The 56,818-nt window shown below is 67.0% G+C and carries 52 protein-coding genes (2 of these 52 cut by a window edge); 24 read left to right on the plus strand and 28 right to left on the minus strand.

The window, feature by feature from the left end:
• Positions 1-179, minus strand: partial view of a xanthine dehydrogenase family protein subunit M gene (locus tag L8K25_RS16775; RefSeq protein ID WP_242140118.1) — the start only. Its footprint begins 772 nt before the window's first position; only the first 179 of its 951 coding nucleotides appear in the window; its start codon is at positions 177-179; its stop codon lies beyond the left edge, outside the window.
• Complete coding sequence (paoA, locus tag L8K25_RS16780; protein ID WP_242140119.1) at positions 176-817, minus strand: aldehyde dehydrogenase iron-sulfur subunit PaoA; 642 nt, start codon at positions 815-817, stop codon at positions 176-178. The genes L8K25_RS16775 and paoA overlap by 4 nt, the downstream gene beginning before the upstream one ends.
• Before the next feature lie 303 nt (positions 818-1,120).
• Here paoA and L8K25_RS16785 point away from each other — a divergent pair, with 303 nt between their 5' ends.
• From L8K25_RS16785 to L8K25_RS16805, 5 genes are all read left to right on the plus strand, one after another.
• A complete protein-coding gene (locus L8K25_RS16785; RefSeq protein WP_242140120.1) occupies positions 1,121-2,086 on the plus strand; it encodes an NADP-dependent oxidoreductase in 966 nt (321 codons plus the stop codon).
• Between the two features lie 47 nt (positions 2,087-2,133).
• Positions 2,134-2,505, plus strand: coding sequence for a DUF393 domain-containing protein (locus L8K25_RS16790; RefSeq protein ID WP_242140121.1), 372 nt, complete (start codon positions 2,134-2,136; stop codon positions 2,503-2,505).
• 31 nt (positions 2,506-2,536) lie between these two features.
• Entirely contained in the window at positions 2,537-3,859 is a 1,323-nt protein-coding gene (locus tag L8K25_RS16795; protein ID WP_242140122.1) for an AarF/ABC1/UbiB kinase family protein, read from the plus strand.
• Positions 3,860-3,931: 72 nt separating this feature from the next.
• Complete coding sequence (locus L8K25_RS16800) at positions 3,932-4,423, plus strand: nucleoside deaminase (RefSeq protein ID WP_242140123.1); 492 nt, start codon at positions 3,932-3,934, stop codon at positions 4,421-4,423.
• 80 nt (positions 4,424-4,503) lie between these two features.
• Positions 4,504-5,094 (plus strand): DUF4337 family protein, encoded by a 591-nt coding sequence (locus L8K25_RS16805; protein ID WP_242140124.1) that lies wholly within the window; start codon positions 4,504-4,506, stop codon positions 5,092-5,094.
• Between the two features lie 16 nt (positions 5,095-5,110).
• On the opposite strand, the gene L8K25_RS16810 is transcribed toward L8K25_RS16805, so the two are convergent.
• The 3 genes from L8K25_RS16810 to L8K25_RS16820 all read right to left on the minus strand — a co-directional run bounded on the left by L8K25_RS16810 (position 5,111) and on the right by L8K25_RS16820 (position 8,021).
• Positions 5,111-5,953 carry a type 1 glutamine amidotransferase gene (locus tag L8K25_RS16810; protein ID WP_242140125.1) on the minus strand — a complete coding sequence of 281 codons (843 nt, stop codon included), beginning with the start codon at positions 5,951-5,953 and terminating at the stop codon, positions 5,111-5,113.
• A 2-nt stretch (positions 5,954-5,955) separates the two neighbouring features.
• Entirely contained in the window at positions 5,956-6,981 is a 1,026-nt protein-coding gene (locus L8K25_RS16815) for an SDR family oxidoreductase (protein WP_242140126.1), read from the minus strand.
• A gap of 122 nt (positions 6,982-7,103) precedes the next feature.
• Positions 7,104-8,021 (minus strand): alpha/beta hydrolase, encoded by a 918-nt coding sequence (locus tag L8K25_RS16820; RefSeq protein WP_242140127.1) that lies wholly within the window; start codon positions 8,019-8,021, stop codon positions 7,104-7,106.
• Between the two features lie 186 nt (positions 8,022-8,207).
• Here L8K25_RS16820 and L8K25_RS16825 point away from each other — a divergent pair, with 186 nt between their 5' ends.
• Positions 8,208-9,731: a glycosyl hydrolase family 8 gene (locus tag L8K25_RS16825; protein ID WP_242140128.1), complete on the plus strand. Its 1,524-nt coding sequence runs from the start codon at positions 8,208-8,210 to the stop codon at positions 9,729-9,731.
• Between the two features lie 129 nt (positions 9,732-9,860).
• Here L8K25_RS16825 and L8K25_RS16830 read toward each other — a convergent pair whose 3' ends face one another.
• Entirely contained in the window at positions 9,861-11,798 is a 1,938-nt protein-coding gene (locus tag L8K25_RS16830; RefSeq protein ID WP_242140129.1) for a sialate O-acetylesterase, read from the minus strand.
• Positions 11,798-12,946, minus strand: coding sequence for an aldose epimerase family protein (locus L8K25_RS16835; protein WP_242140130.1), 1,149 nt, complete (start codon positions 12,944-12,946; stop codon positions 11,798-11,800). Before L8K25_RS16835 ends, L8K25_RS16830 begins: the two co-directional genes overlap by 1 nt.
• A gap of 197 nt (positions 12,947-13,143) precedes the next feature.
• Here L8K25_RS16835 and L8K25_RS16840 point away from each other — a divergent pair, with 197 nt between their 5' ends.
• Both L8K25_RS16840 and L8K25_RS16845 read left to right on the plus strand, forming a co-directional pair.
• Complete coding sequence (locus L8K25_RS16840) at positions 13,144-14,661, plus strand: alpha-L-arabinofuranosidase C-terminal domain-containing protein (protein ID WP_242140131.1); 1,518 nt, start codon at positions 13,144-13,146, stop codon at positions 14,659-14,661.
• A 30-nt stretch (positions 14,662-14,691) separates the two neighbouring features.
• Positions 14,692-16,614, plus strand: coding sequence for an NPCBM/NEW2 domain-containing protein (locus tag L8K25_RS16845; protein WP_242140132.1), 1,923 nt, complete (start codon positions 14,692-14,694; stop codon positions 16,612-16,614).
• 28 nt (positions 16,615-16,642) lie between these two features.
• On the opposite strand, the gene L8K25_RS16850 is transcribed toward L8K25_RS16845, so the two are convergent.
• The gene (locus tag L8K25_RS16850; protein WP_242140133.1) at positions 16,643-18,319 is read right to left on the minus strand and encodes an ATP-binding cassette domain-containing protein; all 1,677 of its coding nucleotides are present in this window, start codon (positions 18,317-18,319) and stop codon (positions 16,643-16,645) included.
• Positions 18,316-19,965: a thiol reductant ABC exporter subunit CydD gene (cydD, locus tag L8K25_RS16855; protein WP_242140134.1), complete on the minus strand. Its 1,650-nt coding sequence runs from the start codon at positions 19,963-19,965 to the stop codon at positions 18,316-18,318. Before cydD ends, L8K25_RS16850 begins: the two co-directional genes overlap by 4 nt.
• Before the next feature lie 128 nt (positions 19,966-20,093).
• On the opposite strand from cydD, the gene L8K25_RS16860 reads away from it, so the two are divergent.
• Genes L8K25_RS16860 through cydX form a run of 3 tightly spaced genes read left to right on the plus strand, consistent with a single transcriptional unit; the run spans position 20,094 to position 22,960 of the window.
• Positions 20,094-21,680, plus strand: coding sequence for a cytochrome ubiquinol oxidase subunit I (locus tag L8K25_RS16860; RefSeq protein ID WP_242140135.1), 1,587 nt, complete (start codon positions 20,094-20,096; stop codon positions 21,678-21,680).
• A 14-nt stretch (positions 21,681-21,694) separates the two neighbouring features.
• On the plus strand, positions 21,695-22,837 hold the full coding sequence (cydB, locus tag L8K25_RS16865) for a cytochrome d ubiquinol oxidase subunit II (protein ID WP_242140136.1): 1,143 nt from the start codon (positions 21,695-21,697) through the stop codon (positions 22,835-22,837).
• A gap of 24 nt (positions 22,838-22,861) precedes the next feature.
• Entirely contained in the window at positions 22,862-22,960 is a 99-nt protein-coding gene (gene cydX / locus L8K25_RS16870) for a cytochrome bd-I oxidase subunit CydX (protein WP_242140137.1), read from the plus strand.
• Between the two features lie 71 nt (positions 22,961-23,031).
• On the opposite strand, the gene L8K25_RS22735 is transcribed toward cydX, so the two are convergent.
• A complete protein-coding gene (locus tag L8K25_RS22735; RefSeq protein WP_277923682.1) occupies positions 23,032-23,163 on the minus strand; it encodes a hypothetical protein in 132 nt (43 codons plus the stop codon).
• A 101-nt stretch (positions 23,164-23,264) separates the two neighbouring features.
• Entirely contained in the window at positions 23,265-23,921 is a 657-nt protein-coding gene (locus tag L8K25_RS16875; protein ID WP_242140138.1) for an OmpW family outer membrane protein, read from the minus strand.
• A gap of 143 nt (positions 23,922-24,064) precedes the next feature.
• On the opposite strand from L8K25_RS16875, the gene L8K25_RS16880 reads away from it, so the two are divergent.
• The 5 genes from L8K25_RS16880 (at position 24,065) to L8K25_RS16900 (ending at position 28,625) form a co-directional block, all read left to right on the plus strand.
• Positions 24,065-24,793 carry a Crp/Fnr family transcriptional regulator gene (locus L8K25_RS16880; RefSeq protein WP_242140139.1) on the plus strand — a complete coding sequence of 243 codons (729 nt, stop codon included), beginning with the start codon at positions 24,065-24,067 and terminating at the stop codon, positions 24,791-24,793.
• A gap of 103 nt (positions 24,794-24,896) precedes the next feature.
• Positions 24,897-25,337: a BLUF domain-containing protein gene (locus L8K25_RS16885; RefSeq protein ID WP_242140140.1), complete on the plus strand. Its 441-nt coding sequence runs from the start codon at positions 24,897-24,899 to the stop codon at positions 25,335-25,337.
• A 62-nt stretch (positions 25,338-25,399) separates the two neighbouring features.
• Positions 25,400-26,935 (plus strand): PAS domain-containing sensor histidine kinase, encoded by a 1,536-nt coding sequence (locus L8K25_RS16890; RefSeq protein WP_242140141.1) that lies wholly within the window; start codon positions 25,400-25,402, stop codon positions 26,933-26,935.
• A complete protein-coding gene (locus L8K25_RS16895; RefSeq protein WP_242140142.1) occupies positions 26,928-27,557 on the plus strand; it encodes a response regulator in 630 nt (209 codons plus the stop codon). Before L8K25_RS16890 ends, L8K25_RS16895 begins: the two co-directional genes overlap by 8 nt.
• Positions 27,558-27,665: 108 nt before the next feature.
• Positions 27,666-28,625: a L,D-transpeptidase gene (locus tag L8K25_RS16900; RefSeq protein ID WP_242140143.1), complete on the plus strand. Its 960-nt coding sequence runs from the start codon at positions 27,666-27,668 to the stop codon at positions 28,623-28,625.
• Positions 28,626-28,689: 64 nt separating this feature from the next.
• Here the strand turns inward: L8K25_RS16900 and L8K25_RS16905 are convergent, their stop codons facing one another.
• The 6 genes from L8K25_RS16905 to L8K25_RS16930 all read right to left on the minus strand — a co-directional run bounded on the left by L8K25_RS16905 (position 28,690) and on the right by L8K25_RS16930 (position 40,739).
• The gene (locus L8K25_RS16905; protein ID WP_242140144.1) at positions 28,690-31,179 is read right to left on the minus strand and encodes a TIM-barrel domain-containing protein; all 2,490 of its coding nucleotides are present in this window, start codon (positions 31,177-31,179) and stop codon (positions 28,690-28,692) included.
• A gap of 18 nt (positions 31,180-31,197) precedes the next feature.
• Positions 31,198-32,706 carry a tryptophan halogenase family protein gene (locus L8K25_RS16910; RefSeq protein WP_242140145.1) on the minus strand — a complete coding sequence of 503 codons (1,509 nt, stop codon included), beginning with the start codon at positions 32,704-32,706 and terminating at the stop codon, positions 31,198-31,200.
• Entirely contained in the window at positions 32,703-34,322 is a 1,620-nt protein-coding gene (locus L8K25_RS16915) for an alpha-amylase family glycosyl hydrolase (RefSeq protein WP_242140146.1), read from the minus strand. The genes L8K25_RS16910 and L8K25_RS16915 overlap by 4 nt, the downstream gene beginning before the upstream one ends.
• Before the next feature lie 5 nt (positions 34,323-34,327).
• Positions 34,328-36,151 (minus strand): alpha-amylase family glycosyl hydrolase, encoded by a 1,824-nt coding sequence (locus L8K25_RS16920; RefSeq protein ID WP_242140147.1) that lies wholly within the window; start codon positions 36,149-36,151, stop codon positions 34,328-34,330.
• Positions 36,148-37,677: a tryptophan halogenase family protein gene (locus L8K25_RS16925; RefSeq protein WP_242140148.1), complete on the minus strand. Its 1,530-nt coding sequence runs from the start codon at positions 37,675-37,677 to the stop codon at positions 36,148-36,150. The genes L8K25_RS16920 and L8K25_RS16925 overlap by 4 nt, the downstream gene beginning before the upstream one ends.
• 80 nt (positions 37,678-37,757) lie before the next feature.
• A complete protein-coding gene (locus L8K25_RS16930) occupies positions 37,758-40,739 on the minus strand; it encodes a TonB-dependent receptor (protein ID WP_242140149.1) in 2,982 nt (993 codons plus the stop codon).
• A 209-nt stretch (positions 40,740-40,948) separates the two neighbouring features.
• Between L8K25_RS16930 and L8K25_RS16935 the strand changes: the two genes are divergently transcribed.
• Positions 40,949-41,971 carry a LacI family DNA-binding transcriptional regulator gene (locus L8K25_RS16935; RefSeq protein ID WP_242140150.1) on the plus strand — a complete coding sequence of 341 codons (1,023 nt, stop codon included), beginning with the start codon at positions 40,949-40,951 and terminating at the stop codon, positions 41,969-41,971.
• A gap of 13 nt (positions 41,972-41,984) precedes the next feature.
• Here the strand turns inward: L8K25_RS16935 and L8K25_RS16940 are convergent, their stop codons facing one another.
• Positions 41,985-42,656 carry a DUF6445 family protein gene (locus tag L8K25_RS16940; RefSeq protein ID WP_242140151.1) on the minus strand — a complete coding sequence of 224 codons (672 nt, stop codon included), beginning with the start codon at positions 42,654-42,656 and terminating at the stop codon, positions 41,985-41,987.
• 170 nt (positions 42,657-42,826) lie between these two features.
• Between L8K25_RS16940 and L8K25_RS16945 the strand changes: the two genes are divergently transcribed.
• The 6 genes from L8K25_RS16945 to mtnA all read left to right on the plus strand — a co-directional run bounded on the left by L8K25_RS16945 (position 42,827) and on the right by mtnA (position 48,535).
• Complete coding sequence (locus tag L8K25_RS16945; RefSeq protein ID WP_242140152.1) at positions 42,827-44,320, plus strand: MFS transporter; 1,494 nt, start codon at positions 42,827-42,829, stop codon at positions 44,318-44,320.
• Between the two features lie 145 nt (positions 44,321-44,465).
• The gene (locus L8K25_RS16950) at positions 44,466-45,614 is read left to right on the plus strand and encodes an aminotransferase (protein ID WP_242140153.1); all 1,149 of its coding nucleotides are present in this window, start codon (positions 44,466-44,468) and stop codon (positions 45,612-45,614) included.
• On the plus strand, positions 45,611-46,237 hold the full coding sequence (mtnB, locus tag L8K25_RS16955) for a methylthioribulose 1-phosphate dehydratase (protein WP_242140154.1): 627 nt from the start codon (positions 45,611-45,613) through the stop codon (positions 46,235-46,237). Before L8K25_RS16950 ends, mtnB begins: the two co-directional genes overlap by 4 nt.
• The gene (locus tag L8K25_RS16960) at positions 46,234-46,785 is read left to right on the plus strand and encodes a cupin (RefSeq protein ID WP_242140155.1); all 552 of its coding nucleotides are present in this window, start codon (positions 46,234-46,236) and stop codon (positions 46,783-46,785) included. The genes mtnB and L8K25_RS16960 overlap by 4 nt, the downstream gene beginning before the upstream one ends.
• Entirely contained in the window at positions 46,782-47,468 is a 687-nt protein-coding gene (gene mtnC, locus L8K25_RS16965) for an acireductone synthase (RefSeq protein WP_242140156.1), read from the plus strand. Before L8K25_RS16960 ends, mtnC begins: the two co-directional genes overlap by 4 nt.
• Positions 47,465-48,535 (plus strand): S-methyl-5-thioribose-1-phosphate isomerase, encoded by a 1,071-nt coding sequence (gene mtnA, locus L8K25_RS16970; protein WP_242140157.1) that lies wholly within the window; start codon positions 47,465-47,467, stop codon positions 48,533-48,535. Before mtnC ends, mtnA begins: the two co-directional genes overlap by 4 nt.
• Before the next feature lie 47 nt (positions 48,536-48,582).
• Here the strand turns inward: mtnA and L8K25_RS16975 are convergent, their stop codons facing one another.
• From L8K25_RS16975 to cbiE, 9 genes are read right to left on the minus strand one after another with little or no spacing between them, the layout of a single operon-like run.
• Positions 48,583-49,635 (minus strand): HoxN/HupN/NixA family nickel/cobalt transporter, encoded by a 1,053-nt coding sequence (locus L8K25_RS16975; RefSeq protein ID WP_242140158.1) that lies wholly within the window; start codon positions 49,633-49,635, stop codon positions 48,583-48,585.
• A 4-nt stretch (positions 49,636-49,639) separates the two neighbouring features.
• On the minus strand, positions 49,640-50,050 hold the full coding sequence (locus L8K25_RS16980) for a DUF1636 domain-containing protein (RefSeq protein WP_242140159.1): 411 nt from the start codon (positions 50,048-50,050) through the stop codon (positions 49,640-49,642).
• 34 nt (positions 50,051-50,084) lie between these two features.
• Positions 50,085-50,726, minus strand: coding sequence for a 5,6-dimethylbenzimidazole synthase (bluB, locus tag L8K25_RS16985; RefSeq protein WP_242140160.1), 642 nt, complete (start codon positions 50,724-50,726; stop codon positions 50,085-50,087).
• Positions 50,723-51,484 carry a precorrin-6A synthase (deacetylating) gene (gene cobF / locus L8K25_RS16990; RefSeq protein WP_242140161.1) on the minus strand — a complete coding sequence of 254 codons (762 nt, stop codon included), beginning with the start codon at positions 51,482-51,484 and terminating at the stop codon, positions 50,723-50,725. The genes bluB and cobF overlap by 4 nt, the downstream gene beginning before the upstream one ends.
• Complete coding sequence (gene cobA / locus L8K25_RS16995; RefSeq protein ID WP_242140162.1) at positions 51,481-52,197, minus strand: uroporphyrinogen-III C-methyltransferase; 717 nt, start codon at positions 52,195-52,197, stop codon at positions 51,481-51,483. Before cobA ends, cobF begins: the two co-directional genes overlap by 4 nt.
• Positions 52,194-53,501 (minus strand): cobyrinate a,c-diamide synthase, encoded by a 1,308-nt coding sequence (locus tag L8K25_RS17000; protein ID WP_242140163.1) that lies wholly within the window; start codon positions 53,499-53,501, stop codon positions 52,194-52,196. The genes cobA and L8K25_RS17000 overlap by 4 nt, the downstream gene beginning before the upstream one ends.
• Positions 53,498-54,283: a precorrin-4 C(11)-methyltransferase gene (gene cobM, locus L8K25_RS17005; protein ID WP_242140164.1), complete on the minus strand. Its 786-nt coding sequence runs from the start codon at positions 54,281-54,283 to the stop codon at positions 53,498-53,500. Before cobM ends, L8K25_RS17000 begins: the two co-directional genes overlap by 4 nt.
• Positions 54,280-54,645, minus strand: coding sequence for a cobalamin biosynthesis protein (locus L8K25_RS17010; RefSeq protein ID WP_242140165.1), 366 nt, complete (start codon positions 54,643-54,645; stop codon positions 54,280-54,282). Before L8K25_RS17010 ends, cobM begins: the two co-directional genes overlap by 4 nt.
• Entirely contained in the window at positions 54,642-55,850 is a 1,209-nt protein-coding gene (gene cbiE / locus L8K25_RS17015) for a precorrin-6y C5,15-methyltransferase (decarboxylating) subunit CbiE (RefSeq protein ID WP_242140166.1), read from the minus strand. Before cbiE ends, L8K25_RS17010 begins: the two co-directional genes overlap by 4 nt.
• On the opposite strand from cbiE, the gene L8K25_RS17020 reads away from it, so the two are divergent.
• Positions 55,849-56,598, plus strand: a complete 750-nt coding sequence (locus L8K25_RS17020) for a cobalt-precorrin-6A reductase (RefSeq protein ID WP_242140167.1) — start codon at positions 55,849-55,851, stop codon at positions 56,596-56,598. The two genes, cbiE and L8K25_RS17020, sit on opposite strands and share 2 nt — an antisense overlap.
• On the opposite strand, the gene cobJ is transcribed toward L8K25_RS17020, so the two are convergent.
• A protein-coding gene (gene cobJ / locus L8K25_RS17025; RefSeq protein ID WP_242140168.1) for a precorrin-3B C(17)-methyltransferase crosses the window boundary here: on the minus strand, positions 56,574-56,818 show its 3' portion. It continues 505 nt past the right edge of the window; the window shows 245 of its 750 coding nt (coding positions 506-750); the start codon falls outside the window, past its right edge — the gene reads right to left on this strand; its stop codon occupies positions 56,574-56,576. The genes L8K25_RS17020 and cobJ overlap by 25 nt on opposite strands.

Raw genomic sequence — 56,818 nt, forward strand, 5'->3', positions numbered from 1 at the left:
TCGATGCGGTCGAGCTTCAGGTCCTGAATGTCGATCAGATGCGATGGTGCCTCGATCTCGAGCTTCATTAGGTCGAGCAGGTTGGTACCGCCGGCAATGAACTTGGCGCCCGGCGTCCGCGCAACCGCAGCCGCCGCCGCAGCAGGGGAGGCGGCGCGCTCATAGGTAAAGGGCTTCATGCGCGCGTCTCCGCAACATCGGTCATGGCTTCGAGAATGTTCGAATAAGCACCGCAACGGCAGATGTTGCCGCTCATGCGTTCGCGCATTTCCGCGTTCGATATCGGTGCCTTGGTGGTGAGGTCGCCGGTCACGTGGCTGGGGACGCCCGCGCGGATCTCCTCCAGCACCGCTACTGCCGAACAGATCTGGCCAGGCGTGCAATAGCCGCACTGATAGCCGTCATGCTTGATGAAGGCTGCCTGCATCGGATGCAGCTTGTCCGGGGTGCCGAGACCCTCGATCGTGGTGACCTTGTCGCCCTGGTGCATGACCGCCAGGCTGAGGCAGGAATTGATCCGCTTGCCGTCGACCATGACCGTGCAGGCTCCGCACTGGCCGTGGTCGCAGCCCTTCTTGGTGCCGGTAAGGTGCAGATGCTCCCGCAGCGCGTCGAGCAGGGTCGTGCGCGTGTCGACATTTAGGTCACGGCGCTTGCCGTTCACCGTCATGGTGATCTTGGCCATCGCGGGGGCCTTGTCGCCGGGACGCAGTGAGGTCTGCGCCTCGACCGCCGGAACCCGGGTAACTGCCACGGCTGCCGCGCCGCCGGCAAGAATGCCCCGGCGCGAGATCTCTGGGGATCCGCTGTCCTTCATTGCTACGCTCCGTATGTGTGTCGGGGCATGAGGCCGACGTTGTTCTGGTAAACCGATCACCCACCCGCATCAGGCAGTGTGACGAACTGAAAATGTAGGTAGATTTGCTTAGACGCAGAGATACGCGCTTCAGAACGACGCAGGGCCGATCCGTGTTCCGACAACCATGACAAATACGCAATATCCGGGCAATCCGCCTTCTGGCCGACGGCAGGCGGACGTGCGCCGGGCCGGCAGGGTCTTCAGGAGAACCAATGGCCGGGTGGCTCGTTGACGCGCCGTAACCCCGCCAGGAGGCCCGCCATGTCCGACACCGACCAGACCGATCTCACCACCGCCCGTGCGGTCCGTATCGAGCACTTCGGCGGACCCGAGGTCATTGCAGTCGCGAACATCGCTGTTCCCGAGCTTGAGCCGGGCGAGGTACTCGTGCGCATGGCGGTGGCGAGCATCAATCCGGTCGACTGGAAGATTGCCGAGGGAAAATATCCGCCACTCGGTAAAGACAAGTTGCCGATCGTGCTAGGTCGCGATTTGTCGGGGACGGTGGTCGCCGTCGGCGCGAACGGGGGAGATGCCGCGGTCGGGGGTCGTGTCTGCGCGTTCATCGATACCGATCGGGGCGCGCAGAGTACGCTGGCGGTGCTCAAGCCAGGGGAAGCGGTCGCGGTGCCGCAAGCGGTCGGGCTGGACGTGGCCGGGGCAGTGCCGCTCGCGGCGATGACGGCGTGGCAGGGCATGTTCGATCACGGCGGGCTGGCAGCGGGTCAGTCGATCCTGATCCACGGTGCGGCCGGCGGAGTCGGCCATATCGCGGTGCAGCTCGCCAAGTGGAAGGGCGCACGCGTGGTCGCGACCGCGTCGGAAAAGGACCTCGATTTCGTCCGGAGCCTCGGGGCGGATGTCGTCGTCGATTACAAGAACGAGCGGTTCGAGGATGTGGCCAGCGACCTCGACATGGTGTTCGACACGCAAGGGGGCGAGACGCAGGATCGCTCCTTAGCGGTGCTGCGCAAGGGTGGCATTCTCGTCTCGACGCTCGATCCCGATGAGCGCAAGGCCGCCGAGCATGGCGTGCGAACGGTGCCGCGCTGGCATGCGCAGCCGGATGCAACGGCATTGGCGCAGGTCATCGCGCTGATCGCCGCGGGTTCGATCGTCGTGACGATCGCCAAGCGATTTCCCCTCGAAGCGGTCCGCGATGCACAAGCCTATGCGCAGAACGAGCATCCGCGCGGCAAAGTAATCCTGACCAATGGGCAGGCCTGATCGACCGCTCCCCTCGAACGGCATCCAACGATCCCCATATAGGGCGAATGGCGATGCTCACGGTCTGGTACGATGGAGGATGTCCGCTGTGTCGGCGCGAGATCGCGCTCATGCAGCGGCTGGACCGCAATCGCGCGATCCTCTTCGTCGACGTCGCGAATCCTGCCGGCGGCAGTTGCCCGATCGACCGGGCAGACCTGCTCGCGCGGTTCCATGCGCGCGAGAACGGGGTAATGGTGTCGGGGGCGGCGGCTTTCGCTGCGATGTGGCGCGTTATTCCACGGTTACGTCTGCTCGGGCTCGCGGCGCGCGTGCCCTGGGTCCTGGCAATGATGGAAGGCGCTTATGTGACCTTCCTGAAGATACGACCCCATCTGCAACGTGTCGCGCGGAGGCTCGAGCGCGAGCGGGTCGGGTGATGCCGCGGACCACGACAGCCAAGGAAACCCCGTGACCGACAATCGTAGCAAGGGCCGGTCCGTACCGAGCGGACGACTGGCGAGACTTGGCGTCTTCGGCCGGCTCGCAGGTGGCGTCGCCGGCGGTGTCGTGGCGGAAGGGGCGCGGCGGCTGGCAAGCGGAGAGGTTCCCCGCATGGGGGACCTGTTGCTGACCCCGGGCAACGCCGTTCGCGTGGCCGACCAGCTGTCGCACCTGCGTGGAGCGGCGATGAAGCTCGGGCAGATGATCTCGATGGATGCGGGCGACATGCTGCCCCCCGAACTCGCGACGATCCTGGGCCGTCTGCGCGACAGCGCGCACCACATGCCGCCGCAGCAGCTCGACATGGTGCTGACCCGGGAATGGGGAAAGGACTGGCGGCGGCGGTTCGCCCATTTCCAGGCGCATCCCATCGCCGCCGCGTCGATCGGCCAAGTCCACCGCGCGCGCCTGCCCGACGGCCGGGAGCTTGCGATCAAGGTGCAATATCCCGGCGTCAAGAGCAGCATCGATTCGGACGTGGACAACGTCGCGACGCTGCTGCGGGTGTCGGGGGTCCTGCCCAAGACCCTCGATGTTGCGCCGTTGCTGGGCGAGGCGAAACGGCAGTTGCACGAGGAAGCCGACTATCTGCGCGAAGGGGAGATGCTCGCGCGCTACGGTGCGCTGCTTGCCGATGCGCCGCAGTTTGTGGTGCCCGAATTGTTTCCTGAGCTGACCACGCCGCACGTGCTGGCGATGGATTTCGTCGGGGGCGTGCCGATCGAATCGCTCGAGACGTCGCCACAGCCGGTTCGCGACCGGGTGACGGGACATCTCATCGATCTGGTGCTGCGGGAACTGCTGGATTGGAGGCTGATGCAGACCGATCCCAATTTCGGCAATTACCGCTGGCAGCCGGAAACCGAGCGACTGATCCTGCTCGACTTCGGCGCGACGCGGGTGGTGCCCGCGGCGACCGCGCAGGGCTACCGCGCATTGTTGGTGGCGGGACTGGCGGGGGAGCGGGATGCGGTGCGCGAGGCGGCGGTTGCGGCGGGGTTCCTCGGCGCCGCTGCGGTGACGGCGCATCGCGCGCTGGTCGACCGGATGATCGATGTGATTCTGGGCGAACTCAACAAGCCGGGCGTGTTCGATTTCGGCGATCGCGCGTTTGTCGGCGTGCTGCGGGACCAGGGCATCGATATGGCACGGGATCGTGACACCTGGCACATTCCGCCGGTCGACACGCTGTTCGTCCAGCGCAAGATCAGCGGAACCGCATTGCTGGCGGCGCGGCTTAAGGCGCAGGTCGACGTGCGGCGTTTGGCCGGTGCGTACCTCACCGCGTGATCGGCGGGCGGCGGGAACGGATGGCGTCCTGATCCGCTTCAGCTGCATCCCCCGAAGCGGAAGAGGTATCTGATGACGCAGGATGACGAAAAGTGGATGCGCCGCGCAATCGAGATCGCGCGGTTGAAGGGTTCCGACCCGTCGACGTCTCCGTTGGGATCGGTGATCGTGCTGGACGGCAAGATGATCGCCGGGGAACGTAACCAGACGCATGAACTGCCCGATGCCACCGCGCACGCCGAGATGATGGCGATCCGGCGTGCCTGCGAGTCGACCGGGGAACTGGAGCTGCGGAACGCGACGCTCTACTCGACGCTGCAGCCGTGCGGCATGTGCACCATGGCGTCGATCTGGTCGAAGGTCGGGCGCGTCGTCTACGGTGCCGAAGCGGCCGATGTGCATCCGATGTATTTCGAGGCCCGGCATACCGATACGCTGGATTTCGTCCGCAACGCCTATCGGGACGATATCGTGTTCGAGGGCGGATGCCTGCGGGCGGAATGTGCCGAATTATACTACGGCCCCGACGACGAGCTCCCCAAGGAGGAACAGGCCAACCTGTGACCGGATCGGTGGTTGGTGATCGGTGGGCAAGGCGGTAGTACCGCGCCTGTTCGCGGCACTGTGCCGCCCGGTCTGGAGTGATGATGGAACCCGCCGACGCCAAGGATCTGATCGACGAAGCGATCGAACGCGCCGAGGAAAGCTCGAACGCGGCCGAGCGTGCGGAGCGCGAGCGGGAGCGGCGGTTTCGCGATCGTGTATCGCTGATGGTCGGCGGGTTCGCCGTCGCCCTTGCGATCGTCCATATGGGCGCGGCGGGTGCGCAGCGCGAAAGCCTGCTGCAGGGCATCGCTGCGTCCGACAGCTTTGCGTACATGCAGGCCAAGATCGTCCGGGAAACGGTGCTCAAAACCGCGGCCGCGCAGCCAGGCGCGATGCCGGCCGATCGTGCCAAGTGGCATCAGGAAGCGCTTCGGCTGCGCGCGCCCGATGCCGCCGGGCACGGGATCGGCCAGCTTCAAGACTCGGGGGCACGCCAGCGCGAAGCCGGCGAGACCGCCGCACGGCGCGGCGAAGGGTTCGAACTTGGCGAGACCGCGCTCCAGCTTGCCATCGTGCTGCTGTCCATCGCGATGGTGGCACGGTCCAAATGGATCGCGGGCGGGGCAAGCGTGGTCGCGGCGATCGGCATCGTTCTGGCGGCGGCTGCCAGCTTCGGCGTCTTGCTCTGATCAATGCCGTTGACCGCTACGGTCGCCCTTGGTCTACCTGCGCGATGAAGTTGGAGAGTTCGGTTCGGCGGCGTGCCTCGGCGGCAAATTCGCGGTCGATGCCGAGCGCCCAGTGTAGCGAGCGTCGGTCGGGGTCGTGCTGGAGCGCGTCAAGCAGATCGGCTCTGGTCGCGACGGCCGCTTCGTCCGCCGCCAGGCCGGCTTCGATCAACGCCCCCGCCTGACGCCGCAAGGCCGACGCGATCTCCCCCGGCGCGAGTTCCGGGTGATATTGCACGCCCCAGAAGACACCACCGTCGTGGCGGATTTCGGCCGCCTGCACGGCCGTAACCGCGTTGCTCGCCAGCAGCGTGGAATCCGCTGGGAGCCGTTCCACTTCATCGCCATGAATGGCCGGAGCATCCCAACTGGCCGCCCGGTCGGCAAGCAGCGGATGGCCGCGTCCGGCGTCCGTCGCGGTGATGCGGCGCGCAATGCCCGCTTCCATCCGCTCGGGCATCTTGCGCACGGTGCCGCCCGCTGCGGCGACCGCCAGCTGCAGTCCCGCGCACGATCCAAAAGCGCGCGTCGTCGATGCAAAGACGTTGCGCATGAATGCGATCTGGCGAGCAACCTCCGGGCTGTCCTCATAGACGTGCAACGGCGACCCGGTGATGAAGACCGCGTCGAAACGGCGGATCGCGTCCGGCGAGTAGACCACCGCATCCGCATCCGCAGGCGCGACGATCGTGATCGATGCATCCGGCCGAAGCTGCTGCAGCGTCGCGGCATAGCTTTCGCCAGCGCTCTTGCCGACATGTGCGCGACGTTCGGCGCGATCTTCTGCCGTTTCGCTTTCGGCGACGAGGAATTTGAGCAAGATCAGTCCTTGTCTAGTGCGGTGACCGATGCGCGGCGCCGTACCAGCAGAATGGCGGCCAACCCCGCGACGCCGGCAAGGGTCACCGCTCTGACCGTGCCGGGGTGGCGTTCGGCCGTGGTGTACAGGCTCGTCTGGCGACCCGCCTGGACCCCGGACCGTTCCTGTCCCCGCTGGGTCGGCTCGAAGAGCGTGGTCGATTCCGTCTTCGGACGCGTCGTGTCCGACAGCGTCGGCATCAGGAAACCCGACAGTCGATCGAGCGCGGCAGGAAAGTGCGTGCCGATCAACACCTGCAATCGTCCGGCCCCGCCAACGGTAATGTCGCGGCGGACGTGTTGCGCGGCGTCCAGAATGGCGTCGGCGACCAGGGCTGGATCATAGACGGGGGGCGGGATCAGCGCCTCGCCTTCGACGTGATTGGCGGCATGTTGCGCGATCGGCGTATCGATTCCCGATGGCTTGATCAGCGTAACCGCTATCGGCAGACCGTCGGCGATCAGCTCCATGCGAAGCGCATCGACGAACCCCTTCACCGCATGTTTCGACGCCGCATAGGCGCTCAGGATCGGGGAGGGGAGGTCCGAAGCGATCGATCCCACCGTGATGATTGCCCCTCCTCGATCGCGCAGGTGCGAGACAGCCGTGAGCGCGCCATGCACCGCGCCGAAATAGTTTGTCCGAAACAGCCGTTCGTGTTCGTCCAGCGGCGTGTCGATCAGTTTGCCGTAAATGGCGGTACCGGCATTGTTGACCCAGGTGTCGATCCGTCCGTAGCGCGTCCGGGCTGCGGCAGCCGCCGCGCGAACGGCCTTGATGTCGCCCACGTCGGCAACCGCGAAGATGGCATCGCCGCCCGCGGCCGTAATACCCTCGACCGCTTCGCGTAGCGATTCCGCGTTGCGTGCGACCAGCACCACCTTGGCGCCCTGCGCGGCGGCGCGTTTGGCCGTGACAAGCCCGATCCCGGAACTGGCTCCGGTAATGACGATGACTTGCTCGGCGATGGGCTTGAGCGCGATCTTCATGGCGAACGAATTGCTCCGGAAAGGCGACGATGCTGCCCAAACGGGCGACGTGTTCGTTCGCTCCCCCTTGCCGCAGAAACTTCGCCCCCTGGTCAGATACGGGACGGTCGTATCTCCTGTCGCTAGCGGTCGGTCCCTGGCACCGGGGCGGTGGACTTGGTGCGATGCGGCTCCAGCCATCCGCCATCCGCCAGCCAGTCGTTGAGCCGATCGGGCCAGTGGAGGATCGAGATCCGGTTGGATTCGTCCAGATTGAACGCGTGCCCGCTGTCTGCGAACATATGCAACTCGGCCGAAACGCCAGCGGCGCGCAGTTGTTCGTACAGTGCGACCGACGGTGTCGCGCAACAGGGATCGCGGCTTCCGGCCACGATGAAGGCCGGCGGGGCGTCGGCGACGGCCTTCGCAGGGATGCCGCGCGGCCCGGGAAACACGAGGATCTGGAAATCGGGACGCGCCGATTGCCGGTCGATCCGGTCGGTAACGGGTCGCCCGGCAGGCTCGGGATTGTCCGCGATGAGCGACACCAGTTCGCCCCCGGCCGAGAACCCCATGACCCCGATGCGGGCCGGGTCGATTCCATAATCGGCGGCGTGCGCGCGAACCCAGCGCACGGCCCGCCGGGCGTCATCGGCCGCGTCGCCTTCGACCGAATATGGCGCGCCGGGCTCGTTCGCGAGGCGGTATTTCAGGACGAACGCGGACACCCCCATCCGGTTCAGCGCGGTGGCCACCTTGGTGCCTTCGTTGGTCCAGACCAGCAGTTTGTGGCCGCCCCCCGGGAAGATCACGACGGCCGCGCCGGTGTTGTGCTCTTTCTTTGCCGGATAGGCGAGCACCGTCGGTTGTCGAATGTTGCGGACCCAATAGTCGCGCCCGATCTCGGGGGCGGGAGGACGCGCGTCCTTGCCCGGTGCGCCGCTCGGCCAGAGCGGAATGGTGACCGGCGTTGAGGCGTGCTCCGGCGGGGGATCCTGCGCGTCAGCGCCAGTTGCCGTAAGGCCAAGGCACGCAAGGGCCATCCAAGCTGTCACACGCACCGTCACTCTCCCTGGAACTGCGCCGCTTTCGGGCGTTATCGCTATCATTACCATCGCGCCGATGGCGGTGAGCGCGATCATCGGCTCGCCACGGTTCGCTTGCAATGGGCAAAAGGCGCGCTAGCCTTTGAATGATTGCGTTAGCAAAATCGTGCCGGAAGATGCGCGAGACGGAGAAGGATGGCGATGGAGAGCAGGATGGTGCGGCCGCAACGCTCGTTGATGGCTGCGGGGCTGGCAGCGCTTGCGTGTGCCGCCTCGCCGATCGCAGCGCAGACCGGCGCGACACCCGCCGCCTCCACGCCCCCGCCCGGTACGATCGATAGCGGGTATCAGGACAGGCCGCTGGGTCCGATCACGCGGTTCGACGGAGCGGGCGCGGGTGCGGTCAAGACCGGGCAATATCGTAACCTGTTCGCCGAACAGCTCGGTCTGACCGACGCCCAGACTCGGGCGAAGATCGATGCGGTGTTCCACCAGCTGTTCTACGGAGATGGTCAGGAACAACGGATCTATTTCGAAAGCGGCGCGAACGCGAACGGGCCGTTGGCGTATGTGACCGACTGGGCCAATAACGACGCCCGGACCGAGGGCATGAGCTACGGCATGATGATCGCCGTCCAGCTTGGCAAGAAGCGCGAGTTCGATGCGCTGTGGAACTGGTCCAAGACGTACATGCAGATCACCGACCCGCAGAATCCATCGATCGGCTATTTCGCCTGGTCGATGGGGACGGACGGATCCCCGCGGTCGACGGGCGCCGCGCCCGACGGCGAGGAATATTACGCGATGGCGCTGTATTTCGCCGCGCGCCGCTGGGGGAACGGGACTGGAATCTACGACTATCAGGTGGAGGGTGACCGGATCCTGCGCGGGATGCGGCACCACCCGGTAACCAGCGGGATGTCGCCGTTCCGTATCCATCCGCAGGATCCGCCCTTCACCATGCCCGCGGCGCCATGGCCGAGCATCAACAATCGCGCGATGGCGGCGCAGGCGGCACGGGATGGAACGCCCTGGCCGCCTTTCCACCCCGACAATCGCCCACGCCACGCAACGGTCGGCCCGATGGTGGACGAGGCGCACGCAATGGTACGCTTCGTCGCCGAGACCGACGTCGGCGGGACCGATGCCTCCTATCATCTGCCGGCCTTTTACGAACTATGGTCGCGCTGGGGGCCGGTCGAGGATCGGGCCTTCTGGGCGAAGGCTGCCGATGTCAGCCGCGACCTGTTCGTACGGGTGACCGATCCATCGACCGGCCTCGCGCCGGATCGCAGCCATTTCGACGGATCGCCGATGCTGACCCGCGACGAGACCCCGGATCCCTTCGGCTACGATAGCTGGCGAACCGTCAGCAACTGGTCGGTCGATTACGGCTGGTGGGCCAAGGACGTCCGGCAGCGCGTGCTCAGCGACCGGATACAGGCGTTCCTTATCGGGCAGGGGATCGACCGGTTCGCGGACCGTTATACGCTGGACGGCACGCCGCTCTCGACCCGGCATTCACCAGGCATGGTCGCAGCCACCGCCGTCGGCGGGTTCGCGGCGACACCGGGGCCTAATTCCAGGGCGTTTCTGCAAAAGCTATGGGACATGCCGGTGCCGACCGGAGAGCAGCGCTATTTCGACGGCATGCTGCAATTGCTGAGCCTGATGCACTGCGGCGGGCAATTTCGGGTCGTGGATCGGCCGCAAGAGTCGCGGTGAGCTGGGTGTAGGCGCGGCGCCCCGCGCCGTACGACCGCGTTCACCGCGGTGCTCGGGCGCGCAGTATGGTGCGGCGGGCCGGGTCTGCGCAGGCCGCTCGCCCGGCCGACGAACGCTTGCCGGCGACGCCTAGGGAAGCGCCAACTCGAAGGGGCCTGCCGGGAGTCCGGCGTCGTCGACCAGGTTGACGACCGGGAAGTCCGCCCAGGCATAGCGAACGCGCGTCGCAGGCCGACCATCGCCGGTCAGCGTCACGCGGTTCCCCGCGACGGTGGCCACCGCGTACCGGCATGACCCGGCCGCGGCCCCGCAAAGCTCGAACCCCGTCGCCTGCGTCGCGCTGCGCGTATGGAGCGCGCCCGTAACCCCGTCGAACGTCACGCTGACCGCGTCGCTGGTCGCGCGCGCGACGTGCATGGCGCGTGGCCCCGATGCCGACGTCGGCGTGCCATAGGCGAGCGCGCCCATCGCGCGTGCCAGGCGTCGGCCCACTTCGTGCTTCTCGCCGGGATGGATATCGAGCGGATCACCGAGATCGATCACCTGGGCCAGGGCGGCATGCCCGTCACGCTCCGCGACGCGGCGCTGATCTTCGCGGACCTGCGCGGTCCCGCTATCGCCCGGCGCGATCGACGGCGTGCCGAACCCGGGCAGCGACACGATCGCGAAGGGCAAATTGGGCACCGCGACCTGCTTGCGCCATTCCGCCATCATCGCCGTCAGCCGGTCGGCATAGCCCGGATAGGCGGTATCGGATTCCCCCTGATACCACGCCACCCCGGCGAGTCCGGTCTGGCCAAGCGGGCTGATCATCGCATTGTAGATCGTGCCCGCACCGGTAATGTCGTCCCATGGCACGCGCGGGGTGGTGCCACTGACGCGCCGGGCGACGGCATAACGCCAGCCATCGGCAATCGGCACGGCACTGCCATCAGCGAAGGTCAACTTCATCGCTTCCGCAGGGCCAGGCATGCCGCCGGTCGAATAGGCATTTTCGACGTTGATGGTGATGACGTTTACGCCAGCGTGCAGCGTTCCGGCGGGGACCGTATAGGAACGGGCGTCCCACCCGCCACGACCGCCGACAGGCTTGCCGTTGATCCAGGTCCGATCCGCATCGTCGATCGCGCCGATGGCGATCGTCGCCATCTGGCGCGCCTGGGCGGCGCTCAATGTGACGGTCTTCTGATACCAGAGCATGCCGAGATATGTCTCGAGCGCCGGGACACCCCAATTCTCGTAAAAGGTAATCCGCGGCACGGGGTGCCAGTCGAGCGCGGCGTCCGGTTGCCACGGTTCCTGTCCTGGCCTGTCGCCGGTTTTGTCGCGCCACCAGTCTTCCCACGCGCGACCCGCCGCGCGACTCGCTGCCGCGGGATCACGCGCGTACAGAGCGAGCAAATCGGCCTGCGCGCCCCGCCCGGCTGCGCGCTGGGCATCCTCGCCCATCCAGGCGGCGATCTGCGATCCGCCCCAGCTCGCATGGATCGCACCGATCGGTATGTTGGCGGCCTTGCGGAGCGCCTGCGCCATGTAGAAGCACGCGGCGGAAAACCCGCCGGTCGTCTGCGCCCCGGCGGCCGCCCAGACGGGCTGCTGTCCGAAATGGTCGAGCGGTTTTGCCGATGTCGCCTTTGCGATCGTCACGAGCCGAAGCTGATCGTCCGCGGAACCCATCGTCTGGCCAAAGCCGTCCTGCGCGCGCTCGACCGTCATTTCCATGTTGCTTTGGCCCGAGCACAGGAAGACGTCGCCGAGCAGCACGTCATGAAGCTGCGTCGTGCCACTGGGTGCCATGACCAGCATGTCATAGGGACCCCCGGCCGGCAGCGGCGGCAGGGTCGCGCGAAAGCGTCCGTCCTTCTGCGCGCGTGTCTGGGCGGATCGCCCCCCGAGCACGACGGTGACCGCTTCGCCCGGAATCGCTTCGCCCGTCACGACGATCGGCTGATTGCGCTGGACGACCGCATGGTCGCCGAGCACCCCGCCCAGCTTCGGTGCCGCCAGCGCGCTGGTCGCAGCGGAACCGGCGAGCAGCAAACCGATGCCGGTCGCCAAGGCGCGCATCAGCGCGCGCTCACCGAAAAGCGATAGACGATGACGTTGCGATACGTCTGGCCAGGGTCAAGCCGCGCCGATCCGAGCGCCGGCTGATTGGGCGTGTCAGGGAACACCTGCGGTTCGAGCGCGAGTCCGTCGCCCTGTCGATAAGCGTGGCCCGATTTGCCGACCGCCGTCCCGTCCAGGAAATTCCCTGTGTAGAGCTGTACCCCGGGCTGGTTCGAGAGCACTTCCATCGTGCGCCCCGTCGTCGGGTCCTCTACCCTTGCGGTGAGGCGGGGTGTTTTGCTCACATCGCGCGCGATTACGAAATTCTCGTCATAGCCCTGGCCGAAGACGATTTGCGGGTCGCTCGCATCGCGGATGCGGCTGCCGATGACGGTCGGCTGGCGGAAGTCGAACGGCGTGCCGGCCACCGGGCGAAGCTGCCCGGTCGGGATCAGCGTTGCGTCGACGGGTGTCGTCATGTCGGCCGGGATGGTCAGCACCGCGTCATAGATCGAACGCTGTGCGGCTTCCCCGCCAAGGTTGAAGAAGCTGTGGTTGGTGATGTTCACGATCGTCGGCTTGGTCGTGGTCGCGCGATATTCGACCGACAATTCATTGGCGTCGTTCAGCGTATAGGTGGCCGTGACGCGCAATTCACCGGGATAGCCTTCCTCGCCATCGGCACTGGTATAGGCGAGGGTGACATGGGCCTTTGCGCCGCCTGCCGCCTCGACGATCCGCCAAAGCCGCTTGTCGAAACCTTTCACGCCGCCGTGTAAAGCATTGGTCTTGTCGTTGAGCGCCAGCGAATAGCTGCGTCCGTCAATCGAGAAACGACCGCCCTTGATGCGGTTGGCATAGCGACCGACGGTAGCGCCGAAGTAGTTCGGCGCGGCGAGATATCCCCGCATGTCCGCGTAACCGAGCGTGACATCGGCAACCCTGCCGTCGCGATCCGGGACTTCGACCGCCTGCAGGATCGCGCCGTAACTGAGGATACGGGCGCGCATGCCGTGCGCGTTGGTCAAGGTGACGGCCTCGACCGTCTCGCCATCGGCAAGCGTCCCGAACCGCGTGCGATCCGCGCTGGCGGCCTGGGCTGCAGAAGGGGCAACGGCGGCTAGAACGCCGACGGAAAGCGTCATGATTGCGATGGCCTTGAACATGAAAGTCCTTCTCCAGGGCCGGTCCGACGGCACCGTGCTTGCGCCGTTGACGTCACGGCTTGCCACTTATACTCAGACAAGATCGATCAAAGAGCAACCCCTCGAGCAAGGGTGTGGCAACGATTCGGAGAGGGATTATCGCGATGCTGCATCATGTTCGTCTTGCCTTATGCTTGGGCGTCGCAAGTCTTCCGGCAATGGCCGTTGCGCAGCAGGGCGCTGATCCCGCGACGAGCGCAACGGGAGAAATCCACGCCGATCGGCCGGGGCCACGGATGAACCGGCAGGTGTTCGGACAGTTCGCCGAGCATCTCGGGCACGGCATCTACGGCGGGATCTGGGTCGGCGAGAAATCGTCCATCCCCAACGACCACGGCTATCGGCGCGATGTGCTGGATGCGCTCAGGGCGATCAAGGTGCCGATGGTTCGCTGGCCCGGCGGATGTTTCGCCGACGAATATCATTGGCGGGACGGGATCGGTGCGCGCGCCAAGCGCCCGGTCAAGATCAACACCAACTGGGGCGGCGTCGACGAGGATAACGCGTTCGGAACGAACGAATATATGGGTTTCGTCGAGCGTCTGGGCGCCGAATCCTACGTGTCGGCGAACGTTGGCAGCGCAGCCCCAAGCGAAACCGCGCAATGGGTGGAGTATATGACGTCGCCGAGCGGGTCGACGCTGGCGAAGGAACGTGCGGCCAACGGGCATCCGGCGCCGTTCAAGCTCAACTACATCGGCATCGGCAACGAACTCTGGGGCTGTGGCGGTAACATGCGCGCCGAATATGCGGCGGACCTGACCAACCGCTACGCCCTGTTCGCCAAGGCCGGCGGTACCAACAAACTGCTCAAGATCGCGAGCGGCCCGAGCGACGCCAATTACGAATGGACCGAGACGATGATGCGTCTCGCGGGCAAGAACATCGACGGTCTCGCGCTGCATTACTACACGCGGCCGCGCGACAAGGTCTGGGGCGACAAGGGCCCTGCACTCGGCTTTTCCGAAAACGAGTGGGCGTCCACCATGGCGCATACGCTGCAGATGGACGAATTCGTCACCAAGCATTCGGCGATCATGGACAAATACGATCCCGAGAAGAAGACATGGCTGGTCGTCGACGAATGGGGCACGTGGTACGATCCGGCCCCCGGCAGCAACCCGGGCTTTCTGATCCAGCAGAACAGCGTGCGCGATGCGGTCGTCGCGGGCGTCAACCTCAATATCTTCGCGCACCATGCTGACCGCGTGAAGATGGCGGCGGTCGCGCAGATGGTGAACGTGTTGCAAGCGATGTTGCTCACCGATGGCGCGCGCATGGTCAAGACGCCGACCTATTGGGTGTTCGACCTGTACAAGCCCTGGCAGGACGCGACGGTGCTGCCGATCGACGTGACATCGCCCTGGTATCACAAGGACGCCTTTGCCTTGCCCGCGATCAGTGCATCGGCCGTGCGCGACACGGCGGGGCAGGTGCATGTCGCGCTCGTGAACCTGGATCCCACGCGCGCGATCCCGCTGTCGGTCGCGTTGACGGGAGTCGCTGCCTCCAGCGTTTCGGGAAGGATCGTGACGGGCGCGCACATGGATTCGCACAACAGCTTCGAGCAGCCCGACGTGGTCAAGCCGGCATCATTTGGTGCGGCGCAGATTGCCGGCGGAACCCTGACCGCCACGCTTCCGGCGATGTCCGTGGTGGTGCTCGACCTGCACTGAGCGACACGGCGGAACGGGGGAGGTGGGCTGATGCAACGGACGGTATCGAAACGCCTGCGCACGATCGGTCTCGGCGTCGCCGGGATCGGCCTGGCGCTCGTACCGGCGCTGGCGCTGGCGGATAATCTCGCCCCGACCGGCCGTTGGAGCGCGAACGGCGACGGAGCTGCCAGGCTGCCGCCGATGGGGTGGAACAGCTGGAACGCGTTCGGCACCGACGTCAGTGAGGAAAAGGTGATCGCCTCCGCGAAGATCATCGCGGACAGCGGGTTGGCCGCCAAAGGGTATCGGTACATCGACATCGACGATGGCTGGTGGCTCAAGCGGCGTCAGCCGGACGGGCGGATGGTCATCCGCACCGCGACCTTTCCGTCGGCGGCGGGGGCAGGGCCGGGTGGGGACACAAGTTTCAGGCCACTTACCGACCGGCTGCACGCGATGGGCTTCAAGGCCGGGATCTATTCCGATATCGGCCGCAACTCGTGCGGGCAGATCTACGCGTCGACCGCGCCCAACCAGCCCCAAGGAACCGTCGCGGAACGAGAGGTCGGGCTTTACGGACATGTCGATCAGGACATTCGTCTGTATTTCGCCGACTGGGGGTTCGACCTGATCAAGGTCGATGGCTGCGGCATTCGCGGACTGCCCGCCAGCAGCAAGCTCGTCCAGGCCGGCACGTACCGGGCGTTCGCACCGATCATCGATCCGGAGTCGCTCGGACGTACCGATATCCCGACGGTACGCGGACTGTATCAGTCGGTCGGGGCGGCGTTGAAACGCTATAACCCCGACCGCGACTATCTCTTCTCGATCTGCCTGTGGGGATCGGCGGACGTACGCGCGTGGGGCAAGGACCTGGGCAACATCTCGCGGACCAGCGAGGACATTTCGCCCAAATGGTCGCGGATGCTGCACAATTTCGATACCGTGTCGCGCCGCGCGCTCTATGCCCACGCCGGGTCGTGGAATGACCCGGACATGCTGTTCGTCGGCACCGGCGACTTCGACGTGCAGCATCTGGAGGAGGCGCGCAGTCATTTCGCCTTGTGGGCGATGGAAAACGCGCCGCTGTTCATCGGTTACGACCTGCGCAAGGCATCACCCGCGCTGATCGGCCTGCTCGGAAACACGCGGATCATCGCGCTCAATCAGGACCCCGCGGGCAACCAGGCAGTGCTGGCCTATGATACCGACGACGTCCAGATCCTGGTCAAGACGCTGGCAAGCGGCGAAAAGGCTGTCGCGATCTTCAACCGCAACGCCGTCTCGACCGACGTCGTGCTGACCGCGGCGCAGCTCAAATACACCGACACGGCCCAGGTCGTGCTAGACGATGTGTGGACGGGGCAGAAGCGTGACTTTCGCGACGAGACGAAAATGACGCTAGCGCCGCATCAGACGCGGGTGTTCATCGCGCGCGGCGAGCGCCAGTTGCCAGCGGGGCTGTACTTGTCCGAGCAACCCGGCAGCGTAAACCCCGCCGTGGATGGCGTGACGGTTCCCGAGCACGAACCGATCGCGCATCGGGCGATTTCCGCCTGGAGCGGGACACGCGGCGGGGGGGATCGTCCGCGCTATGGCGGCTGGGGCGGGGCGCAAGCCGACACGACGCCTTATGGCGAGACGCTGCAGGTTGCCGGGCACAGCTTCGCTACCGGCATCGGCATCCTGGCCAATTCACGAATAGAGGTCCGCAACACCGGGTTCGACCACTTCACCACGTTGGTCGGCGTTGACGATTCCGCGCGCGACCGCAGCGAGCCGGTGCGGTTCTCGGTCTATGGGGATGGCAAGCTGCTGCGCCAGTCGGCGGCCATGCGGTTCGGAGATGCGGCGGCATCAATGAAGGTCGATGTCCGCGGGGTAAAGATCATCGAGCTGGTGGCGCGGACCGCACGGCCTATGCGCTTCCCGGATCCGGTCACCTGGGCAGAAGCAGCGCTGACGCGGTAACCGGGTGAACCGACGGCCGCGCCGGGAATCAGGTCTCGCCGACCAGCTGCGCGCGTTGAGGCAAGTCCGGCCAGGGCACCAGACCGTCGGCTGCGGCGGTGCCACCCATATAAGCGGTGGAGTCGCAGAATCGACGGACTGATGGACTGTGCGTAATGACCAGCACACCCTGACCGGTCCGATCGAGACGCGCCTCGATCCGCGCCAGCACGGCATGCTCGGTCTGCGGGTCGAGTCCCTCGGTCGGTTCGTCGAGGACCAGCCACGGCGCCGCCGACAGCAATGCGCGGGCGAGCGACAGCCGGCGCTTCTCGCCGCCTGAAAGCCGCGCGCCATTCTCGCCGATCCAGGCATCCAGCCCGTCCGTCAGGCCGGCGACACAGATATCCAGGGCGGCATCATGAAGCGCATGCCACAGCGCTGCGTCGCTGGCATCCGGATCGGCAAGCAGCAGATTGTCTCGCACCGTTCCGGCGATCAGATGGGCATCCTGCGGGGCGAAAGCGAACAGTTCGCGCGCCTGGCTGGCGGGGATGTCGGTGATATCCACGCCGCCGATGCAAACCCGATCGCGCGCCGCCGGACGCAATCCGAGCAGGGTCTCGACCAGGCTGGTCTTGCCGCAGCCGGACGGTCCCACGAGCGCGATCCGCTCGCCCGGGTCGAACGTCGCGTTTCCCAAGTCGGCAAACCACAGTTCCAAGGCAAGCGGGTCCGGCGGACGCGGGCGTGCGCACCTGGTTTCCGACTGCCGCAGCAGTCGGTCGAGCCGCGCGGTCGCCGTGGTGACGCCGGCGCGCTCGCCGAGGTCGCGGATCAACGGGGCGATGCCGTCCACCCCCATTGCAGCCGCCAGCGCCGCCAAGGCGGCGGCCGCCGCCCCGGCGGGAGCCGCCAGGACGAAGGCGGCACTCGCCGCAAGCGCCGTCGCGATCGCGAGTAAGACGTCGAGCCAGCTCGACGCATCGACCCGCGCCAGCTGCGCGGCGGACAGGGTTTCGCTACAGATCGCGACTTCGGCGGTGGCGCGATCTTCCATCCCGTAGCAGCGCAGTTCAGCTGCCGCGGCGCCGTAGCGTGCTATCCTGTCCTTGAGCGCGCCGTTCGCCAGCAGGACGGCGGCCGCCGGCTTTCCCAGCCTTCGGGCCATCAGTGCCGCCGCAGCGATCGTTGCGGCCAGCACGGTCAGGACCGCAAACAGCGTCGCGGTGCCCGCCACGAGCGCCAGCGCTCCGCTCGAAAGGATGGCCCCGAGGAGCGACCAGATCGCCGACCGGCGGACCACCGATGCCTCGATGACGGCGACATCCTGGACGAGGCGAGCGCTGGCTTCCCCGGTGGACAGGGCGCGGGCGCGTCCGGGCGGCGCCGCCGCGATCGCGCCGAACAGGGCCGGGCGGATGCGAGCGAGCATACCGAGCGCCGCATCATGCGCGTTCAGCCGCTCGCCGTAGCGCGCGCCGGTGCGGACAATCGCGAGCAACCTGATGCCAACGGCCGGCAGCATGTAATTGAAGAGATGTGCGGCGCCCGTCATGGCGGCGAGCGCGGCCGCGGTCAGGAACCAGCCAGACAACCCCAGCAGCAGCACCGTCGCGACCGACAGGGCAAGCGCGCACGCCGCAGCACGGTCAAGATCGCGGCGTCGGGCGCGCGCCGCCGCGCGCAGTAAGGTGGCGAGGGGCGAGGCGGATCGCGGGATCATCGGCAATCCAGCGCGATGACCCGGCCGGCGATCGCGGCGAGGGCAGGGCTGTGCGTGGCGATCAGCACCGTCCGGCCACGGCACGCGTGGCGGATGGTTGCGATCATCGCGGTTTCGGCACCACGATCGAGATGCGCGGTCGGTTCGTCGAGCAGCAGCAGCGGGCCTCGCTTGAGCATCGCGCGCGCCAGTCCGATGCGCCGCCGCTCACCGCCGGACAGGCCGCTGCCACGCGCATCCAATTGCGCGTGCAGGCCGCCCCGGCGCCGTCCAAGAACCGGCATCAGGCCTGTCATTGCTGCCACCTGGGCGATGGCGTCCGGGTGGGCACCGGGATCCGATAGCGCGATGTTGTCGGCGATCGTTCCCGGCAGTAGCAACGGAGCCTGGCCCGACCACGCCGCCATCGCCGCGAGCGACGCATCCGGGGGCAGCGTCTGGCCATCGATCTCCACCCGCCCCGCGCTGAGCGGTGCCAAGCCTAGCAGCAGATGCAGCAGGCTCGACTTGCCGCTGCCCGACGGCCCTGTCAGGGCGATGATCTCGCCCGGGGCGATGTCGAGCGTCAGGTTTTCGAGCGCGGCGTGGTCGGTCCCGGGATAGCGGATCGTGACGCGGTCGAACGTCAGCCGGGGCGGGCCATCGCCGGCGCGGATCCATGCGGGGGGGCGGGGGGCTTGCGCCGCCACGACGCCCGCGATCCGTTCCGCGGCGGTCTCGGCAGCCTGGCGGTCATGATAGGCCGCGGCCAGGCGCCGCATCGGCGCATAGACCTCCGGCGCCAGCGCGAGAACGAAGAACGCCCGGCCGAGCGTGAGGTGTTCGGGCACGTTGACGGGCAACAGTCCGAGCAGATTGAACCCGGCATAGACGGCGACCAGCGCAACCGAGAGCGCGGCGAAGAATTCGAGAGCGGCAGACGATACGAACGCGACGCGCAAGACGCGCATCGTCTGCGCGGCGACCGCATCGGATGCCGCCGCGATGCCGTGCGTCTCGCGTTCGACCGCGCCGAACGCGAGGATGACGGGGAGGGCGCGGACCCGATCGGCGAAACGGATCGACAGTCGCGCGAGCGCCTCGAACTGACGGCGCGACTCCGCCGCCGCTGCGCCCCCGGCCAGCGCCATCGCCGCGATGAACGGCAGCAGGGTCAGCAGCAGGATCGCCGCGGAAACCGGACTGGCGATCCCGATCGCTGCCCCGACGATAAGGGGCGCGATGCGCGCGGCCCGCCGCGCCGGAAGGAAGCGGGCGACATAGCCATCGATGGCTTCCACTTCGTCGACCGCCCCGGTCATCGCCGCGCCCGTCGTCCCGTTACCCGCAAGCGGGCGGAACAGTGCGGCAACCACTCGTTCGCGGACGTCTTGCTTGGCACATTGCGCGTCGCGCGCAGCGACGCGTGCCGATGCCCACGTCTCGGCCCCGCGGATCGCACCGCCGAGCAGCATCAGGCCGATCCACCCTGCCACCGGAGCCGATCCCGCCGCGACCGTCGAAACCGCCCCCGCGATGCCGCCGGCGAAGACGACCGCACCGCCGGTATCGATCAACAGCAGCAGCACCGGCAGGCGCGAGGCATGCCGCGCCAAATCCGATAGAACGGGGCGCGGCTGGTGGCCGGGAAGGACAGCACTGGTCATGACCGCTGCCTAGAACAGGGGGGACGGCGGTCGAATACGGGAAACCGCGTATTCCGGCCGACACCCCTGCACGGTTAGCCGGATTGCCAGGGGCGGCTCACTATTGCTTGGGCCCGGAGGGCTTTGTCATGGACTTCAGTGTCGTCGATTTATCGCGACTTCAGTTTGCGCTGACCGCGCTGTACCACTTTCTGTTCGTCCCGCTGACGCTCGGCCTGAGTTTCATGCTGGTCATCATGGAATCGCTGTACGTGATGACCAATCGGCCGATCTGGCGCGTGGTCACGCGGTTTTGGGCGAAGATCTTCGGGATCAACTTCGTCCTGGGCGTTGCCACCGGGCTGACGATGGAATTCCAGTTTGGCACCAACTGGTCGTATTTTTCGCAATATGTTGGCGACGTGTTTGGCGCGCCCCTGGCGATCGAGGGGCTGATGGCCTTTTTCCTCGAGGCGACCTTCGTCGGACTGATGTTCTTCGGGTGGGAAAAGCTCAGCAAGCGGCAACATCTGTTCGTAACGTTCATGGTCGCGGTAGGCTCGAACCTGTCGGCGCTGTGGATCCTGATCGCGAACGGCTGGATGCAGAATCCGGTCGGTGCGCGTTTCAATACCGATACGATGCGGATGGAAGTGACCGATTTCGGCGCCGTCCTGTTCAACCCGGTTGCGCAAGCGAAGTTCGTGCACACAGTCAGCGCGGGGTATGTCATCGCCTCGGTGCTCGTGCTCGGGGTTTCGGCCTTCTACCTCCTGCAGGGGCGCTGGACGCAGGTCGCAAAGCGATCGATGACGGTCGCCGCGGCTTTCGGGCTCGCGTCGTCGCTGTCGGTGGTCGTTCTCGGGGACGAGAGTGGCTATGCGCTCACCGACAACCAGAAGATGAAACTGGCCGCGATCGAGGCGGCATGGCACACCGCGCCGGCCCCGGCCGGCTTGACGCTGTTCGGGCTTCCCGATCTCAAGACGCGGACGACGCGGTATCAGGTCGAAGTCCCGTGGGTGCTCGGTCTCATGGCGACGCGGAGCCTCACGGGCGAAGTCACCGGCATGTCGGAACTGGTGCTCAAGGCACACGAGCGAATCACCTCGGGACAGGTTGCCTATCGCGCGGTCCAGGTGCTGAAGCACGCACCCACCGACAAAGCTGCGCGTGCCGCCTTCGAGATGCACAAGCGCGATCTCGGCTATGCACTGCTGCTGAAGCGCTATGTCGCGGATCCCGCTGCCGCGACGCCGGCCATGATAGATGCCGCCGCCTGGGACACGGTGCCCAGCGTCCCGCTGATGTTCTGGTCGTTTCGTATCATGGCGGGGATCGGGTTCGTGATGATCGCCCTCTTCACTGCCGCCTTCCTCATCTCGACCGCCCGGCGGCACGACCGCTACCGCTGGTTCCTGCGTCTGGCGGTCGCGGCGATGCCGCTGCCGTGGATCGCCGCGGAACTCGGCTGGGTGGTTGCCGAACTGGGGCGGCAGCCATGGGCGATCGACGGCGTGCTGCCGACGTTCCTGGCGATGTCGTCGCTGACCCCGGCGATGCTGATCACGACGATCGTCGGTTTCACCGCGCTCTACGGGGTGCTGGCGGTGATCGAGGTTCGCCTTGTCCTCGCGGCGATCGCCCACGGCCCGATCGAGGGGCTGCCGGATGCCGCGCCAGACCCGCTGCCCGACCCCGCCGGCGCCCGGCCCATCCCTGAACTCGTTGCCTGAAGGAGGATCCGACCATGGCATTTCTCGACTATGAACTCCTCCGGCTGATCTGGTGGACGCTGCTTGGCGTGTTGCTCATCGGCTTTGCCGTCACCGATGGCTTCGATCTCGGCGTTGCCGCGCTGCTGCCGTTCATCGCGCGCGACGACGTCGAGCGGCGGATCGTGATCAATGCGATCGCGCCGACGTGGGAAGGGAACCAGGTGTGGTTCATCCTGGGCGGCGGGGCGATCTTCGCGGCATGGCCGCTCGTCTATGCGATCAGTTTCTCCGGCTTCTACCTCGCGATGTTCCTCGTGCTGGCAGCGCTGATCCTGCGACCGGTGGCGTTCAAATACCGCTCCAAGTCGGACAGCCCCAAATGGCGCGGACGATGGGATTGGGCGTTGTTCGTCAGCGGACCGGTGCCCGCGCTGGTGTTCGGCGTTGCGGTCGGCAATGTCCTGCAGGGTGCCCCGTTCCGGGTCGACGATGACCTGCGCGCGACCTATGTCGGCGGCCTGCTGGGCCTGTTCACCCCGTTCACCTTGGTCTGCGGACTGTTGTCGGTGGCGATGCTGGTGCTGCACGGCAGCGCCTGGCTGGCCGTGAAGGTGGAACGCGGGTCGATCCATTATCGGGCCCGGGCCTTCGGCACGGTCGCCGCAGTGGTGTCGCTGCTGTTGTTCGCGGTCGGCTGGGGCTTCGTGGCGGCTGGCAATGGGTATGCGGTGCAGGGGAGCGTCGATCCGCTCGGCCCGTCGAACCCGACACGCATGACGACGGTGATCCAGCAGGGCGCATGGCTCGCCAATTATGGCCGTCATCCCTGGATGATCCTAGCACCGGTGCTCGGCTTCGGCGGAACGGCGCTCGCACTGGCGGGAATCCTGGTGCGCCGTGAGGCGGCGGCGCTGGTTGGGTCCTCGGTAGCGGCGTGCGGCATCATCGCGACGGTCGGCGTATCGATGTTCCCGTTCATCCTGCCGTCGAGCATCGATGCGCATTCGAGCCTGACGGTGTGGAATGCCTCGTCGAGCCAGGCGACGCTCGGGCTGATGCTGGGGGTGACGGTCGTGCTGTTGCCGATCGTGTTGCTCTATACCGCCTGGGTCTACCGCGTGATGTTCGGTCGGGTCAAGACCGCGCAGGTCGTGGCCAACGTCGACCTGTATTGATCAATCGCCTTGGGAGTGATGCACATGTGGTACTTCAGCTGGGTTCTGGGTCTCGGCCTCGCGGTCGCGTTCGGCATCCTCAACGGCCTGTGGCACGAACTGGAATTGCCCGCGGACGATTGAGGGACAAAAGACTGGAGCAAGACGGCAGAAGGCCGCCTCGGGATACCGGGGCGGCCTTTTGCACGGGACAGCTATCGCCTCGGCGACCGGGTATCGGTCGGAGGCGGACCTCGGTCGGTCAGGCTGGCCCACAACAGGATCGCCATGAACACGATCATCGCCCCGACCGCGAGATAGAGAAACCCATCGGCATCGCTGTGCATCGTCCTGCTCCTTTCGCAGGACCGCGTTCTGCCACGGTACCCCCTGGGCTACATTTGACCGGGGTCAAACCGCACGACCTCGGCCGTGCGGTTCCGGGAAGCTAGAGCCGTATTCCCACACCGATGCCCGCGACGATCGGATCGACGTGAACCCGTGCCCGGTTGACCGCGGCGCCGGTATCGAGACGTGCGGTGGTGTTGATATCGATGTATTTCACATCGAGATTGACGAACATGCGGCGGGAAATGTCCACGTCGATCCCGGTCTGGAGGGCATAGCCGAAACTATCGGTGAGATGGACGTCCGTCGCACCGATCGCGCCGACCAGCGAATCGCTCGCCCTCGCGTGATAGAAGATCGTGTAGTTGACCCCAGCGCCGAGATACGGCCGAACATGGCTCTTTGGCGCGAAGTGATATTGGAGCGTCAGTGTGGGGGGCAGCACCCAGGTGCTGGCAACCTTGTCGAGGGCCGCGATCGTGCCGCGTCCGCTCACGCTATGCTTGGTCGTCGCCAGGATCAACTCGGTGCCGATGTGATCGCTGAGCATATAGGTAAAGTCGACTTCCGGCGCGACGCTGCTGTCGACGCCCAGGTGACTGCCGGGAAAGCCGGGGGTGACGGCGCCGCTGCGTTCATTGGGCGCGACCACGATGGCGCGCGCACGGATCAGGACATCGCCCTTGCTGATTTGCGCCTGCGCCGGGATCGCTATGCCGATCGCGATCGCTACGGCCAGGAGTGAAGTAAACTGCATGATGTCTCTCCGGTGTTCGTGACGGGAACCCGGGTAGCGGCAGGACAGAGCGGTCGGTTTGCGCGGCGACAAGCGCGCAGCTACGTAAGATTACGGCGATCCTCCACCGCTCGTCTTTCGTATTCGCGATGCATGGGGGCGCTATGTATCTTCGATCTGTGGTGAGGGAGAACGCCGTCGCCGGACCATGCGCCGGATGCGCGGTACGTGAGCGCACGATCTGCGCGAGCGTGCCGGACTCCGGCCGCGCCGATCTCGCGGCGCTCCGACGCATCGAGACGCTCCGCGCCGGGGAGACCCTGGCCTGGGAGGGCGCGGACTCGTCGATCGTCGCGAACCTGTGCAAAGGGGTACTGAAACGCAGCCTGATGCTTGCCGACGGCCGGGAACAGGTGGTCGGATTGGCCTACCCCGGCGCCATGGTCGGTCGGCTGTTCGGCCGCACCTGCGATCATAGCCTGACCGCGCTGACCGATGCCGTATTGTGCGTGTTCGCGCGGGCTCCGTTCGAGCGGTTTGCCGCGGCACATCCCGCGATCGAGCATGCGCTGTTGATGCGGGCGCTTGACGATCTGTCCCGTGCCGAGCGCAGCATGGTGATGCTGGCCAGGCTGTCGGCGCCCCAGAAAGTTGCCACCTTCCTGCTGGATCTCGCCGGACGGAGCGCGCCGGACGCGGGCGGGCAGATCGCGATCCCGTTGAGCCGTCAGCAACTCGGCGATCTGCTGGGCCTTTCGATCGAGACGGTCAGCCGTAAACTGCGCGACTTCGCGCGTGCCGGCTATATCGCGCTGCCAGGGTACCGGTCTCTGGTGGTGCGGGACGCCGGCGCGCTAGCGACCGTGGCCGGGCCCGGCGCACCGGCCCGTTAGTGCGCCCGGCGCGCCAGGAACCCGCGGTGCTCGGGAATACTTCGTATGGTGTTCGCCGGCATGACGCCCGAACATCATCGAACCTCTTGTCGGCGATCCCGTAATGCAGCGTACCATCGTCTACGTCAGCACGCACACCTTCGCTACGAAGCAGGCGGCCGCCGTCATTGCCACGATCGTGGCACCCGCCGAGCGACGCAACGCCAGTCTGGGCGTGACAGGCGCGCTGATCGCTACCGAAAACCACTTCGCGCAATTGATCGAAGGGCCAGACGCGGTGATCGCGGCGCTGATGCAAAGCATTGGGCGCGATCCTCGGCACCGGGACGTGTTCGTCGTCCAGGACGGTGGAACGGACCGGCGGCGCTTTTCGGAATGGTCGCTCGCCTACCAAGGCAAATCTGCGTATTTCGAGACGTTCGTCCGCCCGCTCGTCGCGCCCGGGCCGGTGAGGCCTGCCGACGTGGATCGGCTGGTGGATCTGCTGACGCGCCTGGCCGCGCCCGTCGCGCGGCCGCTCCTGCGCGATATCGGGGCCCCGTAGAAGTACGTAGATATCTGGGGGCACCGGGCGCGGTACGGCAGAAGGAACCAACGGGAACAGTGATGCCGGTTCAAGATCCGTTACGCGCCGCAGGAGCGATCGCGGCAGACCCGATCGGGGCCGGTGCGTTGCCGAGCTTGATCGAGGCGCTGCCGGATCACGCCATCGTGCGACTGGACCGGCAGGGCCTTGTCAACGGCTGGGGGAAGGCGGCCGAGCTGTTGTTCGGCTGGACCGAAGCGGAGATTGGCGGACAGGGCGCGGGGCGGCTGCTCGCGCCCGGCACGGCCGCGTCCCTGCTCGACGATCTGGCGTCGGACGGGCTCGCTAGGCGCAAGACAGCGGAAGACCTGTGCCGCCACAAGGACGGCACCTGCTTCCGCGCGATCGTTTCTCTGACGGCGATCGACGGGGTCGGGGGAGCGGTCGAGGGGTATTGGCTGGTCGTCCGCGACGTAACGGCCGAACGCGCCTCGGCCAGTTCGATCGAGTCGAGCGCCATCCTGCTCAATTCGATCCTCGAGACCGTCCCCGATGCGATGATCGTGATCGACGATCACGGGGTGATCCAGTCGTTCAGCACCACCGCACAAACCCTGTTCGGCTATGACGAGGCCGAAGTGGTCGGGCGCAACGTCTCGATGCTGATGCCATCGCCCGATCGCGAGGCGCATGACCGGTATCTGTCGCGTTATCTCGATACCGGGGAGCGCCGCATCATCGGCATGGCCCGGCGCGTGATCGGGCTGCGCAAGGACGGAACGACCTTCGCGCACGAACTGGCGATCGGCGAAGCGCGCGGGCGCGGGCGCCGGGTGTTCACCGGGTTCATTCGGGATCTGACCAACCGGGAAAGCGCCGCAGCGCAACTGGCCGAACTCCAATCCGAATTGCTGCATATCTCACGCGTGACGGCGATGGGAACGATGGCCTCGACGCTGGCGCACGAATTGAACCAGCCGGTGACGGCCGTGGCCAATTACGTCGAGACGTCGCTGGCGTTGTTGCAGGAGGCGGCGCCGGACAACCAGGCGATCGTCCAGGAGGCGCTGGCCGAGGCGGCGGCGGAAGCACACCGCGCGGGCAAGATCGTGCGGCGCCTGCGGGACTTCGTCGCGCGCGGCGAGCTCGACAAGTCGGTCGAGAGACTTGGCGACATCGTCGACGATGCCTGTGCGCTGGGCATGGTGGGTGCCGCGACGCCCGCGATCGAGATCGAGCGCGCGATCGATCCGGCAACGGGCGCGGTGCTGGTCGATCGCGTTCAGATCCAGCAGGTGCTGATCAACCTCATGCGCAATGCGGTGGAGTCGATCCCGGCCGATCGGCCGGGCGTGGTCCGCCTCACCGCGCGGCGGCAAGGCGACTTCGCACAAGTGACCGTGACCGATAGCGGCACCGGGCTGGACGCGGGTATCGCCGCCAACATCTTCGGAGCCTTTGCCAGCACGAAGCGCGACGGCATGGGCCTTGGCCTGTCGATTTGCCGGACGATCATCGAGGCGCATGGCGGTCGCATCTGGGCCGAGTCGCGACCGGTCGGCACCGCTTTCCATTTTACCATTCCCCTGGCGCCCCCGGAGCCCCGCGATGACTGAACGACCTGTGGTCCATATCATCGACGACGAGGAGGCAATCCGAAAGTCGGCCGGCTTCATGCTGCGTACCGCAGGGTATGCGGTTCACGTCTGGTCGAGCGGGGTCGCGTTTCTGAAGGAGGCGCGTAGCGCACCGATGGGGTGCATCCTGCTCGATGTTCGCATGCCCGAAATGGACGGTCTCGAAGTGCAGGCGGCGCTGGCGGAGCGGGGGATTGCCATGCCGGTCATCATCCTGACCGGACATGGCGACGTGGGGACGGCGGTGCGGGCGATGAAGGGCGGAGCGGTCGATTTTCTGGAGAAGCCGTTCGAACGGATCGTCCTGCTGGGGATGGTGGAAGCCGCGATCGCGCGGATCGAGGATGCCGATCGCCATGCCGCCGAAGCGCATTCCGCGAGGCTCCGCATTGCGGCGCTGACCCCGCGCGAGCGTGACGTGCTGCAACAACTCGCGCACGGTCTGCCTAACAAGACGATCGCGTTCGACTTCGGGATCAGCCCGCGCACGGTGGAGGTCCACCGCGCCAATCTGATGGCCAAGCTGGAGGTGCCGAGCTTTCCGGATGCATTGCGGATCGCCTTTGCCGCCGGGCTGGGGCCGCAGCCCGACGAGGCCTGAGCGCCAGACCGATCGCCGCTGGCGGTCGCTTGAGGAGCGCGGCTAGGTATTCGCCCCAATGGCTGCCCGCCGCCCGTCATGGTGTGGAGCATGCGCAGGGAGATGCGCGTGATTCTGAACAAACAGCGGGTTTTTTGGGTATGGCGCGCGGTCTCGGCGATAGGGTTGCTGAGCGTCACGCCCGCCTACGCGCAGAGCGAACCGGGCAGGATCGAGGCGCTGAAGCCGGGCGATTTCCTCTGGGAGCCGGAAATTGCGCCCGCCGGGCCGGTTACGGTGGTGATCAGCACGGCGACGCAGCGCGCCTATGTCTATCGCAACGGTGTTCCCATCGCGGTGAGCACCGTATCGACCGGACGCGCCGGGCATGAAACCCCGACCGGGGTGTTCACCATCCTGCAGAAGGCGGTCACCCATCACTCCAACCGCTACGACAACGCGCCCATGCCATACATGCAGCGGCTGACCTGGGATGGTGTGGCGCTGCATGCCGGGGCGTTGCCGGGCTATGCCGCGAGCCATGGCTGCATCCGCCTTCTGCGGGGGTTCGCCGAACGTCTGTATGCGATCACCAAGACCGGGGCGACCGTCGTCATCACCGATGAAGCAGCTGTTCCCGAAATCGCGCCGTCGGCCGATCCCCTGGTCGATCACGCCGAAGGCGTTGCCAGCACGGGCTCCTTCGTATGGACCCCGGAGCGCGCGCCCAGCGGGCCGCTGTCCCTGCTCGTCAGCGGGCGGGATCGACGGCTGGTCGTATTGCGCAACGGGCGCGAGATCGGATCGGCACCGCTGCAGATCGATACGCCGATCCTGACCACCAACGCCTATGTCCTCCAGGCCATCGATGCGACCGGGCCGCACTGGCTGCGGCTTCCGTTGCCCGGCGCAGCGGTGCTGCCCGGCGACCCGACCGATCCCGACCGGGCCCACACGCACATTCCCGATGCCTTTCGCCGCCTCCTTCTCGCCGCGTTGCGCCCCGGGACGACGATGCTCGTCACGCGTGACACGCTGGAGAGCAGCGGGACCGGCAAGCGATTGCGCGTGTTCGACACGCGGCGCTGAACCGCCTGCAAACACACATCGCCCCGGCCCGAGCTGAAGCCCGAGCCCAGGCGACGGACCGACGTCACCGCGTCAACACCACCTGCGCCGCCTTGAGCGGCGCGGGCATGGTGAAGGTAAGCGTCTGTGCCGCAGTATCCGCCGTTGTTGCCAGCCGCTTGCCGTCGCGCGTCCCGCTCGGCGTGCCAGTCCAGCCATGCACCGTGACGGCCACCTGCGACCACCACGGCTTGAACGCGCCCACGCGCGGTTCGAACGCGATCGACAGGCCGTTCGGCGTCACCGTGCAGCGCACCGTCTGGCGCAGGAAGCCGCCCCGTTGATAGGCGAGTGTCGTCCCGTCATCCTCGTACAGCGTGCCGATGCAATCCGCCCCGGGATAGACGTCCAGCATCAACGGCCCGGTCGGAGTCTGCGCCGTGCTTTGGACGAGGGGCTGGCGCGGCAGGACGGTGCCGGCGCGGACGAACACCGGCAGGCGGTCAAGGCGCGGGGTTTCCAGCACGCGGTCGCCTGCGGCATGTTCGGTCGGCACCGCCTGCGTCGCCGACTGGATCGGACCCTCGGCGCGCTGCTCGGGCGTGCCGGTGCGCAGGCCGGTCCAGTAATCGTACCAACCCCCGGCGGGGAGGCAGACGTCATAGGTCTGCGGCGACTCCGGGCTGGGCGGGGGGGCGATCAGCAACGCCTTGCCGAGCGTGAAAGTCATCGACTGGTTGCAGCCCATGTTCGCGGCGCTCGGATAATCGTAGAACACCGGGCGCATGATCGGATCGCCCAGGCGGTTGTTCTGGTCCGCCAGCGCGTAGAAATACGGCATCAGGCGATACCGCTCCTCGACGAAGCGACGCCGGATCGCGAGGTGGTCGGGACCGTCGACCCACGGCTCGACCCGCGGCGTACCGGTGGCGGAATGATCACGGAAGACGGGCGTGAACGCGCCGATCTCGAACCAGCGAGTCAGCAGGTCCGGGCTCGGCCCGCCCGCGAAGCCGCTGACGTCGGCGGCGCTATAGGCGAAGCCCGACAGGCCGAGGTTGATGATCTGGTGGACCGACAGCTTCAGGTGATCCCAGGTCGCGCTGTTGTCGCCGGTCCACGTCACCGAATAGCGCTGGCCGCCGGCATAGCTTGCGCGCGTCATCACGAACGGACGCTCGTTCGGGCGGAGCGCGAGCAGGCCGTCATAGGTCGCGCGCGTGTTCTGCATGCCATAGACGTTGTGGATCTCGCGATGTTCGCCTGTACGGATCGCGAAATCGTCGCTGGCAATGCGGTGGACGGTATCCAGCGGCATCGTCTTGGTCGCCGTGTTGAAGATCGCCGGCTCGTTCATGTCGTTCCAGAAGCCGGCGATCCCGGCGTCGAGAAAGCCCTTGTAGAGCGTCCCCCACCACCGACGCGACGTGGTCTGGGTGAAGTCGGGAAAGACCGATGGGCCAGGCCAGACCGGCGCGACGTAATCGCTGCCATCGGGGTTCTTGACGAAAGCGTCGGCGCGCTTGCCGCTGGTATATGGGGCATAGCCGGTATCGACCTTGGCGATATGCAGGTCGGTGATGGCGATCAGCTTGATCCCCTCCGCCTTCATGTCCGCCGCGAGCCCGGGCAGGTCCGGGAAGGTCTTGGGGTTGGTCGTGAACGGCCGGTTGCGATCCTGATAATCGATGTCGAGCCAGATGACGTCGGTCGGCACGCGGTCGGCGCGGAGGTGCCGGGCGATCTCGCGGACTTCGTCGGCCGACATGTAGCTGTAGCGTGACTGCTGGTACCCGAGCGCCCACTTCGGCGCGAGCGGGGCATGGCCGGTCAGCCCGGCGTAGCGGCGGGTGACGTCGGCGAGGCTGGGGCCGGCGATGAAATAATAGTCGATCGGGCCATCCGGGCCACCGAACGTCAGCGTTTCGGCGTTGCGGTGACCGAAGTCGAACCAGGTACGATAGGTGTTGTCGAGCAGGATTCCGTAACTCCCGCCCGCGCCGCCGGTCGATGCGAAGAACGGGATCGACTTGTAGATCGGGTCGTCCCCGCTGGTGAAGCCGAACGCATCGGTATTCCAGTCGACGAATTCCTTGCCGCGCCGGTCGAGGCCGCCGGTCTTGTCGCCAAGGCCGTAGAAATGCTCGGTGATCGGGAGCGTCTTGGCGAGCGTGAACGCCTTGCCGTCGACGCTCGCGGGGGCTGCGTCGGCGGAAATGATCTTGCCGTCGCGTGTCTCGAACGTCACCGCGCCGCCTGCGCCGATGCGGACGCGCAGGGTGGCGGTGGTGAAGCCATCGGCGGTGGGGGTGACGGTCGCGCGCGTCTTGCGTTGCGCCGGCAGCACCGCCCAGCTCGCGTCTTCCGGATAGACCCCGTCGCGCGCGATCCGCACCCGGACCAGATCATCGGACAGGGCGACGAGCCGCATCCTGAGGGATCCGGCGGTGACCTCGACACCGTCGCGTTGCGCCGACAGTGTGGCGGCGGGCGCGGCGGCCTGCGCGTGGGCGGCGGCTGCGGTGAGCGGCAGCGCGACGGTCGCGAGCAGCAGCGCGAGGGGGAAGCGTTTCATGACAGGTCTCTCAACTGATTACCGGGGGAGGTGCGTGTGGTGGGGGCGAAAATTGAGCGCACATCGGCGCAGGAAATCATCGATCCGGGCCATGTCGATCCGCTCGATCTCGGCGCCGGGCGGGACGAGCCGTGCATCGTCGGGAAAGGTGCCATAGCCGGCCAGCAGGCAATGCCAGCTGATCGCATTGTAATAGCGGCCGATGTCGAGCGCATCGATCTCCGCCGCCAGATCGGCGCCGGTAAACCAGGCGGACATGATCCGCTTGAGCATGTCGGAGGGCTCGACCGCGCGCGCGGCGGCCCAATAGCCATGCGGATCGGAAAGGCGCTGGTTCAGGCGGTAATGTGCGACGATGTAATCGCGCACGCCATCATAGCGGGCGGCGATCCGGGCGTTGAACGGCGTCCGTGCCTTGGCGGTGAAGCCATCGGCATCGACGGCGTCCAGAAACGCCTCGACCGTCGCGATCACGATGTGCAGCGCGGTCGCCTCGAGCGGCTCGAGAAACCCCTGCGCCAAGCCGACCGCCAACGCATTGTGTGACCAGCTTTCGGCGACGCGCCCGACCCGCATCGACAAATGGCGCGCCGTGCTCTCGTCGCCGATGGCGAGGTGCGCGCGCAGTTCGGCTTCGGCCTGGTCGGGCGTGATATGCCGGCTCGAATAGACATAGCCGTTGCCGGTCCGGCTGGTCAGCGGGATGTCCCATACCCACCCCGCGGACAGAGCGGTCGCGCGGGTCTGGCTGGCGAGCGGGGCGGTGTCGTCGCGTGGGGTCGGCATGACCACGGCGGAGTCGTTGAACAGGGTATCGCCGTACCCGACGAACGGCACGGCCAATGCGCCCTCGAACACCAGGCTGCGGAAGCCGCTGCTGTCGACGAAGACGTCGCCCGGGATCCGCTCGCCATCGGTGCAGCGAAGCGCCGCGATGCCGCCGTCGGCCGAACGCTCGACCCCGGCGACGTGGCGCTGGAGATGGATCACCCCGCGCTTGTCGACCGCATGCCGCGCCAGAAACGCACCGACCTTGTACGCATCGAAATGATAGCCGTAGCTGACCTCGAACGGGAAGGTCTCGTCAGGCTGTGGCGCACATGCCCCTGCCGCGAGCCGCGCGGGCAGGAGGAACCGATCGGGATGGGCCACCACGTCGCGGCCGGTCCGCCGCGCACGCGTGTTATAGAAGAACATTCCCGCGGTATGGCTGTCGAGCGCTGTCGGGAAGGGATGGAAATAGCGGTCGAACCCCGCCCGATGCGACCAGCCGTCGAACCCGATGCCGAGCTTGTAGGTCGCATCGCACGCGGGCATCCATTCGGCTTCGGCAATCCCGAGCTGATCGAAGAAATGCTTGAGCTGCGGGGTCGAGCCCTCGCCGACTCCCACGATGCCGATGTCGGGGCTTTCGACCAGCGTGACACGCGCTTGCGGCCACCGGCTGGCGATCAGGCACGCCGCGATCCAGCCAGCGGTCCCGCCGCCGAGGATCACGATCGTCCGGTTCGCCGCCGGATGGGTCATAGCCGCAGCACCAGTCCGGCAAAGGCGGGCAGCATCCCGGCATCGCGCACATCGGTCGCGAGCAGAACGGTCCCGCCCTGCGGCACACCCGCGGGCCAGTCGCGTGCGCGATCGCCGAAGTTGAACAGGCACACCAGCCGTTCGCCGCCCCCGTCGCGTTCGAGCGCGAGCACCGCGTCGTCGCTGTACAGCACCCGCAGATCGCCCGAGCGTAACGCTGGGTGCGCGTTGCGCGTGCCGGTCACGGCGCGCGTCCAGTTAAGCAGCGAGCGCGGATCGGCGTCCTGCGCATCGACCGCGAGCGCGGCATGGTCGCCGCCGAACGGGAGCCACGGCGTCTGGCTGCCAAAACCGAGGTCAGGCGCGTCGCCGGTCCACGGCATCGGCGTCCGTGCGCCATCGCGCGACAACGTCATCGGCCAGTTGGCGATCGCCTCGGGATCCAGCAGGTCCTCGAACGCGATATCGACCTGCGTCAGCCCCAGCTCCTCGCCCTGATACAGGAAGATGTTGCCGCGCAGACAGGCGAGCAGCAGCAGCTTCATCCGCGCAAACGCGGCTGCATTCTCGGGGCGTGTCCAGCGCGATACGGCGCGCGGCGCGTCATGGTTCTCGAACGCCCAGCTCGGCCAGCCGATCGTCGGATCATTGGGCCAGCGGGCGAGCGAGTCCGCGACGAGCGCCGGCGTCAGCGCATCGGCGTAGAGGAAATCGAAGCTGTACGCGCTGTCGAGCCGTTTGCCATCCGCCGTGAACAGCTTCATCTCGCGGTCGCTGTCCTCGCCGCCGATCTCGGCGACCGTGAAACCCGCGCCATAGGTGTCGAGCAAGGCGCGGATCCGCTCGAGGAACGGCGGAATGTCGGCGTGACCCTGATTATGGAGCTTGAGCTGGAAATCGAAGGGCCGCGTCCGGGCACGATTGGTCGCGGGCGCCGGCGGGTTATCGGTAAGCGCGGGATCGTGCATCGCGAAGTTGATCGCGTCGAGCCGGAACCCGTCCACGCCGCGATCGAGCCAGAAGCGCGCGGTATCGAGCAGTTCCTGCTGCACCGCCGGGTTGTGCCCGTTGAGCTGGGGCTGTTCCTTCAGGAAATTGTGGAGATAATATTGCTGGCGCCGGGCATCCCAGGTCCACGCCGGCCCACCGAACACCGATTGCCAGTTGGACGGCGGGCTACCGTCGGCCTTCGCGTCGGCCCAGACGTACCAGTCGGCCTTGTCGCCCGACCGGCTCGCGCGGCTTTCCTCGAACCAGGGGTGTTCGTTGGAGGTATGCGAATAGACCTGGTCGATGATGACCCGCAGCCCGAGCGCATGCGCGCGCGCGATCAGCGCGTCGAAGTCCGCGAGCGTGCCGAAGATCGGGTCGACATCGCGGTAATTGGCGACGTCATACCCGAAGTCCTTCATCGGCGAGGTGAAGAACGGCGACAGCCATACGGCGTCCATGCCGAGACCGGCCACGTGATCGAGATGCGCGGTGATCCCGTTCAGGTCGCCGATGCCGTCCCCGTTCGAATCCGCGAAGCTGCGCGGATAGATCTGATAGATGGCGGCGCCCTTCCACCAGGGGTCGGGGGCGGCGGGGTCGGGCAGGGCAGCGGGGGCGGTCATGGGACTCATTTGCTGGGGAGGCGATCGGGAGCGGCGGCGCAGATTGCGTAGCCGAGCGGTGGGAGCGTTATCATCATCGAACCGGGTGCGGTCACGCTCGCCGGGCAATTCCCGGCAAGGGCCGTGAAGCGGGCGGAACGTGCGCCCACTTCGACATTGGCGGTCAGCGGCTGGCTGGACGTGTTGAGCGCCACGAAAATTTCCCGGCCATCGTCATCTCCGCGGGTAAAGGCCAGCAGGCCGGGCTTGTCCGACGCGAACCGAACGACGGTGCGGCCGCGACGGAGCTGCACGTGATCGCGCCGGATTCGCGACAGTTTGGCGATCGTCTGGAAGATCGGGTTGTCCGTCCCGAAATGCGCGGTCGCGGTGGTGGTCGTGGTGCCGATCAGCCGGTTGTCGTTGTAGCTCGTGACCTGGCTCGGGAACAGGTCCTCGCGGGAATCCTGGTCGCCACCGTGTCCGGTGAAGCCCTGTTCGTCGCCCGAATAGATCGTCGGTACGCCGCGCGCGGAAAGCAGCAGCACGTGCGCAAGCGTCAGACGCTGGAGCCGCTCCGCATCGGTCGCTTGCGGCCAGGCCTGGTCGAGCATGTGCCCCATCCGGCCCATGTCATGATTGCCGGTGAAGGTCGGCAACCGCAGCGCGGTGGCGTCGCCGCCTTCATACAGGACGTCGCCGTCGATCAGCTTGGCGAAGACGTCCGTTCCGGCCTTGCCGGTGAGCATCGCGCGGGTCGCGGCCTGGAACGAGAAGTCGAGCACTTCGGGATATTTGTCGCGGCGCGTGAACTGCGCGGTGTAGCCGGGATCGACCGCCTCGGAATAGACTTCGCCGAAGATCGGAAAGTTCGGGATCCCGCGTGCCGCCGCGCGCGACTGCATCGCCGGGATGAACGCCTGCCAGAACTCGGGATTCACGTGGCGCGCGGTATCGATGCGGAAGCCATCGACGCCGAAGCGGTCGATCCAGCTGCCATAGATGTTGATGAATCCGGCGACGACGCGCGGATCCTCGGTCATGACATCGTCGAGCCCGCCGAAATCGCCGTAGCGCGCGGACTCGCCGGCAAAGGTCGAGTCGCCGCGGTTATGATAATAGCGCGGATCGTTGAGCCATTCGGGCACCTTCACATGCGCTTCGGCGGCCGGGACGAAGGGCGTGTAGGCATAGGTCGGATCGGTCAGCCGCGCGAAATTCTCGGGCGTCTGCACCGCATCCCCGGCGAAACCGGTATTGATCGACTTGCCGGAGACGCCCCCGCGACGCTGATACGGATAGTCCGCCTTGCTGCGATAGGCGCAACGCTTCGCGATACATTCGCGGTACTGGATCACATCCGCGGTATGGTTGGCGATGATGTCCATGTACACCTTCATCCCGCGCGCATGGGCGGCGTCGACGAAGGCGGCGAACTCGGCATCCGTTCCGAAGTGCGGATCGACCTTGGTGAAATCGGTGATCCAATAGCCATGGTAGCCAGCGCTTTCATGACCCTGCGCCCCCTGGACCGCCTTGTTCTTAAGCACCGGCGCAACCCAGATCGCGGTGACGCCGAGCGACTGGATGTAGTCGAGGCGGCGCGTCAGCCCCTTGAGGTCGCCGCCATGGTAGAAACCCTTGGCGGTCGGATCGAAGCCCGTGGTCAGCCGGTCGCCCGTAAGACCGCCCTTGTCGTTGGACGGGTCGCCATTGTCGAACCGGTCGGGCAGGACGAAATAGATGATCTCGTCTTCCGGCGCGCGGGCGCGAACCTGTTCGATCGGGACGGCTGCCGGACCAGCGGTCTGTCCGGCCAGCGCGAGCAGCAAGGCGGCAGTGATGCTCATGCCGTCACCGGCTGGGCAGCGGCGCAGTGGCGCGCGATGAATTCAGCGTGGCTTGGCATCTGGGCAACCTCACGGGCGTTGAGCTGATCGATCGTATCGAGAAATTCGGCGAGGTCGGCGGACGGGATCGCTTCGGCGAGCGGGTGGTGGCCGGCGGGCATCACGCCTTGGCCGGCGAACACCTGGAGCCAGCCGACCTCGGTGAACAGTTCCTCATGCTCGCGCGTGATGTGCCCGTTGCCGCGCCACAGGTCGATCTTGGCGGCGAGCGTTTCGGGCAACGGCATGTCGCGACACATCTGCCAGAACGGCTCGGGCCGTTCGTTCGCGTGGTAATGGAGGATGATGAAGTCACGGATGCGCTCATATTCGAAATCGCTCTGGCGATTGAACTCGACGCGATCGGCCTCCGCGATGGTACGGCCCGGGAGCAGCTTCATCAGCCGTGCGATCGCCGACTGGATCAAATGGATGCTGGTGGACTCGAGCGGCTCCATGAATCCGCCCGCGAGCCCGATCGCCACGACATTGCGGTTCCACATCTTGCGGCGCTTGCCGGTGCGGAAATGGATCGGCCGCGGATCCGCCAGCGCTTCCCCGTCGAGCCCGGCCAGCAACGTTGCGGCAGCCTCGTCGTCGCTCAGATGCGCCGAGGAATAGACCAGGCCGTTGCCGGTGCGATGCTGCAACGGAATGCGCCACTGCCAGCCTGCCGCCTTGGCGGTCGATCGCGTATAAGGGGTGAATGCGGCGCTGCGCTCGGACGGCACGGCGATCGCACGGTCGGCGGGAAGCCAGTGGGTCCAGTCGTCATAGCCGGTCTTGAGCGTTTGCTCGATCAGCAAGCCGCGAAAACCCGTGCAATCGATGAACAGATCGGCGGCAAGCGTCGTGCCGTCTTCCAGCCGGAGCGCGGCGATGTCGCCGGTATCGTGCTGATCGACCCGGACGACCTTGCCCTCGATCCGGTTGATCCCGCGCGTCTCGCTGTAGCGGCGCAGGTGACGAGCATAGAGCCCGGCGTCGAAGTGAAAGGCCGACGGCATGTCGGGGAGCGTGCGCGCGGTACGCGCGGGGCCGCGCTGCATCCGGTCGGCGAGCGCCGCCTGATTGTTGAGCGAATAGGCGGCAACATCCTTCGCCGTCCCGAGAGCCCTGGCGCGCAGCCAATATTGGTGGAACGGCAACAGCCCGACATCACGTCCGACCGCGCCGAACGCGTGCATGTAGCGATGCCCCGGTCGGAGCCAGTCGACGAATTCGATCCCGAGCTTGTACGTCCCCTGCGTCGCGCGGAGGAACGCATCCTCGTCGAGCCCCAGCGCATCGTTGAACAGGCGGATCTGCGGAATGGTCGCCTCGCCGACGCCGACCGTACCGATCTCGTCGGATTCGACCAGATCGATCTCGAACCCGACTTCGAGGAACCGCGCGAAGGTGGCCGCGGTCATCCAGCCAGCGGTCCCGCCGCCGACGATGACGATCCGGATCGGGCGCGGCCCGTGCGGATCGGAAGGATTGGCCATGTTCCGCGTCCCCGCTTCTACACCAACAGACAGCGGAACGGCGGACAGCGAAGGGTTTCGCTGTCCGCCGCAGGCTGCGATCAGAACTTGTACGTGATGCCCAGGTAATAATCACGACCGTAGCGCTGGTAATCGATCACCTGGCGCGGGTCGTTGTTCTGGTAGGTCACGAACGGACGATCGGTCAGGTTCTTCGCCTGTGCCAGGATCGCGAAGTTCTTGAGGAACCCGCTCTGGAACTCATAGCCGATCTGCGCATCGAGAATGCCCTCGGACTGCGCCGTGCGGTAGGTCGGCGTTGCCGACAAACCCGCGACTTCGGCTAGGAAGGACGAGCGGTACCGATAGTTCACGCGTGCCTGGAAGCCATGCTTCTCGAAATACACCGTGCCGCTGCCGGTCCACTTCGACAGGCCGGGCAGGGTGATCGCCTGCGTCGGGTTGCTGGCGAACTTGATCGCGGAGTCGGTGTAGTTGCCCGAGACGAACACCCCGAAGCCGTCGAGCGCCGTGGTGATCATCTTGAACGGCACGGAGATCGTGCCCTCCAGACCGATCACGCTGCCGCGGCCGGTGTTGGCCGGCGCGCTGACCACGCCGTTGGTCAGCTTGTTGTTGATCACGATCGCCTGCTGCGCGGGCGTCAGCGCAGGAAGGAGCGACGTGAAGTCATAGAAATAGGCGTTGTTCGGGTCCACGAAGTCGGTGAGGTGCTTGTAATAGCCCGACAGCGCGACATAGCCGCCGCCACGGAAATATTGCTCGAACGACAGATCGATGTTGGTCGACTGATAGGGCTTGAGCGCGACGTTGCCGCCGGTCGAGCTGAACACCGGGTTGAGGCCGGGGTTGATGTTGCCGAGCTGGATGTTGGAGGTGTTGATCGCAACGTCCTGCGTCACGCGCTCCTGGTCGAGCCGCGGCCGGACCATCGTCTGCGAGGCGCCGATCTTGACATAGCCCAGCGGGACCAGCTCGACCGCCATCGTCGCCGACGGCAGCACGTTGGTGTAGGTCACCTTCTGCGACGCGGGCGCATTGGTCACGACCCCGCTGACGACGCTGGCGATCTGCCCGTCCGAACGCTGCTCGCTGTGCACGACCTGCGTACCGATCGAGCCCTTCAGCGCCTTGCCGCCGACGTCGCCGTCGATGTTGATCTTGGCGTAGCCGGTATAGACGTTCTCGATCACGACGTTGTCGCGGACCAGCGAACTGGGGCGGCCGTCATACGCGCTGTTGTAGCTGTTGTTGTACAGATACAGCGGGTTGAGCGCGAGGGCTGCGGGCACGCCGAGATAGGCGAGCGGGATCGTGCCGATGATCGCCTCGGCCGGGATGGCGGCCGAGGTCGCGACGCCGTTGCCCACCGCGCAGGTCGTTCCCGTCGCCTTGGGGCACAGGAAGTACGACTGGTAGGCGCTGGTCTTCTCACGTCGGCTGTAATTGCCGCCGACTTCCCAGCTCTTGACGATGCTGTTCTCGAACTCGCCGTTCAGGCTGGCGCGGAGCGACTTGAGGTCGTCCTTGAAGCTCGGGCGGTTGAGGAAGCCGGACTGCACCACCGGCGAAGTGCCGTTATAGCCCCAGCCCTGCGGATCGGTCAGCTTGAAGATGTTGGTGTTGGTGTAATCCAGCGTCGGGACGATGCGATAGGCGCCGTTGCTCTGCCGCGTCAGGTTGACCGTGTCGCCGATCCCCGAGGCCCCATAACCGGTGCCGGTATAGGTCTCGAGCAGGAAGTCGGTGCGCTTGGCGTGGCTCCAGCTCGCGTCGACGTTGAGGTGGATCGTCTCGGTCAGCTTGAGGTCGTTGTTCCAGCCGAGCGAATAATTCTCCGCCTTGCGCTGGTTGTAGTCGTTGCGCTGGATCGCGTGGACGTTGGTGAACTGCAGCGTGTCGGCGAACCCGTCAGACGCGGTAATCGGGCCGCGATGCGCCGACGTTGCGTAATTGGCGGCAGTCGGGTCGCTGCTGACGTTGCTGTCGAGCGGGAATTCGATGCCGCGCAGGTGCTGCGTTTCCTCGAAGTGCGAATACAGCGCGTCGAAGGTCGAGTGGAACCGATCGGACGGGCGCCATTCGATGGTTGCGACGCCGCCATACCGCTTCAGTTCGTTCGACTGGACGTAAGGCTTGGCGCCCTGAACGACGAACGGGCTCGCTGCGGTGCCCGCGCCGTTATAGCCCCAGGCGTTGTACCGCTCGTCCTGCGACGGCGCCGAGGTCGCCGACCCGCCGATCGCGATACCGAGCGTGTCGTTGGCGAACTTGTCGACATAGGTCGCCGATGCGCGATAACCGTAGCGCGTGCCGTCCGGGTTGAGCTTGTCGATCCCGTTCATCTGGCCACGGGCGCTGATCGCGATCACGCGCTTGCCCTGATCGAGCGGGCGGAGCATCCGCAGGTCGACCGTGCCGGCAATGCCCGCCGCGATCAGCGAGGCGTCGGCCGACTTGTAGACGTTGACGGTCTTGAAGAATTCCGACGGATATTGGTCGAACTCGACACCACGGTTGTCGCCGACGGTGACCTGCTCGCGGCCGTTGAGCAGCGTGGTCGAGAAGTCCGGACCCAGACCGCGGATCGACAGGCGCTGGTCGCGGCCTTCGAGACGCTGCGCAGTGACGCCGGGAAGGCGGGCGAGCGAGTCCGCGATCGACACGTCGGGCAGCTTGCCGACGTCTTCGGCCGACACGGAGTCGACGATGAGCACCGACTGGCGCTTGATCTTGGCGGAGGAGTCGAGCCCGGCGCGGATACCGGTGACGACGATGTTCTCGTCGGCAGGCGCGGCAGCGGCAACGGCCTGCGCGGGCGTTTCGGCGGGCGCTGCGGGCTGTGGCGTGGGGTCGGCCTGGCTGGTGGTCGCCTCGACCTGGGCCTTGGCGGTCGGGTTGGCGTTGGCGGTGGAAGCGGCGTCCTGTGCGACCGCGATCCCCGGCATGGCCAGCGCCGCGGCCAGCGCCGTGCTGCTGACGCGCAGGCCAAGCAAGGTGGCGGACAGGCGGCGCGCGGGTGCATTCGCGCAATCTGCGCGGCTCATCGCTGTATCAATCATCTGGTATACCCCTTCAAGCGGGCCCAGCCCGCGCATCCTCACGTTCAGTTTCGTCGACGTCATGATCCAGCGTCGATTGCCCTGCGGTCGCTATATTTCGAGGTGGGGGTTTGCAGAAGGGGCGGGCATACGTATTCTCGAAAGCCGCCTCGCCGCCTCATGTCCCGCCGCGCTAGGCGGGGGTGTATTTCACGGGACCGGTATTGACCATGGCGAGACGACCGACATCTCTCGATATCGCGCAGCTGGCAGGTGTGTCGCAGCCGACCGTGTCGCGCGCGCTGCGCGGGGTAAAGACGGTCAATCCGCAAACCCGCGCGCGGATCGAAGCGATCGCCCGCAAGCTGAACTACGCGGTGGACAAAAACGCGTCGAGCCTGCGGACGCAGTCGGCGAACACGCTGGCACTGTTGTTCTTCGAGGAAGCCGCAGAAGAAGACGGTGCGATCAACCCGTTCTTCCTGTCGATGCTGGGATCAATCACGCGCGCGTCGGCAAAGGCCGGCTACGACCTGCTGATCTCCTTCCAGCAATTGTCGGGGGATTGGCATGTGGACTATCAGGATAGCCACAAGGCCGACGGGATCATCCTGCTTGGCTATGGCGATTACGATACATATCGGGTTCGCCTGGATCATCTTGCGGAGCAGGGATCGCACGTCGTTCGGTGGGGCGCGGTGGGAACGGGACCCGGCGCGATCACCGTGGGGTCGGACAATCGGGGCGGCGGGGCACTGGCGACCGCGCATCTGATCGCGCAGGGACGACGGAGAATTGCATTTCTCGGTACGGCGGACAGCCGCTATCCCGAGATCGAGGAACGCTATCGCGGTTATTGTTCGGCCCTGACGGAGGCCGGTTTGCAAGCCGATCCGGCGCTTCGCATCGATGCCATCACTTTGGAGGAGGCTGGCCAGGAAGCGGTCGAGGCGCTCGCGCGACGGGGGGCGGTTTACGACGCGATCTTCGCGGCGAGCGACAGCATTGCGATCGGTGCAATGCGCGCCCTGTCGTCGGCGGGCCGGAGCATTCCGGGGGACGTGGCGATCGTCGGCTTCGACGACATCCCCTCCGCCTCGCTGACCAGTCCGCCGCTGTCGACGGTCGCGCAGGATGCGCGGCAGGCAGGGGAGACGCTTGTCTCGACCCTGCTCGGCCGGTTGCGGGGAGAAGCGGTGGTGCCGGCACCCCTGCCGACGCGGCTGGTGGTCCGGGCCAGCAGCGGCGGGTAGCGGCGCGCGCGCGTCAGTCGTCGAACAGGAACAGGTTGAGGGTCAGCCGGCCCGCGAGCGGGTCGGTGCTCAGGCGCACGTCGGGTGGCAGGTACGCGCAATGAAGGGTGTTTCCCGCGTAGATCAGCGCGCGATTGAACCCGCCCGGCTGAACCGCAATCTGTTCGTACAGCGGCGTGTCACCCGCGATATAGGACGGGGGCGGCATACCGTGGGTGCGAACGCCCGCTTCCAGCGCCTGTCGGAACGGATCAAGCCGCATGGCGTCGACGCTTTCGAACCCGGTCGTCCGCTGCCGGTAAAAGGCCGTGCCGCCTTGCGGACCGTGTCCTAGGAACAGCAACACCGCGATCCGACGCGACTCCACCCCGTCGAAATGGGGGAGCCGCTGGATCGGCGCGAGTTGCGCCGGATCTGTCGTGACCAGCGAATAATAGGCTTCCGATACGCCCGGCACGGGGTCCAGACCGAAATGCTCGACGAGCAACGGTGCCACCTTGCGGCGCATGGTTTCCGCAAGGCGGGTCGGGACTTCTGCGCGCACGCCGGGATAATGCGGTCCGATTTCGCCCATCCGCAAGGCCGCTGCGTCCTCGCGCAGCAAATCGGGGTCCGGCCAGAAATCGTCGATGACCAGCAGCGGGCGCTGTTCCTGGCCCTGTCGATGGAGGCGTGGCGTTTGCATGGCGGCGTCTTGGAACGGGCGCGCGGCCCTTCGCAAGTCCCTTGTCGATATGCCGGGTGGCACCGCATTCGTATGCATTGGGCCGCGGTCTTGTGCCGGGGTGCGCTTGTCGGCACTCAGGCGCGCGACAAGCCGGGCCGACGCGAAGAGCCGGGTACGGGAGGGACGCGTTGAACGACAAACCGGTGCAGGGCTTTGGTGGCCTGTGGAACATCAGCTTCGGCTTCTTCGGCATTCAGATCGGCTTTGCGCTGCAGAATGCCAACATGAGCCGGATTTTCCAGACGCTGGGCGGGTCGCTGGACGACCTGTCCTATCTGTGGGTCGCGGCGCCACTCACCGGACTGCTCGTCCAGCCGATCATCGGGCATTACAGCGACCGGACGTGGAACCGCTTCGGCCGCCGGCGTCCCTATTTCTTTGCAGGAGCCGTCCTCGCCGCGCTCGCGCTGTTCGTGATGCCCGAGGCAAAGGTGTTGTGGGTCGCCGCACTGACGCTGTGGGTGCTTGATGCGTCGGTAAACGTGTCGATGGAGCCCTTCCGCGCGTTCGTCGGCGACATGCTGCGCAGGGACCAGCACAGCGCCGGTTATGCGTTGCAGACCGTCTTCATCGGCGCGGGCGCGGTGGTCGGCTCGGTCTTTCCTTTCGCGCTGGCGCATCTCGGCGTTTCCGAAGCGGCGCTCGGCGGCGTTCCGGATACGGTGCGCTACAGTTTCTGGGTCGGCGGGGCGGCGCTGTTGCTTGCGGTGCTTTGGACCGTCGGCACCACCCGGGAATACAGCCCCGAGCAGATGGCGTCGTTCGGCGAACACAGCGCAGCCGCGGATATGCACCAGCCGATGCGCGCGCTGGCAGCGCGCGGACTTGCGCGGAGCATGGCCTGGATCGCGGCCGGTGCCGCCGTGCTGGTGGCTGTCCCGGTGCTGGCGCTGCAAAAAGAAGTCTATCTGCTCGGCGGCCTGTTGATCGCTTATGGCCTGGCGAGTGTGATCGCGATCCGGCGGGTGCGCGCTGGGAATACGGACAATGCGCTGAGCATGATCGTCGGGGACTTCTCCGCCATGCCGGCGGTGATGAAGCGGCTGGCGCTCGTCCAGTTCTTCAGCTGGTCCGCGCTGTTCATCATGTGGATCTATTCCACCCCGGTGGTCGCGCAATATGCATTCGGATCGAGCGACCCGGCCAGCGCAGCCTATAACGCGGGGGGTGACTGGGTCGGGGTGCTGTTCGCCGTCTATAACGGCGTCGCGGCGCTGGTCGCGTTGCTGCTCCTGCCCCGCCTCGCGGCGCGGATCGGGAAGGTACGGACACATATCGTCTGCCTGTTGTGCGGCGCCGCCGCCTTTGCCAGTTTCTTCGTGATCCACGATCCCCGCGCGTTAATCCTCAGCGAGGTCGGTATCGGGATCGCCTGGGCATCCATCCTGGCCATGCCGTATGCGATCCTGGCGTCTAGTCTGCCGCAGGCCAAGCTCGGAATTTACATGGGCCTTTTCAACGTGTTCATCGTCATTCCGCAATTGCTGGTCGCAACGGTCATGGGATCGGTGCTGAAGGCGTTCTTCCCGACCGAGCCGATCTGGACGATGGGGTTCGCCGCCATCGTCATGCTCCTGGCGGCGGTGGCGATGCTCCGGGTCCCGGAGACGCCAATCGGCTGACCTTAGTGGGGGGGCGGCGACACCCTGCGCTTTGGCGACGAAAGGGTTCGACTGCACCTCCTGGCGCTTTTCCCGTGCGTACCACGGACCGGAGCGATTATAGCGGCCGAACCCGACCGGAATTTCATGCTGGGATGATCGTCTTTTGCCACCGCCTACCACGATCTTCGAACGCCAGTCGCGGCTCGCCCAGGACTTGGGCGCGATCAACCTGGGGCAGGGATTCCCCGACATGGCGGCCGTCGGGCGCGGGCCCGAGGTTTTGCTGGCCGCCGCCGCCCGCGCGCTGACCGAACAGTCCAACCAGTATCCCCCGATGCGCGGGCTTCCCGTGCTGAAGACTGCGATCGTCGACTATTACGCCCGGGAGCAGGGGCTCGCGCTGCATCCTGACGAAGTCGTCGTTACTTCCGGCGCGACCGAGGCGCTTGCCGCGGCGTTGCTTGCGCTGGTGCGGCCGGGGGATGAGGTGGTCCTCGTTCAGCCATTGTACGACGCGTATCTCCCGCTCGTAGCGCGCGCCGGCGGAGTCGCGCGGCTGGTCGACCTGACGCCGCCGCACTGGAGCCTGCCCCTTGCTGCGCTGGCCGAGGCGATCAGTGACAAGACCCGGGTGCTGTTGCTCAACACGCCGAACAATCCGACCGGCAGTGCGATTGATGCGGACGCGTGGACCGCCATCGCCGCGCTGTGCGAGCGGCACGACGTCACGCTGATCTGTGACGAAGTGTGGGAAGGCATGGTCCTAGAAGGCCGCCATCTCTCCCCCTTGGCGATCCCGGCGTTGCGCGCCCGCACGGTCAAGATCGGATCGGCAGGCAAGATCTTTTCGCTCACTGGATGGAAGGTCGGCTGGGCCTGCGCCGCGCCGCCCTTGGCGGATGCGATTGCGGCGATGCATCAGTTCCTGACCTTCACGACCGCGACCCCACTGCAGTGGGCGGTCGCGGAGGGACTGGCGCTGCCGGCGGACTGGCACGACGAACACCGTCAGCCCTATCGCAACGCGCGCAATTTTCTGGCCGATCGCCTGACGGCGGCGGGCTATGCGGTGATGCCGGGCGGGGCGACGTGGTTCCTGATCATCGATCTTGCGGCATCGGGGATCGCCCTGCGGGACGAGGACTTCGCGCATAGGGCGCTGACCGAGGCCGGGGTGGCGACCATCCCGGTTTCGGCGTTTTATGCGGAGCGCCCGCAGACCGGCTTCGTCCGGCTGTGCTTTGCCAAGGACGAGGCGACACTTGCGCTTGCTGCCGATCGTCTCGCGGCATTCCGCCGGGTAGTGTCGTGACGACGTTCGACGCGGCGACCGACGCGATCATCGCAGTCGGGGCTCGGCTCGATCGTGCCGGGCTGGTTCCGGCAACCGCGGGCAACTATTCGGTGCGCCTGTCCGACGGCACGTTCGCGGTGACGGTGTCGGGCGGACACAAGGGACGGCTTGCGCCGGAACAGGTGATGCAGGTCGACGCCGACGGCGTTTCGCTCGACGGCAAGCGGCCCTCCGCTGAGACATTGCTACACTGCCTGATCTACGCGATCGACGACAGCGCTGGAGGAGTTCTCCACACGCATTCGGTGCCGGGGGTGGTGTTGAGCCGCGCGCTCCGTGACGTGCGGGAGATCGTGTTCGACGGCTATGAACTGCTCAAGATCTTTCCCGGGATCGACACCCATGCCGCCCGCGTCGCGCTCCCGCTGGTCGAGAACAACCAGGATATGATGGCGATGGCGGCGGTGCTGCGCCCGTTGCTGACGGCGCAGCACCCGATCGTCCCCGCTTTCTATATCCGGGGCCACGGACTGTACGCCTGGGGGCCGACGATTGCCGAGGCGGAACACGTCACCGAAGCCGTGGAGTATCTGCTGGCGTGCGAGTGGGAGACGCTCAAACTCGAAAGGAGCCGCGCATGACGACCCTGACGCTGTACGACCTCGCCGAGCCGCACGCGTGCTTGCGCGAGACGCGGGACGCCGCCGAGATCGCGACGCTCCTCGCGCCGCTTGGCATCCGGTTCGAGCGATGGGCCGCAAGCGTGGCGTTACCCGAAGACGCGAGCGACGACGATGTGATCCGCGCTTATCGTCGCGATATCGATCGGCTGATGGCTGAAGGCGGGTATCGGTCGTGCGACGTCATCCGGTTGTTGCCGGACAATCCCGCGCGCGCGACCCTGCGCACCAAGTTTCTCGACGAGCACACCCACGCCGAGGACGAGGTGCGCTTCTTCGTCGAAGGATCGGGCGTCTTCTACATCCGCGGCGCCGATGCCGTCTATGCGCTGGAATGTACGCGCGACGATCTGATCGCGGTGCCGGAGGGGACGCGGCACTGGTTCGACATGGGGCCTGCGCCCCGTTTCACCGCGATCCGTCTCTTCGCGGAACCGGATGGGTGGGTGGCCAGCTTCACCGGGGACGCGATCGCGCGGGGCGTTCCGCTGTACGAAGGGTCGGCATGACCGTTCGCGCCATCGTAACCGATATCGAGGGAACGACATCGAGCATAGCTTTCGTCCATGACGTGCTGTTCCCCTATGCCCGCGCGCGGCTTGCTGCGTTCGTTGCCGCGAATGCGGCGCGGCTCGGCGATGAACTGGAGCAGGTGCGCCAGGAGACGCATGCGCCGGCGCTCGACCTGCACGCGGCGATCGCGCAGTTGCTGGCCTGGCACGATGCCGACCGCAAGGTGGCACCGCTCAAGGCGATCCAGGGGATGATCTGGGCAGAGGGCTATGCCGATGGAAGCCTGACTGGCCATCTCTATCCCGATGCGATCGCGGGACTGCGGCGATGGCATGCGCAGGGCGTTGCATTGTATGTCTATTCCTCCGGATCGATCGCGGCGCAAAAACTGCTGTTTTCGCACACCGCCGCAGGGGACCTGACCCCGCTTTTCACCGGGTATTTCGACACCACGATCGGTGGCAAGCGCGACAGCGGATCCTACGCCGAGATCGCGCGACGGCTTGCGATGCCGGGAACGGACATTCTGTTTCTGTCGGATGTGGCGGCGGAGCTGGCGGCGGCCCGGCAAGCGGGATTGGCCGCGCTGCTCCTGGCGCGCGACGCACTGCCCGAAGAGTCCGCTTATCCGGTCGCGACCAGCTTCGACACGATCTTCCCCGAAAAGGCGCCCGCATGATCCTCGACGGCAAGAAGACACGTTCGATCTGGTTGAATGCGGATGGCTGGAGCGTCGGGATCTTTGACCAGCGGCGGCTGCCATGGGCGGTCGAGCGTCTGGCGCTGACGACGGTCGACGAATGTGCACACGCGATCGCGGATATGGCGACACGCGGCGCGCCCTTGATCGGGGCGGTTGCCGCTTATGGGATGGCGCTCGCGCTGCGCGTGGAGGCGGACGATGCGGCGCTGGAACGCGCCTATCGCCAGTTGCTCGCGACGCGACCGACGGCGGTCAACCTGAAGTGGGCGCTCGATCGGGTTCGCAGCGTAGTGGCCCGCTTGCCCGCCGCCGAACGCGCGGTCGCCGCTTATGCCGACGCCGCCGCGTTGTGTGACGAGGACGTCGCGATCAATGCCGCGATCGGTCGCGCGGGTCTCGAGATCCTCCAAGACCTCGCCACACGCCATCCCGGCCGGCCGATCAATATCCTGACGCACTGCAATGCGGGATGGCTGGCAACGGTCGATTGGGGCACCGCGACCGCGCCGATCTACATGGCGCACGACCTCGGTATTCCGGTGCACGTGTGGGTCGACGAGACGCGCCCGCGGAACCAGGGGGCGCTGACCGCGCTGGAGTTGGCCGGGCACGCGATCCCGCATACCTACGTCGTCGACAACGCCGGCGGGTTGCTGATGCAGCGCGGTCAGGTCGATTTGGTCATCGTCGGGACCGATCGCGTCACGCGCAACGGGGATGTCTGCAACAAGATCGGAACATATCTCAAGGCACTGGCCGCGCGCGACAATGGCATACCGTTCGTGGTGGCGTTGCCGTCGTCGACCTACGACCCGATGACCGCGGATGGCGCCGCCGTTCCGGTCGAGGAACGCGCGCCAGCCGAGGTTCGGTCGCTCGAGGGGCCGGACGACAGCGGCACGCTGCGGCGGATAACCGTCACGACGGCACCGGCGGCGAACCCCGCGTTCGACATCACGCCGGCGCGGTTGATCACCGAATATATCACCGACAGAGGCAGGATCGTCGGCCCGACCGCACTCGCGGACGCCTTTCGCGCCTAGCGACCTCCGAGCCAGCGCCCACCGTCGCCCGCAAGTCGAGGATTCCGTCAGGCGCCGTAGCGCACCTCGATGTCGTCGAGCCGTTTCCAGCGATACACGCCCCAGCTCACGATCCAGCACAAGGCGAACATGCCGATGATGCCGAAGCCGAGCAGGTTGAACCGGCCGCCGAGGTCGCTGGCGACCGACCATATTCCGCCGGTCAAGCCGAGCTTGTCCGCGATCAACGCGAGCGTCTCGATCCCGCCGATCACGATTGCGACGAACGCCGACACCGCGGTGATCGTGATGTTGTAATAGAGCTTTCGGATCGGCTTGACGAACGCCCACTCATACGCGCCGAGCATCAGGATGCCGTCGGTCGTGTCGACCAGCGCCATGCCCGCCGCGAACAAAGCGGGAAGCACCAGCACCGGCCCCAGCGCGAAGGCGTGCGCGGCCTGCGCCGCGGACAGGCCGAGGATCGCGACCTCGGTCGCGGTGTCGAACCCCAGCCCGAACAGGAAGCCGAGCGGCGCCATGTGCCAGCTGCGCGACACCAGCCGGAACAGCGGCCGGAACAGGCGGGACAGGAGCCCGCGCCCGCCGAGCAGGATGTCGAGATCCTCGTCGACATAGGCACCGCCCGCGCGGACGTGCTGAAAGGTGCGCCAGACCGAGCGCAGGATCACCAGGTTCATCGCCGCGATCGTGAACAGGAACGCCGCGGATACGATCGTCGCGACCACCCCACCGGTCGCCTTGAGCGCGGCGAAGTCGGACAGGGCCGAGGCGGTGAATGCGATCGCGACCGAGGCGAGCAGGATGATCGTGCTGTGCCCGATCGCGAACCAGAAGCCGACGGTGATCGGCCGCTGCCCGTCCTGCATCAGCTTGCGCGTGACGTTGTCGATCGCGGCGATGTGATCCGCATCGACCGCATGACGCAGCCCCAGCCCCCAGGCGAGCAGCGCGGTGCCGAGCATCAGCGGCTGCGCGTGGAACAGCGCCAGCGCCCAGATCCACGCCCCGACATTCGCGCCGATCAACAGCACGTAGAGCAGGCTGATCCGCTTGCGCAGCGTGGGCAGGGCGGGGGCGGGCGGGGCGGGAGCGGGCATCGGATCAGCTTTCGACAAGGTAACCCTCCGGCGGTGTACGGGCGATGAAATGGCCCTTGATGCCCTGCGGCCATTGCTTGAAGGGCACGCGGCCCTGCTCGCTGTCGGCATAATGGACCGCATAATCGAGGATCGCGCACGCGGCCTCGGCATCGGGCGTGAAGCGGCCGAGCAGATAGCCGACCTTGCCGGGCGCACGCAGGTGGATCGAGCAATGTTCGGTGCACGAGAAGAGGCACGGCATCTGCTGGATCGCGACGTCGGCGTAGCGCGGATCGGCGGCCTTCGCGGCTTCGAGCGCCGCGACGAGCAGCGCGCCGCCGCGCGTGCCATCGGCATCTTCCCGCTCATCCGCAGACAGGCGGCAGGTGTTGCACGCGATGACGGCGAGGCCGTTCGCGACAGGGGTCAGCATGGTTTCTGGTCCAATTTTCGAGAGGGGCGGGGATTCATCGTTCGAGGATCCGGTCCGCGATCGGCTCGCGGGCCTGCCAGCCGCGGCGCTCGAGCTCGGGGGTGTCGGACGGCTCGGTCGGGTAGCCGAGGCACAGCAGGGCGATCAGCGACCACCCGGGGGGCACGTCGAGCAGTTCGGTCACCACGGCGGGGTCGAGGATCGAGACCCAGCCGACCCCGATGTCGCGAGCGCGCGCGGCGAGCCACAGCGTATGGATCGCCATGACGGTCGAGTAGCGCAGCATCTCGGGCATCGTGGCGCGACCGAGGCCGTGGCCCGCGACCGGCGCCTCGTCGCAGAACACCGCGACCAGTTCGGGCGCCTTGCGAATGCCGTGGAGCTTGAGCGCCTGATAGCGTGCGCGCAGCGTTGCATCAGGGATCGCCCGGGCAGCGTCCCGGGACGTGGCATCGACGTGATCGGCAAGCCGGGTGCGCAGCGCCGCCGAACGGATCCGGACGAAGCGCCACGGCTGCGCATTGCCGACCGACGGCGCGAGCGCGGCGGTGTCGAGCAACACTCGCATGTCGTCCTCGGACACGGTGCGCGTTCTGAAGTGCCGGACGTCGCGCCGCCAGCGGAGCAGCGTCTCGAGCTGTGCCCCGAATGCCGGGTCGAAGTCGGGTGCGGTCATGCCGTCGCCTCCGCCCGCCGGAGGAGGTAGGTGTCCATGATCCAGCCATGCGCCGCGCGGAGGCTTGCCCGCTGCGCGACGATGTCCGCGGAGACCTCGGCCAGCGGACCGGCCACGAGTGCCTGGTGCGGCATCCCGAGATACGCGCCCCACCAGATCGTAACGCCGCGCGGATCGAGCGTCGCGAACGCGCAGCCGCCGTCGAGCATTACCGCGAGTGTATCCGCCGCCGTCGGCCAGCCATCGGTGCGCAGGCGGCGTCCGGTCGTGACGAGCACGGGTGCGGCAAGCGTGTTGAGCGGGATCGTATGGGCGGCGGTCAGCGCCTGGAGGCTCGTGATGCCCGGCACGACATGGACGCGGATCGCCAGGCCGTCGTGTCGCAGCCGGTCGGCGATCCGCAGGCTGCTGTCATAGAGCGACGGATCGCCCCAGACTAGCAACGCCAGCCGACCGCCGTCCGGCAGATGCGCCGCGATCTGCGCTGCCCAACCCTCGGCGATCGCATCGTGCCAGTCACCGACGGCGGCGAGATACGGCGCGTCTTCCGCGCGTTCGGGCAGATCGAATTCGACCACCCGGGTCCCGCCGCGCAGCACGGCGGCGCATAGGGTCCGGCGCAGGTCGATCAGGTCCAACGCGGCGTCGCGTTTGCGCGGGAGCAGGATGAGATCGGCGGCATTCATCGCGGTTTCCGCCGCGCGCGTCAGATGGTCGGGGTTGCCGGTGCCGATGCCGATGAGGTGCAGGTCGATCATGACTCGAGCAGCGGTCCGTAGAGGATCAGTGCCGGGGCATCGTGCCGCGGCTCGAGATCGCGTGCGAGGTCCGCGATGGTCGCGCGTGTCAGCCGCTGGTCGGGATAGCTGACGTTCTCCGCAAGCAACGCGGGGGTATCCGGCGACAGGCCATGCGCGACGAGCATCTCGACCAGTGCGGCGAAGGTCCGCTTGGGCATGAACACCACCGTCGTCGCGGCAGGGTCGGCAAGTGCCGCCAGGTTGAGCCCGTCTGGCAGCCCGCCGGTAACGTCATGCCCCGTCACGAACTGGACCCGCCGGGCGCTTAGCCGTCGTGTCAGCGGGATCGCCGCGGCGGCGGCGGCGGCGCTGGCGGAGGTGACGCCGGGGACGATCTCGAACGCGATGCCGGCGGTGCGGAGCGCTGCGATCTCCTCCTCCAGCCGCCCGAAGATCGCGGGGTCACCCGATTTCAGGCGGACCACGCGGACGCCGGTCAGCGCGTGATCGACCAGCAGTCGCGAGACATGCGCCTGCGACGGCGAAGCGCGGCCCGCGCGTTTGCCGACCGCGACCAGTTCCGCGCCCTTGCGGACATGCTGGAGGATCGGCCCAGAGGACAGATCGTCGAACAGCACGACGTCCGCCGCCTGCAACCGCGCGACCGCCTTGAGCGTCAGCAACTCGGGGTCGCCCGGGCCGGAGCCGACGAAGGAGACGAAGCCGCTCATCGCTCGGGGGCGATCAGGTGGAAGAAGGTTCCCGAGACCTGACCGCGATACGACCCGGTCTCGGCCACCGGGGTCCCCTCGGCGTCGACGACGTGCGCGAGCGGCGCATCGGGCTGTTCGAGGATCGTGGAATAATGGAATTCGTGGCCGCGCTGCGCGGTCCCCGCCGCCGCGCCCGCGACCGGCGCGAGCAACGTGGCGTAGCGATACCCGAGATGCATCCGCCGCTGCGCATAGCTTGTCACGAGCCCGAGCAGCCCGGCCATCCGGTGGCGCGTACCGTCGGCATCGATCAGGCCGTCGCCGAGCGCCATGTAGCCGCCGCACTCGCCGTGCACCGGACGGGTGCGGGCATGCTCGGCAAGCGCGGTGCGGAAGCGCGTGGCGGCGGCGAGGCGTCCGGCATGGAGTTCGGGATAGCCACCGGGCAGCCAGACGAGGTCTGCGGCTGCGTCGGGGGCCTCGTCCGCAAGCGGCGAGAACGGCAGGATCTCCGCGCCCGCGCTGCGCCAGCCTGCGAGCATGTGCGGGTACGCAAAGGAAAAGGCGGCATCCTGCGCCAGCGCGATTCGTTGCGCGGGCGGGGCGAAGCGGTGCGCGGCGGCAGCGGGGGCGGCGGCGCTCGTCGCCGCCTCGCGGATCGCCGTAAGATCGACATGCTCGCGCAGGAAGACCGCGTAATCGGCGATCCGCGCATCGAGATCGGGATGCTCGGAGGCTTGTACCAGACCGAGGTGACGCTCGGGCAGCTTGAGGTCGCCACGCCGGGGCAGCGCGCCGAACACCCGGATCCCCACCGCCGCCATGCCGCTGCGCGCGAGCCGTTCATGCCGCGGGCTTGCGACGCGATTGAGGATCACGCCGGCGACCTGCACCGCGGGGTCGTAGCGCGCGAAGCCGAGCGCGGTGGCGGCGGCGGATTGTGCCTGGCCCGACACGTCGATCACCAGCACCACCGGCCAGCCCATCCGCCGCGCGACGTCCGCGCTCGCGCCGTTGCCGGTCGCGCCCGGCTTGGCGACGCCGTCGAACAGGCCCATCGAACCCTCAGCAAGCACGAGATCGGCATCGCGACCCTCTGCCGCGAGACCGTGGAGCATCGGCTCCGCCATCGCCCAGCTGTCGAGGTTGAACGAAGGCCGTCCACTAGCCGCGCGGTGGAAGGCGGGGTCGATATAGTCGGGGCCGCTCTTGAACGGTTGCACGCACAACCCCGCGTCGCGGAACGCGCGCAGCAGACCGAGCATCACGGTCGTCTTGCCGGTTCCCGAGGCGGGGGCGGCGATCATCACGCCCGGGGTCATGCGTCAGTCCCTGCGAAGGGCGAGGTGGCGCTTTCCGGGCGGAAGCGGCGGTCGTAGCCGAGGGCGTACAGGCTGCTCTCCGCAAAATCCTCGGCCGTTAGGACTCGGCCGACGAGGATCAGCGCGGTCCGTTCCGGGCCGTCCGCCGCAGCCGCGACGATCGTCGCGAGCGTCGCGCGGACGATCCGTTCGTCGGGCCAGCTTGCCCGCCACACGATCGCAACCGGGCAGTCTGCGCCGTACGCCGGGGTCAGCTCGGTGACGACGCGGTCGAGCGCGTGGATCGAAAGATGAATCGCGAGCGTCGCCCCGGTCGCGGCGAAGGCGGGAAGAGTCTCCGCGCTCGGCATCGTGCTGGCGCGCCCCGATGTGCGGGTGAGAACGACCGATTGCGCCACGCCGGGGAGGGTGAGTTCGGCCTCGAGCGTCGCGGCAGCGGCGGCGAAGGCGGGGACGCCCGGCGTGATGCTGAAAGGAATGTCGTGCGCGCGGAGCCGCCGGAGTTGCTCGCCCAGCGCCGACCAGATCGACAGGTCGCCCGAATGGAGTCGTGCGATGTCATGGCCCGCCGCATGCGCCGCCACGATCTCGTCGATGATCTGATCGAGCGACAGGGGCGCGGTGTTGACGATCCGCGCGCCCGGCGGACAATGGTCGAGCAACGCCGCCGGGACGAGCGACCCGGCGTACAGGCACACGGGAGCGGCGGCGATCAGGTCGCGGCCGCGCAGCGTGAGCAGATCAGGCGCGCCGGGGCCGGCGCCGATGAAATGAACGGTCATGTCGAAGGTCCTTGGGCGATCGCGCAGGTCGCGCTGCGATCGGGGGAGATGTGACGGTGCGCGAGCAGCCGCGCGCTTGCGCCGATCGCGGCGAGGGCGGCGGCTTCGGCGACGCTGCCGGTGCCGCGCGCCGCGAGGCTTGGCCTCGAGCGGGTCGGCGTCGGTACGCCGGTCAGCGCCGCCGCCGGAATGGCGAACAGCGCAAGACCAAGCCGTTCGGCGAGTGGCGCGAGCAGAGCGGTCTTGTCGTCGGGCGCGGCCAGCGCGGTGACCGGGGGGTGCCCGACTTGCGCCAGCGCCAGCGCTGCCTCGCACGACTCGAGCGCAGTCCCGCTGCGGAACCCGAAGCCAGCGACGATCATCGCGAGACGCTCCACTGGACGATCGGATAGTGCGCGCGCCAGCCGCGGCGCGTGCCGATCGGCGCGGCGTCGGACAGGTCGATCCGCAGCAAATCGCCGCCTTTCGCGTGGTGCCACTGTGCCAGCAACGCCTCGGATTCGAGCGTCACTGCGTTGGCGACGATCCGCGTGCCGGGCGCGAGGTGCGTCCAGAGCCAGCCGAGCAGCGCCTCGGAAAGCCCGCCGCCGATGAACACCGCGTCCGGCGTGGGGTGATCGGCCAACCCGTCGGGCGCGCGCGCTTCGACGAGCTGGAGACGCTCGACCCCCAGAGCGGCGGCGTTGGCGCGGGCGCGTTCGGTGCGGATGGGGTCCGCCTCGAATGCGATTGCTCGGGTGGTCGGATGCGCAAGCAGCCATTCGATCGCGATCGACCCCGAACCCGTGCCGATGTCCCACAAGGTCTCGAACGGTCTTGGCGCGAGCGCGGATAGCGTGAGCGCGCGGACCGGGCGCTTGGTGATCTGCCCGTCATGCGCGAACCAATTGTCGGGGCGTCCGGATGTGGTGGCCAGAACCGCCCCGTCGCCGTCCACGGCAATGCCGACGGCGACGGGATGCACGATATCGGTGAAGTCGATCGTGGCGGCGGTGGTTTCGCGGATGCGCTCGCGCGGACCGCCGAGCGCTTCGAGCACGCACAACCGGCTGTCCCCGAAACCCTGATCGCGCAGGTAGCGCGCCAGGGCGCCGACCGCCGCGCCATCGCGCACCAGCACGATCACGCGGACGTTCGGGGCAAGGATCGGGCGCAGTCGAGCGAAAGGCGCGGCGTGGAGGCCGAGGCACTCCGTGGTGTCGATCGGCCACCCCAGTCGCGCTGCGGCGATGCCGAAGCTCGAGAGTGCCGGATAGGCGATCCATTCACCCCGCTCGAGGTGTCGCGTGACGACCGATCCTGCGCCGAACCAGAACGGATCGCCCGATACCAGCAGCACGACCCGCCGCCCGCGCTGCGCCAGCAGCGGCGCGATCCCGTCCTCGAACGGCACAGGCCACACGGCGGTTTCGCACGCCAGATCGGGCAGCAGTGCGAGATGGCGCGCGGCACCGGTCACCCGTTCGGCGCGCGCGAGGGCATCATGGCTTGCGGGGGACAGGCCGGCTGGTCCATCCTCGCCGATCCCGACGATCGTCAGCCATGCCTTGCCGAGTTCATCCGCCATGTCGAAAATCCTGATCCTCGGTGGCACCACCGAGGCGAGTGCGCTGGCGGAGGCGCTGGCCACGCGCGGGGACGATGCCGTGCTCAGCTATGCGGGCCGCGTGGCGAACCCGAAGGCGCAGCCGGTGCCTACGCGGATCGGCGGGTTCGGTGGCGTGGCGGGGCTTGCCGATTATCTCCGCAACGAGGGCATTACGCACCTGGTCGACGCGACGCATCCGTTCGCTGCGACGATGAGCAGGAATGCCGTCGAAGCGGCCGCCGACGCTGGCATGGCGCTGATCGCCTTGACGCGACCTGCATGGACCGCGGAGCCCAGTGACGACTGGCAGCATGTCGCGGACATCGATGCGGCGGTCGCCACGCTCACCGGGCCGCGTCGCAGCGTGATGCTCGCGCTCGGGCGGATGCATGTCGCTGCGTTCGCGGCGCAACCGCAGCATCGTTACCTGCTGCGCTTCGTCGATACGCCAGAGGGTCCGCCCGAACTGCCGGACCATCGCCTCATCGTCGATCGGGGGCCGTTCGATGTCGCGGGTGACGTCGCGCTGATGCGCGAACATGCGATCGGCGTGGTCGTCTGCAAGAATGCCGGGGGCACCGGCGCGCGGGCCAAGCTGATCGCGGCGCGCGAGTTGGGCATCCCCGTGGTGATGATCGATCCTCCGGTCCTGCCGAAGCGCGTGCAGGTCGAGGCGGTGGCCGATGTGCTGCGCTGGATCGATCATGCCGCCGACCTCGGGGTGTAGAGGATCGGCGCGCCGCTGCGCACGATCGTCCGCGTCGTGCTCGACCCGACGATGACGACGGTCCGCATGTCCGCCATCTGCGGCCGGGCGTCGGGCAACGGAACTACGTTCAGCGTCTCCTCGGGGGTGGAAACCGCGCGCGCGAACAATACGGGACGATCATCCGCACAGACGTCGCGCAGGATTTCGAGCGCGCGCCCAAACCCGTCGGGTCGGCTTC

It is taken from the genome of Sphingomonas sp. TREG-RG-20F-R18-01 (genome assembly GCF_022662475.1).
In the GTDB taxonomy this organism is placed as follows: domain Bacteria; phylum Pseudomonadota; class Alphaproteobacteria; order Sphingomonadales; family Sphingomonadaceae; genus Sphingomonas.

Excerpts from the sequence above, each read along its gene's own strand:
- paoA (WP_242140119.1), bottom strand. The coding sequence starts at position 817 with ATGAAGGACAGCGGATCCCCAGAGATCTCGCGCCGGGGCATTCTTGCC.
- L8K25_RS16785 (WP_242140120.1), top strand. The coding sequence starts at position 1,121 with ATGTCCGACACCGACCAGACCGATCTCACCACCGCCCGTGCGGTCCGT.
- L8K25_RS16790 (WP_242140121.1), top strand. The coding sequence starts at position 2,134 with ATGGCGATGCTCACGGTCTGGTACGATGGAGGATGTCCGCTGTGTCGG.
- L8K25_RS16800 (WP_242140123.1), top strand. The coding sequence starts at position 3,932 with ATGACGCAGGATGACGAAAAGTGGATGCGCCGCGCAATCGAGATCGCG.
- L8K25_RS16805 (WP_242140124.1), top strand. The coding sequence starts at position 4,504 with ATGATGGAACCCGCCGACGCCAAGGATCTGATCGACGAAGCGATCGAA.
- L8K25_RS16815 (WP_242140126.1), bottom strand. The coding sequence starts at position 6,981 with ATGAAGATCGCGCTCAAGCCCATCGCCGAGCAAGTCATCGTCATTACC.
- L8K25_RS16825 (WP_242140128.1), top strand. The coding sequence starts at position 8,208 with ATGGAGAGCAGGATGGTGCGGCCGCAACGCTCGTTGATGGCTGCGGGG.
- L8K25_RS16830 (WP_242140129.1), bottom strand. The coding sequence starts at position 11,798 with ATGCGCGCCTTGGCGACCGGCATCGGTTTGCTGCTCGCCGGTTCCGCT.
- L8K25_RS16835 (WP_242140130.1), bottom strand. The coding sequence starts at position 12,946 with ATGTTCAAGGCCATCGCAATCATGACGCTTTCCGTCGGCGTTCTAGCC.
- L8K25_RS16840 (WP_242140131.1), top strand. The coding sequence starts at position 13,144 with ATGGCCGTTGCGCAGCAGGGCGCTGATCCCGCGACGAGCGCAACGGGA.
- L8K25_RS16845 (WP_242140132.1), top strand. The coding sequence starts at position 14,692 with ATGCAACGGACGGTATCGAAACGCCTGCGCACGATCGGTCTCGGCGTC.
- L8K25_RS16850 (WP_242140133.1), bottom strand. The coding sequence starts at position 18,319 with ATGATCCCGCGATCCGCCTCGCCCCTCGCCACCTTACTGCGCGCGGCG.
- cydD (WP_242140134.1), bottom strand. The coding sequence starts at position 19,965 with ATGACCAGTGCTGTCCTTCCCGGCCACCAGCCGCGCCCCGTTCTATCG.
- L8K25_RS16860 (WP_242140135.1), top strand. The coding sequence starts at position 20,094 with ATGGACTTCAGTGTCGTCGATTTATCGCGACTTCAGTTTGCGCTGACC.
- cydB (WP_242140136.1), top strand. The coding sequence starts at position 21,695 with ATGGCATTTCTCGACTATGAACTCCTCCGGCTGATCTGGTGGACGCTG.
- cydX (WP_242140137.1), top strand. The coding sequence starts at position 22,862 with ATGTGGTACTTCAGCTGGGTTCTGGGTCTCGGCCTCGCGGTCGCGTTC.
- L8K25_RS22735 (WP_277923682.1), bottom strand. The coding sequence starts at position 23,163 with ATGCACAGCGATGCCGATGGGTTTCTCTATCTCGCGGTCGGGGCGATG.
- L8K25_RS16875 (WP_242140138.1), bottom strand. The coding sequence starts at position 23,921 with ATGCAGTTTACTTCACTCCTGGCCGTAGCGATCGCGATCGGCATAGCG.
- L8K25_RS16880 (WP_242140139.1), top strand. The coding sequence starts at position 24,065 with ATGTATCTTCGATCTGTGGTGAGGGAGAACGCCGTCGCCGGACCATGC.
- L8K25_RS16885 (WP_242140140.1), top strand. The coding sequence starts at position 24,897 with ATGCAGCGTACCATCGTCTACGTCAGCACGCACACCTTCGCTACGAAG.
- L8K25_RS16890 (WP_242140141.1), top strand. The coding sequence starts at position 25,400 with ATGCCGGTTCAAGATCCGTTACGCGCCGCAGGAGCGATCGCGGCAGAC.
- L8K25_RS16895 (WP_242140142.1), top strand. The coding sequence starts at position 26,928 with ATGACTGAACGACCTGTGGTCCATATCATCGACGACGAGGAGGCAATC.
- L8K25_RS16905 (WP_242140144.1), bottom strand. The coding sequence starts at position 31,179 with ATGAAACGCTTCCCCCTCGCGCTGCTGCTCGCGACCGTCGCGCTGCCG.
- L8K25_RS16910 (WP_242140145.1), bottom strand. The coding sequence starts at position 32,706 with ATGACCCATCCGGCGGCGAACCGGACGATCGTGATCCTCGGCGGCGGG.
- L8K25_RS16915 (WP_242140146.1), bottom strand. The coding sequence starts at position 34,322 with ATGACCGCCCCCGCTGCCCTGCCCGACCCCGCCGCCCCCGACCCCTGG.
- L8K25_RS16920 (WP_242140147.1), bottom strand. The coding sequence starts at position 36,151 with ATGAGCATCACTGCCGCCTTGCTGCTCGCGCTGGCCGGACAGACCGCT.
- L8K25_RS16925 (WP_242140148.1), bottom strand. The coding sequence starts at position 37,677 with ATGGCCAATCCTTCCGATCCGCACGGGCCGCGCCCGATCCGGATCGTC.
- L8K25_RS16930 (WP_242140149.1), bottom strand. The coding sequence starts at position 40,739 with ATGATTGATACAGCGATGAGCCGCGCAGATTGCGCGAATGCACCCGCG.
- L8K25_RS16935 (WP_242140150.1), top strand. The coding sequence starts at position 40,949 with ATGGCGAGACGACCGACATCTCTCGATATCGCGCAGCTGGCAGGTGTG.
- L8K25_RS16940 (WP_242140151.1), bottom strand. The coding sequence starts at position 42,656 with ATGCAAACGCCACGCCTCCATCGACAGGGCCAGGAACAGCGCCCGCTG.
- L8K25_RS16960 (WP_242140155.1), top strand. The coding sequence starts at position 46,234 with ATGACGACCCTGACGCTGTACGACCTCGCCGAGCCGCACGCGTGCTTG.
- mtnC (WP_242140156.1), top strand. The coding sequence starts at position 46,782 with ATGACCGTTCGCGCCATCGTAACCGATATCGAGGGAACGACATCGAGC.
- mtnA (WP_242140157.1), top strand. The coding sequence starts at position 47,465 with ATGATCCTCGACGGCAAGAAGACACGTTCGATCTGGTTGAATGCGGAT.
- L8K25_RS16975 (WP_242140158.1), bottom strand. The coding sequence starts at position 49,635 with ATGCCCGCTCCCGCCCCGCCCGCCCCCGCCCTGCCCACGCTGCGCAAG.
- L8K25_RS16980 (WP_242140159.1), bottom strand. The coding sequence starts at position 50,050 with ATGCTGACCCCTGTCGCGAACGGCCTCGCCGTCATCGCGTGCAACACC.
- bluB (WP_242140160.1), bottom strand. The coding sequence starts at position 50,726 with ATGACCGCACCCGACTTCGACCCGGCATTCGGGGCACAGCTCGAGACG.
- cobF (WP_242140161.1), bottom strand. The coding sequence starts at position 51,484 with ATGATCGACCTGCACCTCATCGGCATCGGCACCGGCAACCCCGACCAT.
- cobA (WP_242140162.1), bottom strand. The coding sequence starts at position 52,197 with ATGAGCGGCTTCGTCTCCTTCGTCGGCTCCGGCCCGGGCGACCCCGAG.
- L8K25_RS17000 (WP_242140163.1), bottom strand. The coding sequence starts at position 53,501 with ATGACCCCGGGCGTGATGATCGCCGCCCCCGCCTCGGGAACCGGCAAG.
- cobM (WP_242140164.1), bottom strand. The coding sequence starts at position 54,283 with ATGACCGTTCATTTCATCGGCGCCGGCCCCGGCGCGCCTGATCTGCTC.
- L8K25_RS17010 (WP_242140165.1), bottom strand. The coding sequence starts at position 54,645 with ATGATCGTCGCTGGCTTCGGGTTCCGCAGCGGGACTGCGCTCGAGTCG.
- L8K25_RS17020 (WP_242140167.1), top strand. The coding sequence starts at position 55,849 with ATGTCGAAAATCCTGATCCTCGGTGGCACCACCGAGGCGAGTGCGCTG.
- cbiE (WP_242140166.1), bottom strand. The coding sequence starts at position 55,850 with ATGGCGGATGAACTCGGCAAGGCATGGCTGACGATCGTCGGGATCGGC.